This window comes from Streptomyces sp. NPDC057307 (genome assembly GCF_042667665.1).
GTDB lineage: Bacteria > Actinomycetota > Actinomycetes > Streptomycetales > Streptomycetaceae > Streptomyces.
The window spans coordinates 1-54301 of sequence record NZ_JBHUZM010000030.1; the positions used below are offsets into that span (position 1 = coordinate 1).

Consider the following 54301-nt stretch of genomic DNA (forward strand, 5'->3'; position numbering starts at 1 on the left):
CCCCGCTTGGTGGGGGGCCCCGCCGGGTGGCCTGACGGCCACCCCGGCGGGCCCCGGTCTCAACCGGTGGGCTGCCTCAGATCATGATGCAGCCGTTCTGTACCAAGACGGCCAAAAATTCGAGGGTGTTGACCGCCAGGATCTTGCTCACTTCGAAGGTTCCTTCCAGGACTGTTGATCTTGTTAGTCAGGAAGGCAGGTTACCTCACACAACCGAACTCGTGTTCCACCCCTCACCCTATTCGTCGTGCACCGTAGAACGCCCATCCGATTCAGCCTCACCCAAGCGTTCGACGTCATTCAGGCGGCGAAAGATTCTACGCGCATCAACATTGCCTCGATGCCGGACCAATTCAAATGCTTGACGCAATGTCATGCGCGCTTCATTGACATCTCCCGCAGCGAGGCGCACCTCCGCGAGCAGCATCCGCGCGGCCGATTCCTCATCGAGGTCGTCGGTGCGGGCGGCGACGACAACGGCCGCCCGGAGACGGTCCGTCGCCTCGGCGAGACGCCCGGCGGCGAAGTCGGCGCGCCCGAGGCAGCGAAGGGCCTGAACCTCGTGTCGGGCCGCCCCTATCTCCTGCGCGATCGTCAGCCCTTCGAAGCAGTACCGGACGGACGCGTCTCCGTCCCCCAGCCGCCAGTGGGCCTCACCGATCCCGACCAGAGCCTCGGCCTGGCTCTTCCTGTCGCCGAGGGACCGGAACTCCGAAAGCGTCTCACCGAACAGGACGAGAGCCGCAGAGAATTCGCCCGATTCCGCGAAGACCTGGGCAAGATTTCTCCGTACCGTCGCACGGTCGTATCGGCTTCCGGCAGCTTCCAGAAAAGAGATGGACTCCTCGAAAGAACAGCGGGCCGATTCCAGCTCTCCGGCCTGCATCTGCAATTCACCAATATTGTTCAGCGTCTTGGCGGACGAGGTCTCATCACCCGCCGCCCTGAAACCCGTGAGAGCCCCGCGAAAATGCTCAAGCGCCCGACCGCGTTCACCGAGGAACAGCAGAGTCACCGCGATATTGTTCCGGCTGCGCGCCTTGTCCCAGATGTCGCCCGAGAGCGATTTTACGGCGAGGGATTTCTGGAGCAGGACGAGAGCCTTGCGATTCTCGCCGAGATGCCAGTTCAGCGTGCCGAGCACGCGCAGCGCCTCGGCCTCCGCGGGGTCGTCGCCCAATGTGCGCGCGAGGTCCAGCGCCCGCTCCCCCGCCTCCGCCGCCTCCGCGTAACTCCCGACGCTCGCCTCCGCCGCGCACAGGTCGATCAGCGCGCGGCAGAGCGCCGGCTCGTTGTCGTTCGTCCGGTCCCAGTGGGCGACGGCGTACCGCAGGAGCTTCTTGGCGTCCTGCCAGTAGCACTCGGCCAGAAGGAACCCACCCAGTGCGCAGGCGAGTTGGGCCGCGCGCTCGGGGGCGCCGTCGCGCCGGGCGTGGTCTTCGACCGCCAAGAGGTTGCCGCGTTCCGCGGCGAGCCAGGACCGGGCGGCTGTCGCGTCCGGCAGGGCAGGCGGTGGCGTCGACAGCGGCGGGGCCGACGGGGTCGGCTGTATGCGTCGGGGATATGCCTTTCGGTCCGCAAGACCGGCTGTCGTGACGTAGAAATCCGTCAGGCGGGCGACGGCCTGCCGTCGCTCCTGCTCACTGTCCTCCGAATTGCATAGCCCGTAGGCATATTCGCGCAACAGATCGTGGTAGCGATAGCGGTCCGGTACGGGCTCTCGGAGCAGGTGGCAGGCCAGCAGACCTTCGAGTAATCGCTCCGTCGCGTCCAGCGGCAGGCCCAGCAGGGCCGCTGCCGCGTCGGCGGTGAAATCGGGTCCTGGATGCAGCCCGAGGCGGCGGAACGCGGTCCGTTGCAGCGCGGTGAGCGTCCGATAGGACAGCGCGAACGCCCGGGTCATTTCATGCTCTTGATCGGCGGTGCGAATTTCCGCGAGCCGTCCGGGACTTCGGGCGAGGCGCTCGGCGAGCACGCCCAGTGTCCAGGACATACGGGCCCGGAATCGATGCGCCACCAGCTCAATCGCGAGGGGCAGATACCCGCACAGGCTCACGATCCGGCCGGTCTCCGCGATGTCGCGGGTGCGCTCCTCGCCCGCGAAGCCGCGGAAGAGCGTGATCGCGTCCTCCTTCGACAGGACGTCGAGCGGGACCGACAACGCCTGTGGGATACCGGTGAGATGGCGGCGGCTGGCGATGATCGTGAGGGACGGCGACCCGCTCGGCAGCAGCGGGCCGACCTGTTCGGCTCCGGCCGCGTCGTCCAGGACGATGACCATCCGCCGTTCGGCCAGCATGGTCCGCCACAGGGCCGTACGCCCCTCCAGCTCCGCCGGGATGGAGAAAGCCGGGGCGCCGAGCAGCCTCAGCAGGGTCGCCAGCGCCGCCCTGGCAGTGAGCGGCTCCTGGGTACGTGAGTGGCCGCGCAGGTTGATGTAGAGCTGGCCCTCGGGGTATCTCTCCGCGAGCAGGTGGGCGGTGGCGACGACCAGGGCCGTCTTGCCGACCCCCGCCATGCCGCTGACCGCCTCCACCGAGACGACCGATCCGACGTGCGCGCCCTTGTCGACGATCATCGAGGTCAGCGCCTGCAACTCCGACCGGCGTCCCACGAGCGACGGTTGCTGGGGCAGATTCCGGGGTGGCGACACGTCGGGCCGGGGCACGCCCGGCGGCGGCGCCAGGTCTGCCGCGTCAGGCGCGGGCGCGGGCCCAACCACCCGGACGGGCAACGCCGTTCGTCCCGTACCACCGCCACCCCCGTGCACCAGTTCCAGCGCCGGTACGCGGGCCAGCACACCCTGGTGGATCGTGTTCAGCTCGACCCCGGGGACCGCCCCGTACTCCACCATCAGCGACTGCCGGGCCCGCTGGTGGACCCGGAGCGCGTCCGCGTACCGGCCGCTGCCGTAGTACGCGAGCATCAACTGCCCGAGCAGCGTCTCGTCCCCGGGGTGCTGCTCGACCAACGCGGACAGCTCGCCCAGCTGTTCGGCGAAGCGGCCCAGCCGCAGTCCGGCGGCGATACGTGACGTACTGGCGCTCAGCCGGGTCTCCGCCAGCGTTCTGCGTACGGTCGCCGCCCAGAATCCGGGCAGCCCCGCGAGCGCCTCGCCCTGCCACAACTCCTCGGCGCGGGAAAGCAGTTCGACCACGCGCTCGTCGCCGCCCGCGCTGGTGAACGCCGCGTCGACGAAGCGCTGGAAGCGCTGCCGGTCCACGGTGTCCCGCGCGGTGCGCAGGGTGTAGGTGTGCGCGCGGCCGTCGATGTTGGGCGCGCCCGGTCCCGTACCGGCCGCCTTCAGGCGCCGGCGGATGCGTGAGACGTAGGTGTGCGCGTTCTCGCGGGCGCGATCCGGCGGGTCGCCGTCCCAGAGTCGTTCCATCAGCTCACTGATCGCGACAGGACGTCCCGCGTCGAGTGCGAGCGAGGCCAGTAACACCCGCTCTTTGTCCGATCCGAGCTTCAGCCAGTTCCCGTTCAGCCGAAGCCCCACGGGCCCCAGAATCTGGAATTCCACCAGCGCCCCCGCTGGTCCGACGGATGGCTCACGAGCATGACACCGTGCGGCGAATGCCGCCATAGACCGTTGCCATAGTTGGCGCGATCCGTTCTTATTCCTGATGGTCATTCCAAGTCGCGCCGGGGTAGGACCCGAAACAGTCCGTGTAATTGGCAATCGATCTGCGGGGGCGGATGGATGAGTGATTCGAGTACGGCGTCGCAAGGGCCTCATGGGAATGAGATCAGTGGCGAGGCGAGACTGTACGGACCCACTGTCCAGGCCCGTGAGGTGCACGGCGGCATTCATCTCCACCCCGCGCCGGCCGCGCCCGAGCGACCGGCGCCACCGCGCCAACTGCTGCCCGTTCCGGCCCACTTCACCAACCGGGAGGGGGATGTCGCGTCGCTGAACGGTCTTCGTGACACCGGGATGCCACTGATCGTCGTCAGTGGTCCGGCCGGAATCGGCAAGACGACCCTGGTGTCCAAATGGCTCCGCTCGCTCAGCTCCGAGTATCCCGACGGACAGTTGTACGCGGATCTGCGTGGGCACTCGGCGGGCGGGCCGGTGGGACCGGCAGAAATCCTCGGCCAGTTCCTCCGAGCGCTGGGCGCCGGTCCGCCGTCCGCCGACGCGGTTGAACTGGCCGCGCTGTGGCGGTCGTTCACCGCCGACCTGCGGATCGCGGTCATGCTGGACAACTCCTTCACGGCCGCCCAGATCCGGCCGCTGCTGCTCGGCGGGCCGGGGGGACTCGTCGTCGTCACCAGTCGCCGCAGGCTGACCGGCCTGCGCATGGAGGGAGCGGGCTTCCACCAGCTCGACGCGCTCGGTCCGGCCGCCGGGGTCGAACTGCTCAGCCGCGGCATCGGGGCCGACCGCGTCGCGGGTGAACTCCCGGCGGTCCGCCGCCTGGTGGCCCTCTGCGCGGGCCTTCCGCTCGCGGTGTGCCTGGCGTCCGCCCGGCTCGCGACCCGGCCGAGACAGTCGGTGGGGGCGCTTGCCGACGCCCTCGCCCGGAACGCGGGCGGAGGCCGGCTGGCCGCGCTCGAAGTCGAAGGGGAGACCTCCGTGCACAAGGCCCTGGACGAGTCGTACGCGGTGCTGAGCGAGGAAACCGCCCGCCTGTACAGGACACTCGGTCTGCTCCCGGTGCGTACCTTCGGCGCGATGATCGCCGCGGCGTCCTGCGGCAAGTCGCTGGACTGGGCGGAGCGCCGACTGGACGAGCTGGTCGAGGCGAATCTCGTGGAGGACGTCGGCCCGGAGAGCTGCCGCTTCCATGATCTCGTACGGATCCACGCGCACGACCGTGCCCTGGAGGACGACACGGACGCCGCCCGCGAGGAGGCACTGCGCCGATTCTGCGACTGGTGCCTGTACACGGCGACGGCGGCTCAAGAGCGCCTGACCCCGGTGCAGTTCACCCTTCCCAGGACCTACGACCACCGGCCGGACCTGCCGCTGCCGTTCGCGGACGACGTGGCGGCGCTCGGCTGGCTCGACTCGCACCGGACGCAACTGCTGGGCGCCGTAAGTCTCGCGGCGAACAACGGCTGGCACGACACGAGTTGGATGCTGGTGGACGCGATGTGGCCCCTTTTCTTACGATTAAGACACTATACTGACTGGGTCGCGGCCCACGAGATCGGCCTGGAGTCCGCCCGGCGGGCCGGGAACAAGGCGGCCGAGCGCCAGATGCTCAACTCGGGGGCCATCGGTCTGGGCGCCGCCCGCCGCACCGAGGAGGCGACCGCCTGGTACCAGGCTTCCCTCCGGGCGGCGCGCGACGCCGGGGACGTACGGGACGAGGGACAGGCGCTGCTGGGCCTCGGCGCGTGCCACCGTGAGGCCGGACGGCCCGCCGACGCCGTCACCTACCTGAACCGCGCGATCGAGGTGTGGGAGGGCTGCGGTTACCCGCGCGGCGCGGCTCTCGCCCGGACCACTCTCGGCGAGATCGCGCTCGCGGCGGGCGAGCCGGACGAGGCGGTCGACTGCTTCACCCGGGCCCATGCCGCGATGGTGGCGGTGAACGACCCGCACGACGCCGCGCGGGCCCTCGCCTTCCTGGGGCGCGCCGGTGTCCGAGCGGGGGCGTACGCGGAGGGCGTGGCGAGGATGAACGAGGCGTTGGCCGTCTTCACCGGGTCAGGAGCTGCCTTCTGGCAGGCGCGCACCTTGGAAATGCTGGGCGAGAGTGCGGCGGAGCAAGGCGACACGACGGCCGCTGCGGATTTCCGTACGCGGGCCCTCGCGCTGTTCGAGGCCACGAGCCCCGCCGACGCGCGTCGGCTCGGCGAGGTGGGACCGGGCCGTGGGTGACGGCCCGGTCCCGGTGTGAGTGGGCTTGTGCCGCTCAGCTGGACGGTGCGTTGCGGGCGTACGGCCATTCCCGCAGCGAGCGCCCTGCCACCAGCCAGGCATGCACGCACGACGGCAGCAACGACGGCTCGCCGTACGCGGGATACGGCCCGTACGGTACGAGGGCCACGGCCCGGTCGGAGGCACCGCCGGCGGCCACGGCCCAGCCGCCCGCGCCTCCGACACCGGTAAGGGGGATCGCGGCGACACCGCACGCCGGGTGGGCGGAGGTGAGGTCCGTCAGGCGGCGCATCGCGTCGGCGACCGAGTGCGCGGCCCGGCTGCCCTGCAGTACGTCCGCGCAGTCCAGCAGGCGGCCGTCCCGGCAGGCGTCCACGTCCACGACGAAGTGCTCGTCCACGACGCTGTGTTCGAGGATGTCCGGCGACGCAGCGTGGACACGGTCCGCGGGGCGTAGCCGTACGCTCAGCCGCCCGCCGGACGACGCGTCGGCGCAACGCGCGCGCAGCACATCGGGAAAGGGGCTCGCCTCGACCACGACGAACCGCTTCACGCCGACATCTCCCCGCGCTCCGGCGCCCACGCGGGCATGAGCAGCGGTAACGGCGGCGGCTCCGGCAGTGGGACGGTCAGTGGCTCGTGCGCGGGCTGGCCGATCCCCAGCAGCCCGTACATCAGCTTGCGCATGTTCCGGTTGAACCGTCCCGGCTCGGAGGTGATGCGCGACGCGATCGCGGCGTACTCCTCCGGCCGGTACTCCCTTGCCGCGTAGTCGAGTTGGTCCACCAGCGGGTGGGTGGGTGACAGCGTCGGCGCGTGCGCCGCGAGGGCCGCGGCGGGCGACGACGGATTGATCTCCTGCTCCGGGGAGGTGGCCAGCAGCATCGGCGCCTGGGTGAGCGTGCCGTAGAGCGTGGCCGAGCCGTGGTCACCGATGATCCGGTCCGCCGCGATCAGGACGCTGCGCCAGTCGGCCTCCGGCGGCACGATCCCGATGCCCAGTTGCCCGCATCGTGCCAGCCACGACCTGACCTGATAAGCGCCGTGCCCCGCCCAGACGTTGGGGTGCACGAGCAGGGCCGTACGGTAGTGCGTCGTCGGCAGTTCGCCGATCAGCCGCGGCAGCAGCGCGTCGAACCGGCCGAACGACGACTGCGCACCCCAGGTGGAGACCGCGACCACCAGTTTCTGTCCTTCGGCGAGTCCGAGCGCGCGGCGGTACGCGGCGCGCAGCGGCAGGCTGGCGGTGATCCGGTCGTGTACGGGATCACCGATCACCTGCGCCAGTGGGAGCAACTCCGGGCATTCGCGCGCCAATTCGCGCAGTTCGGCGTGGTGCGGCACCACCACGGCGGCCGGCACCCGCCCACCGGGCAGGAGATCCTGCCGGCGGAGCCCTGCCACACCCGCGTTCGCTCCCCCGACCACCCGCTTCAGGTAGTTGGCCCCGTGCGGCAGCGTGATGAGTGGCGCGTCTATGTACTGCACGCCGCGTGGGCCCGCGGCGAGAGCGAGATCGAAGGTCATGCGCGTCGCCTGCTCCCACGGCAGCACGGCGCTCCCCAGCCGCGCGAGGAAGGCGGGCACGTCGTCGCCGAAAGCGTGCGGCGGGGCTGTGAAGAGCACCTGGAGCCGGAAGTCGGCTTCCAGCAGCGACAGGACGTCGAGAAGTCGTTTCCCGTACGTCACGGTGTGGATCACCGCGAGTATCTTCTTACGCCCCACCAGGGTCAGCCACTGCCGTGACTCACCGACGTTCGCTTCGATCGTGCCTGTTTCGATGGCGGCTGTTTCGATGGCGCCGGTCTCGGTGGTGTCGGTCTCGGTGGTGTCGGTCTCGGTGGTGCCTGTCTCGAACCTGCTGGCTTCGGTCGTACTCGCTCCGGTACTACTCGATCCGGTCCTGCTCAACGCCGACATGGCGTCCCCCTGTTGACTTCTCTTCCGAGTGCCACGAACTTCCTTCTACCGAGGGATGCCCGGCAGGGGGGACGGAAGGCTCGACGGACCCTTGCGAGAACCTTGCACGGAGCTGCCGTGGCGGGGCCGGCCGAGGAACGCTGCTTGGAGCAGTGCTACTTGACGGAGCCGGTCCGGTCGGCCTCGGGCTGGCGGAAGCCGTCACCGACCGCGAGTTCGGTGTCCTCCGCCGACGTCTCTTCCGCCGGGTCTTCCTCTGCGGAGGGGTCTTCGTCGGCCGGGGCCGCGTCGGCCTGCTCTCCGGTGGCGGCCCGTTCGGCGACCAAGCGGTTCCGGGCCGAGCGCCGCGCGCAATGAGCGGGAGTGGCAGGCGTTGAGGCTGCTCGCGAGGTACGCGCCGGGGCTTGCGCCCGTACCCCTCGATGTCGTGTCGTTCCTGGCCGAGTTCGACCTGACCGCAGAGGAACGCGTTCGTCTCCGGGACTGTCGCAGGCTCCTCGCGCTCGTATGGCTGTTCCTCTTGTCCTTCGACGACCCCGCGCGCCGTCGCAACCCACCGGGAACCGCCGAACGGCAAGCCGTCCGGTTGGGCAGGCTGCTCACGTAAGACCGGCCCGGCGGGCTGGGTACAGACCGTCGGCTTCGTCCTCGCGGGCCTGCTGTCGTCGGCCTTCGCCGTGGGGTTGTGGCGAGCGGAGGAGTACCGCTGGGGCGCCTCACTGATCAGGGTGTGGGCGATCGGGCTGCTGGGGGCGGGCATCTTCAGGACGGATCCGATACGCGGGTACCCGCCCGGCACGCCCGGCCAACTCGAACGCCACACCCGCGCGGGGGCGCTGCACGACCTCCTCTTTTCCGTCGGATTCCTCGCCCTCGCCGCGGCCTGTTTCGTACTTTCCCCGGCCGGCTCGCCGGGCTGGGCCGGCTAGTCGAGCACCGCGTTCACCAGCGGCGGGCGCCTGTCCCCGTACGGCGGTCTGATTCAGCGCGTCTCGGTCACGATCGGCTGGACCTGGCTGCTACTGCTGGCAGTTCGGGCACTTCGCACCTGAGGGCCGCCGAATCCGCCCGGACAGTCCTCAGCCGTTCTGGGCGCGGTCGTACACCTTCTTGGCCGTGGCCCCCAGCACCTCGCCGTACATCTTCGTCGGGACCAGGGAGTCCAGCGCGGCGTTGACCGAGACCAGGGTGCCCTTGCCGGTGGTGGCGCTGAAGTCGGCCAGCCAGGGGCCGCCGCTGGAGCCGCCGGTCAGGTCGCAGGGGATGACCTGCGTGCCGTGCTCCTTCTTCGTCTTGCCGACGCAGCGCAGGAGTTCCTCGCCGCGCTGCGGGCTGGTGGCGGAGTAGCCGAGGGCGGAGACGGTGCCGCCGACGGGGCGGTTGAAGGCGATGGGCTGGCCGCCCACGACGTCGGTGAGCTTCTTGCCGTTCTTGTCGGGGTCGACGACCAGCGCGGCCATGTCGTTGGTGGAGTCGTTCACCCAGGCGCGCGGGGTCGCGGCGGTGCGGACCGCGAAGACAACGTGCGGCTTCTTGCCCTTGTGGTAGCCGGGGATGAACACCATCGTGGTGTTGGTGTTGCCGGGAGAGGAACCCATCCGCACACAGTGGGCGGCGGTCATCACCGCGGAGCGGTTGGCGCTCTTCACGGCGGTGGCGCTGCACCAGGTGTCGGCGCCTTTCGCGTTGACGAAGAAGAGCCGGCCCACGGTCTTCAGCGCGACGCCCTTGTACGGCTTGGCCTTCGGTCCGCTCGGGCCGAGGTCCACGGACTTGCCAACGGCCTTGATGCGGGCGGTAGTCCAGTAGGCGAGAGCTTCCTTGCGCTCCTTGGCGGTGTACTTCAGGACCGAGACCGGGTCGGGCGCGGCGGCCGACGCCGATGCCGACGCCGTCGCCGGGATCGGGGCGGCGAGGGCGAGCGCCGTACCGGCTGCGGCGAGCGCCATGGGCCGACCACGGAAGCGCCGGATCAAGGAAGTTGAAGTCTCGGACATGGCAGCTGTCTCCTCGGCTGACGCAGGCAACGGACGGGGGCTGGCCGCCCTCCGCCCGGCAAGACAGGGGAACCCGCCTGTTCGGTTGGCGCTGTCGATGATCTGTGACACAAGTGCGTGATGGGGCGGGGCGTTTGCGACCGGGCGCGGTCCGGAAGCCCGCTCCGGAAGCCCGGCCTGGCGGTAACGTCCCTCGGCAGGTACCTTGTGGTGCATGGTACTTGGTGGAGCACACTCCGGAGTGAGCCAACTCCGGCGTGGGGTCCTGCAGTTCTGCGTTCTGGCTCTTCTTCGCGACCACGAGAAGTACGCCTTCGAGCTGGTACGGGAGTTGTGTGACGCCCATGGGCTCGCGACCAGCGAGGGCACCATCTACCCGCTGCTGTCACGGCTCCGGAAGGAGGGGTGGGTGAACACCGTCTGGAAAGAGTCCGAGACCGGGCCACCTCGCCGCTACTACACGCTGACGGCCACGGGGCGCGCGGCGTTGACGGACTTCGCGGGAGAGTGGGGCACCTTCAAGACCACCGTCGACAGCCTTCTGGACAGCGAGAGGAAGCAGCAGTGACCTCAACAGGAGATCGGCTCGTCGAGGAGTATCTGGGCCGTCTCGACAACGCTTCCGTGTTCCTCACGAACGAACGCCGCGCGGAACTCAGACAGGAGATCGTCGAGCACATAGACGCCGGCCTGGAAGAGGCGGACTTCGTCCATGCCGAGGCGGTCCGCGCCGTACTGAAGCGGCTGGGCCCGCCCGCGGACATCGTCGCCTCGGAGCTCGGCCCCAGGTCGGCCGGTTCCACCGGCTCCACGGGCGCCACGCCCATCGTCGCGCCGGTTCCCGCTCCCGTGCCCGGGGCGGCCGGCCACGACGGCGGTGGACACGCACCCCTGGTAGGCGCGAGCGGCGGCGGTTCCGCTCCTGTTCCGCCCGCGCGCCTGCGGAGAGTCTGGCCCCTACTGATCGGGTCGGTGGCGACGGCAGTCGTTCTCGGTGTGCTGGTTCTCGGGACGACCATCTCGTCCAGCGACGTGAACCAGCAACAGCAGCGCCCGTCGTTCGCACCCTCGCAAAGCGGTGTACCGGGGAGCGAGGTGTCGGATCCGCCTCCGGAGGTCGGTTCTGAGACCTCGTTCACGCCCTCCGGCACACCCTCACTCACGCCCTCGGAGCAGTCTTCGGAGCAGTCTTCGGAGCGGCCCTCGGAACAGCCCACCGAATCACCTTCATGACGGGGACACCGGCCCTCGCCCTCAGCCGAAGTCGGCCACGTGGTCGACGGCCCACCTCGCGAAGGTGCCCGCCGGTCGGCCAATGAGGCGCTCGACATGATCGGTGATGCGGTGCGATTCCGGTCGGCGCAGCGAGGCGGCCAGCAGTGCCTCCACCAGTCGCTCAGGACGACCGTCGGCCAGCATGCGTGATCGGGCGAGATCCGCCGACAGTGGCTCGAAGGTCAGATCGCGCCGGAGTACGGCTCCGAGTCGCGCGACCTGGTCGGCGCGACCGAGCACCTCGGGTCCGGTCAACACGTACGGACCGAAGTCCAGTTGGTCGTGGTGCGGCGCGAGCAGTACGGCCACCGCCGCATCGGCGACGTCGCGTTCGTCGACGACGGCCGTACGCGCGACGTCCCGGCCCGCGACCACATCGCCCGCCCGTAACTGCGCAGCCCAGCCATGGGCGTTGGAAGCCAGGGTGTCACTGCGCAGCACCACGGGGCGCAGCCCGGCGCCACGGAGCAGGGCTTCCATGTCGGCGTGCACCTGAACGATGGGGTCGCTCTGCCGGGCCGCCTCGTCACGGATGGCTGTCGAGGACACGTGGACAACACGGGGCGCCGTCGCGGCGAGTTCCGCGACCAGTCCGTGGGCGGGGGCGGAGTCGAGCAGTGGCCAGATGAGAAAGACGGCGTCGACACCCACGAGCGCGGCGCGGACGGCCGTGGGGTCCGTGAGGTCACCGACCACCGACTCGGCCGCCGAGCTCGGACCGGCGCGGTGGCGCACGAGGCACCGTACGCGCGCTCCGTGCGCCTGGAGGCGGTGGACGACTGCACGGCCGAGGTTGCCGGTCGCGCCGGTGACCAGGATCGATGGACTGCGACTGTCACTGTGACCGCGACTGGGACTGGGACTGCGACTGTTACGGGTGCCGGTGGGGCGAGTGGTGTCAGGCATGATCGAGACGCTAGGGGTTCAGGTCGACATGAAGGCAAGGCGCGTGTGATGCGGACGATCGGAGCAGTCGCAGCAGAGCTGGGCATCGACGCTCATGTACTGCGGCACTGGGAGGATGTGGGCGCGCTCACCGTGCGTCGCGACGGCAACGGCTACCGCGTCTACGACGACAAGGCCCTGGAGCAGGCGCGCGCCGTGCTGAAGCTGCGGAGCGTCGGGCTCTCGTTGCCGGAAGTGGTCGCGGCCATGGCGCCGAAGAAGCGGGCCGCACAGGCAGTCGTGAGGGCGAAGATCGCCGCACTCGAAAGTGAGGTCACCCGTAGACGGCAGGCCATCACCTTCTTGGAGCACACCGTCGAGTGCCGGCATCGCTATCTGGATGAATGTGCGGACTGTGCGCACTTCGTCCGTGAAACCTGAGCACCCTCCCACCGGGAGGACGTGATCCGGGCCGCGGTCAGCCCTCACTCCGCTAGCCGACACGCCGCCGGTCGATGAGTGCGGCCAATCCGTCCAGGATGCGTTGCAGGCCGAACTCCCACGCCTGATCTTGACCGTCGGACTCGACCGCCGACGCGAAGGCCGCCGTGAGTGCGGGGAACTGCTCACCGTGCGACGTCATCAAGTCGCCCAGGATGGCGCCCAGTTGTGCCTCCGGATTACCGGCGGGACCGCCTGCCGCGTGGGCCTGTTGGGTGATGCCCCGTACGTGACCGACCAACAGGACGGCAGCGTCCATGCGTTCGGCACCGCTCAGCCCCGTGCCGTCCAGCGCGGAGACGGCGCGCTCCAGCCAGGACAGTTCCCCCGGCCCCTGGACCCGCGGGCCGACCGTGGCGGCCAGCACCCAGGAGTGCTCAAGAAACAGGGTGAGCAACTGGCGCGCCCATTGCTCCAGTTGCTCCCGCCAGCCGACGGACCGCCCCTCCTCCGGCGGCGGGCAGGGGCCGATCGCGGTCTCCACCATCAGCGCGACCAGCTCCGCCTTGCCCGGCACGTACCGGTACAGCGCCATCTTCGTCACGCCCAGCCGCGCGGCGACGCGCTGCATGGACACCTCGCCCAGCCCCTCCGAGTCGGCGATCTCGATCCCCGCCCGCGCGATGCGGTCCAGGTCGAGCGTCGGTCGGGGGCCCCGCGCGGGCTTGGGGTGTGGGCCCCACAGCAGCCGCACCAGCTCGGCGTGCTCGCCATCCATGTCGGTCACTTCTCCTGCCCGCCCCGCGCCCAGCGCCGTGAACCCGCCCTTTGCCCCTGCCCCTGCCCCTTGCCGAGACAACTGCGTCTACGGTACACATTAATCAATAGTGTCCCTAGGACACAGTTTCTCGGTGGAGGAAATGTCGTGACCAAGAACGTCCTCATCTCCGGCGCGAGCATCGCCGGCCCCGCGCTGGCCTTCTGGCTGGGGCGCCTCGGCTTCGAGCCCACCGTCGTCGAACTGGCCCCCGCCCTGCGCCACGGAGGCCAGGCCGTCGACTTCCGCGGCGAGACCCACCTGACCGTGCTGGAGCGCATGGGCCTGCTCCCCGCACTGCGCGAACTCCAGACCGGCGGCAGCCCGATGCGCTTCGTCGACGAACGCGGCCGGACACTGCTGCACCTGCCGGCCGAGTTCGCCGGGGGCGAGATAGAGGTGCTGCGCGGCGACCTGGCCGCGGTGCTGTACGAGCACAGCCTCCCCCGCACCGAGTACGTCTTCGGCGACTCGATCACCCACCTGACCGAGACGCCCTCCGGCGTACGGGTCGACTTCCAACGCGGAGTCTCACGCGACTTCGACCTGGTCATCGGCGCGGACGGACTGCACTCCAACGTCCGTCGTCTCGCCTTCGGCCCGGAGGAGGACTACGTGAGCCACCTCGGGTACTACGCCGCCACCTGGCGGCTGCCCACTGATCTGGGCCTGCCGAGGGGATCGGCCGGACACAAGGGTTCGGTCGGATACAACGTGCCGGGGCGGCTCGCCTCCGTCGGCGCCGACCACCGGGACCCGGCCCAGGCAGGGGCGTTCTTCGCCTTCGCCTCGCCGGAACTGTCCTACGACCGCCACGATCTCGACCAGCAGAAGCGTCTGATCGACGACGCCTTCTCCGGACTCGGCTGGGAGGTGCCCCGCCTGCTCGCCTCCCTGCACCAGGCCCCCGACCTGTACTTCGACTCCATCAGCCGGGCGGACGTGGACACCTGGTCGACGGGGCGGGTGTGTCTCGTCGGCGACGCCGCCTGCGGGGCCACCATCGGCGGCATGGGCTCGGGGACCGCGGTAGTCGCCGCCTATGTGCTGGCCGGCGAACTCGCCCGAGCCGACGGCGACCATCGGACGGCGTTCACGCGGTACGAAACCAGGCTCCGCAAGTACGCCAAGGGCTGCCAGGCGGGCGGCGACCGTACCGGAAAATTCCTCGCCCCCGGCACCGCCACCGGCATTCGTCTCCGCAACGCCCTGCTGTCCCGACCCCTGTTCCTGAACGGAATGCTCAAGCTGGGAGAGAGAGTCAGCAGCACCGTGACCCTGCCCGACCATCCGGCCGCCCTCGGCCACCTCGGCCGGTGAACCTCTTCGGAGAGCGACCGGATCCGTCCGCCGCACGCAGCTGGGCAGCGGCTACCAGTCGAGTGTGAGGGGAACGAAGGGAGCGTCCTCGGGTGCCGCCTTGCGGGCCTCCAGGGCGGTCCTGGCGGGCGCGCCCACCGGAACGCGCAGCGGAGGATCGGGCTGCTCGATGGTGTCCGCGACCGCGGCGGCCACTTCCTCAGGAGTGACGGGCTCGAAGATCGACGTGCCACGCAGAGGGCCGAACTGCTTGAACAACGGCGTGTAGGGGTCGTTCTCCCCGAAGAAGGACTTGGCACGCTCGGCCCCGCCGGAGGAGACAGTGCTCGGCTGAAGGATGCTCACCCTGACACCGAAGTGACCCGCCTCGACAGCCAGCGTCTCCGCGAACGCCTCCATCGCCCACTTGCTGGCCGCGTACGGACCGATGATCGGCACAACCAACCGGCCCTGAATGCTGGACACGAAGACCAGCCGGCCCGCGCCGCGTTCACGCATGGCGGGCAGCACCCCCTGCACCACACGCAAAGGGCCGAAAGCGTTGAGCTGGAAGAGTGCCTCGACCTCGGACATGGGCACGCTCTCCAGGGGCGCCCGGATCGTCGCGCCCGCATTGCTGACGAGCACGTCGATCTCCCCTGCCTCCCGGACAGCCTCATCGACACTTTCCTGATCGGTGACGTCCAGGCGCAGACGCTGGTCGACAGGGAGATCGTCGAGGTCTTCGGGCCGGCGGGCAGTGGCGACAACCCGGTGGCCACGCGCGGCAAGTTCGATCGCGATAGCCCTGCCGATACCCCTGGACGCGCCGGTGATCAGTACGGATGCCATGTCGCTCTCCTGTCTGGATGATGTGGCGGAGTCGGCGGAAGCGACGGCGCGCCTCATCGGTTTCGCCCGGCCTCCCTGGGAGGCGGGGTGATGGGAGCCGCTGTCGCGGTCACGCCCGTCGTGTCCTCCTTATGACTCGTGTGTACGACGCCGAGGCGAGTGGCGCGAATCGAAGACCCGGCGGGTGAGGCGTACAGCGCGCCGGCGGGACGATCTGATGGCCTCGTCCGGACAGAGGAGGACCCGGTGCCCCGCGAGGGCGCGGCGTCAGGGCTGTTTCATCTGCGTGGCGGCCTTCTCCATGTCGGCGACCGTTCCCGACATGATCGTCCGTACGTGCCGGGTGATGTCCCGCACGGGCCAGTCCCACCACGCCACGGCGAGGAGCCTGGCGATGTCCGCGGCGTCGTAGCGGGTGCGGATGAGCCGGGCGGGGTTGCCGCCGACGATGCCGTAGTCGGGGACGTCGCCGGTGACCACGGCCCCGGCGGCGATGATCGCGCCGTGACCGATGCGTACACCGGGCATGACCGTGGCGCCGTGGCCGAACCACACGTCGTTGCCGACGACCGTGTCGCCCCGGCCGGGCAGGTCGGTGATCAGGTCGAAGTGCTCCGCCCAGGAGCCCCCCATGGTGGGGAACGGGAAGGTCGAAGGACCGTCCATGCGGTGGTTGGCGCCGTTCATGATGAACCGGGTGCCCGTGCCCAGCGCGCAGTACTTGCCGATGACGAGCCGCTCGGGACCGTAGTGGTAGAGAACGTTGCGCGTCTCGAACGCGGTCGGGTCGTCCGGGTCGTCGTAGTAGGAGAAGTCGCCGACGTCGATCAGCGGTGACTTCACCAGCGGCTTGAGCAGCACCACGCGCGGGTGCGCGGGCATCGGGTGGAGCACGGTGGGGTCGGCGGGAACGGGCGGCATCGCGGAGGCGGTTCCTCTCCGGTGGGCGTATAGCGACAACTGTCGCGTTAAGATGCTGGCACAGCCCTGCCGCCTCGATCAACCGGATACCGATTGCCGATGACAGACCCGCTGGACACGCCACTGGACACGACGTCGGACCGCCGTCCGGGCGGTCGCACCGCCCGTATCCGCGCCCAGGTTCTCGACGCGGTACGCGCCGAGCTCACCGAAAGCGGTCACGAAGGGCTCACGATGGAGGCTGTCGCGACGCGGGCCGGAGTGCACCGCGCCACGGTCTACCGGCGCTGGCGCGATGTCGGCGGCCTGATCGTCGATGTCATCGACGCCGCCGGCGAGATGGGCTGGCGGCCGCCGGACACCGGCTCGCTGCGCGGCGACCTGACGGCCCTCAACCAGGAGATCCAGGAGTCCCTGGTCGTACAACCGTCGTTCGCCCTCGCCCTGATGGCCGCCTCGTTCCACTCCGAACAGGCCGCGCGGGCTCAGACGCGGCTGTGGACGGACCGGTACGCCCAGTGCGAGATCCTTGTCGAGCGCGCCGTCGCGCGCGGCGAACTCCCCGCACGGCACACGGACGCGCGGGGCCTGCTGATCGCCGCCACGGCGCCGCTCTACCACCAGTTGGTGCTCCTGCGCGCCGATCCGGACCCGCGCCTCCCGGAACGGGCCGCGAAGGCCGCAGTCCTGGCCGCTGCCGGGGGCGCCTTCTCCGTCCCTCGGGAAGAGGGCGAGTGAGCGAGGAGCCGCGCCCCCTGTCGAACCCCGTCGTCATCACGCGCCAACACCCGGTCGGGGAACCTCAGCCTCGACGCCGAGCGGGCGCGGATTTGTTTCCGCGAGTGCGGGGCAGCGTTGGCGAAGTGGCAGGTGAAGTTGCGGCCCCTGCTCGGCAATGACCATGGCGGCCGTGAATGGACAATTGCGGGGACGGCGCAGGCGCCCGACACTGGGAAGTGCGGGGCCATGCCCAGTGAGGATGTGTCGTATGCGCGAGAGCGACAACGGCCAGGACGAGGAAGAGCTCGAAACAGGGAATACCGAGGACGCGGAAGTCGTCGATGCGGAACCGGACGACTACGCCGAGGGGGACGTGGTCGACCAAGGGCCACCGGATGTGTTTCTCGACGTTCCGGTGCTCAATATCGACGAGATCCATCTGGATGTGCAGGACCTGCGGGCCCATGTGTCTCTGAAGGCCGAGGTCCTCGATTTGCTCAAGCTGAATGTGGGCGCGGATGTCGCGCTCGGCAAGGTGGAGCTGGATATCAAGGGGGTTGAGGCGCAGGCACAGCTGAAAGTCCGCCTCCACAACGTCGCGACAATTGTCAACCGCGTATTGACGACAATCGACCGGAACCCGGAGATTCTGGAGCAGCTGACCAGAAGTGTGGGGCAGGCGGTCGAGGAGGTCGGCACGGGCGCGGGGGACGCCGTCAAGGAGATCGGCAGGGGCACGGGGGATGCTGCGGAGAGCGTGGGCCGGGGTGCCGGGGCGGCGGTGGAGGACGTGGGCCACGGTGCGGGCGAAGCGGTTGAAGATGTCGGCGAAGGGGCTGGAGCCGCCGTCGAGGACGTAGGTGAAGGCGCTGGAGGCGCGGTCGAGGATGTAGGTGAAGGCGCTGGAGGCGCCGTCGAGGACGTGGGCGAGGGGGCTGGAGGCGCCGTCAACGATGTTGGCCAAGGCGCCGGTGGTGCCGTTGAAGATGTCGGGCAGAGCGCCGGCGACACGGTCGAAGATGCCGGTCGCAGTGCCGGTGAGAGCGTCGGCAGGACGGCGACCGGTGCCGGGCAGGCCGCGAAGGGCGCCGCCGGGAAGGCCGACGCCGTACGCAGGCCCACTCGGAAGCCCGTGGATGACGGCGGTTCGGGGCGGCGTGGCGCCCCGGCGACGAGGAAGGACCGGGGCGCGCGGACGGCCCGGCGCCGCGACTCGTACAAACGCTGATTCTCCACTGATGTGCGGCGCCGGAACCCCCCAATTCGCAAGGCCGTAGGGCGATACCGGAACTCGCATGTGTCCGCACGGGGCGGTGGAACACTCACCCGAATGGCGTTACGCGGATGCGCGGAGCACAGTGGAACGGGGGCGCAGGCGTCCGAGTAAAAACTCTGCCGACTGTGGCACTTTCCTCCGCTCCTTCGCTTCGTCCGAAAGAGAGAAGGAGTCTCCGGAAGCTCTCTTCAGGAAGATGGGTCGGTCATGACAGTGAACGAAGCCACATCAAAAGCAATGTCGAACGGCCACCACCACCACGGTGAGGTCAAGGGAACGACGACGATCGCGGACTCGGTAGTGGCCTCCATTGCCGGTATCGCGACCCGTGACGCCTCCGGGGTGTACGCGATGGGCGGTGGTATCTCTCGGACTCTGGGAGCCGCCAGGGACAAGATGGGCCGATCCGATGACGTCACGCGCGGTGTTCGCGTGGAGGTCGGCGAGAAGGAGGCGGCCGTCGATGTGAGCGTGGTGGTGGAGTACGGATATCCGATCACCCGGACCACCGACGACATCCGGTCGGGGGTCGCCGACGCGGTCGAGAGCATGACCGGGCTCGATGTCGCCGAGATCAACATCGACGTCCTGGACGTGCACGTACCGGGGTCGGACGACAACGACGACGACAGCGGCGGTTCGTCCCGCGCCCGGTAACAGGCCGCTTCGCCTCGACGACGGAACGGAAGACGGCCGGACCGCGGGTGCCGACCGAACGGCGAGAACCTGGCGAAGGTGGCTGACTCATGGAAGAACAGACAAAACTCGCTCTCGCAAGTGCCGTACTCGGGGGTTATGTCCTGGGCCGGACGAAGAAGGGCCGGCTCGCGCTGACGGTGGCGACCGTCGTGGCCGGGAGAGGTCTGGGGTTCGGCCCCAAGGAACTGGCCGCCGAGGGAGCCCGCCGCCTGGCGGACGTACCGCAGGTCGCGGAGGTGCAGGAACAGGTCCGCGAGCAGGGCTTCCAAGCCGTGCGAGGCGCGCTGTCGGCGGTCACCGACCGTGGCATCGGCTCGCTGGCCGATGCCATCAGCGGCCGTACGGCGAGCATCAGCCGCAAGGCAGACGACGCGGACGAAGAAGACGACGAGGACCAGGCCCCCGAGGATTCCGACGATTCGGAGGAGGAGCCGGAAGACGAGGAAGAGGAGCCGGAAGAGGAGGAGCTGGAGAACGAGGACGAATCCGACGAGGACGAATCCGACGAGGAAGGGGAACCGGCACCCGCCCGCCGGCGCAAGGCCGCTCCCGAACGCCGTGGTACCCGGTCGGCGCCCAAGCAGAAGGCTCCCGCGAAAAAGGCTCCGGCCAAGAAGACAGCGGCGAAGAAGACCGCGCCCACGAAGCGGGCGGCGAAGAAGACCACCTCTTCCCGTTCCAGCCGTCGGAGGTGACTCGGTATGGCCAGGGCCAGTACGAAGGAGGACACCGCCACGGCGGCGACCTCGAACGCGGGTCGGCTGCGTGAGGAGCTCTCCCACTACGTCAGCGCGCAAGTAGGGCGCGCCGTTGAACGGGTGGGCGACAAACTGACCGACCTGACCGGGCAGTTGACAGATGTCGCGGAGAACGGCGGGCAGCTGCCCGCGATCGGCTCCCGCATCCTGCACGGCGAATCACCCGTCGGAGCCATGGTCTCCGAGAAGGCGAAGTCCGTGAAGGACTCGGTGGTCGACAAGGCCAAGGACCTTACGGGTGGCGACAGTCGGCCGGGCAGCGGGGATGTGAAGGTGACGAACATCGTCGAAGTCCTCGACGTGGGAGTGCCGTTGAGAACGGCCTACGACCACTGGACCGAGTACGAGAAGTTCGGCAGCTTCACCAAGGGCGTCGGCAATGTGTCGAAGGGCGACGACGACACGACCACCAACTGGAAGACCAAGGTGGGCCCGTCGTCCCGCACCTTCGAGGCGACCGTCCTGGAGCAGATTCCGGACGACCGCATCGTATGGACGTCCGAGGGCTCGAAGGGCACGACCCAAGGGGCGGTCAGTTTCCATGAGATGGCGCCGAACCTGACCAGGATCGTGCTGGTGGTCGAGTACTACCCGTCCGGTTTCTTCGAGAAGACCGGGAACATCTGGCGAGCTCAAGGCCGCCGTCTGCGGCTCGACTTCAAGAACTTCCAGCGCTATGTGACGCTCACCGACGAGGAGCCTGAGGCGTGGCGTGGGGAGATCCGCGACGGCGAGGTCGTCCGTACGCACGAAGAGGCCATGGAAGAAGAAGAGGACGAGGCGGGAGACGACGGCCCCGAGGACCAGGAGGGGGAGAACGAGGAGTAGCGGGTCAGACCGGCGTCGGTCCGGAGGTCAGAGCCTGCCACCCGTCAGACGGGTGAAGGGACCTCCGTGCGGCTTGGCCGTCTGGCGGCCCAGGGCGAAGGCACCGCCCGCCAAGCCGACGACTCCCGCCGCGGCGCCCGCCGCTATGGCCTTGCGGTGCTTGATGACGGTCCAGGCGGTGGTGGCTGTGGCGACCGCCTTGCCCGCTGTGGCGAGGACGGCCTGCTGTCCGCTCTCCCAGCCGGTGGCGGCTGCCTGGCCGGCACGCTTGGTGGCGTCCCCCGCCGAACGCACCCCGCTCTCCACGGACTTCTCGGCGGCTCGCCCCGACTCCTTGGCCTTCGAGGCCGCGACGGCCGAGCCTGTCTTCGCGCGGCTCTCCGCGGTCTTGGCGGTCTTTCTGGCGGGGGCGGCGGCGCGCTTCGCTGTCTGCCGTCCCTTGGTGGTGGCGGACTTGGCGGTCGCGTTCACCTTTCCGGCCGTACCGTTGGCGTCCTTGTTTGCTTCGCTCTCTGAAGTCATGACGTTCGTGTTGCCGCTCGATGGGGCCCAAAACACCCCGGGGTGAGTCAGCCTGAATCGCGAGGCAGCAGGGAACCCAGCGGACCGAGATCCAGATTGAGATCTTCCATGGTCAGGTCGTATCGCTCGCAGAGTTCGGTCATCCGGTCCTGGAGAATCATCAGCGTCATACCGATGCGCTCTTCCTGGTCCTCCCGGAGATCACCCTGGTCCACCCGGTGCAGCGCCGTACGTTCCATGAGCTGACGCAGCAATTCGACGATGGTGAGAACCAGTTTGATCAGGTCTCGTTCCACCGTGTCCGGGTCGGTTGCGAGACGCTGTGCGATGCCGTCGCGGGGCGCCGGGTCGTCCGGCCCCGTCGGTACGAGATCGAACGCCCGTGCCGCCGCGCTTGCGACCTCCTGCAAGTCGTCGCCGCGGGTGGTGTCAGCCATCGTGAGTCTCCTTCTGCGTCCCCGGCGCCTTCTGCGTCCCCGGCGCCGGGCCCTTGCGGTCCGTCACCACGGGGCGGGTCCGTCGGGCGTGATCGAGCGGATGACCGCCCGCAGATTGATGTGCACGAGGTCCACATCGGCGACGGACAGTACGAGATCCCCGGTCAGGACCGCCCCTCCGGTCAGCAACCGGTCGAGCAGATCGATGAGCGCCACCTGCCGTCCGGCAAGGGATTCGATGGAATCGTCCGGGCCGTCCAGACCGCCTGGCGGCCTTCGGTCTCGCGTCTCGGCGAACCCGACGGTCGGCAGGGCCTCGTTCAGTTCGCCGTTCACCGTCGTTCACCGTCCTCCGCCGGCAGCGGTGTCGCGAAGGAGTACGGCGCCCAGGGGCCGGTGATCTCGACGCGTACGCCCGGAACATCGTCGGAGAGCCCGGCGAGCGCCGCACGGAACTCGGCCTCGCGTGACGCTTCCACCAGATAGGCGTCGTTGGCGATGTTCTCGCCGGCGTCCGGAGCGAGGTCTCCCTGCTGGGGCCGGTGCGCCAGCCGGGCGCGGGCGATCGCTCCCACCCGGGTGGCGATCTCGGCCGCGACCGCCCCCGCCGCCTGGTAGGTGTCGCGGTGGTTGCGGCGCTGCGCGCGGCGCTGTCGCAGGTACGCGCGCCCCGGGCCGGTGGCCTCGGGTTCGCTCCCCGCCGTGTCGGCCGTGTCCGCCATGGCCGCCTCGCGTGGGTCGGCGTAGACCTTGACACCCAGCTCGACGTGACCTTCGAGCCGGGAGAGCAAGTCTCCGAACTCCACGGCCCGTTCGGCGAGCATCTCGCTCACCCGCGCGTCATCCAGATAGACCGTGGCGAGCCGCATGGGCAGGACGGTCGCGCTCTCGTAGGCGGCCTCGACCACGGCGTGATGTGTACGGGCCAGCACTTCGAGCTGCTTCATGTCCTCCATCTGGGCCCGAAGACCATCCGTACCGAAGGCTTCATGAGGCACCGACGACACCAGGGCCACGAGATCTCCGGCCGGTACGGTCCGCAACAACCCGTCGTGCAGCCCGGCACGGCAGGACAGGGCGGAGTCCAGCGCCGCCCCACCGCGGGTGACCGCGTAGACGTAGCTCATCGGCGGGACCGTGGAGTTCGCGTCGGTGCTGCTCACGGCTTCTCCTTGTCTGCCACCGCCGCGCGCAACTCGGCCAGCTCGGCGCGTAGTTGTGCGTTCTCCAGCGCCAGTGGCTCGGAGGCGGCCTCGACCGAGGACGAGCCGTTGGAGCTGTGGGCGCCGTTCCCCGATTGCGCGGACCTGGCACGGGAGGAGAGCGAGGGGTCGTGCTCCCACCAGTCGATGCCCATCTCCTTGGCCTTGTCCACGGACGCGACCAGCAGCCTCAGCTTGATGGTGAGCAGTTCGATGTCGAGCAGATTGATCTGGATGTCGCCGGCGATGACGATGCCCTTGTCCAGGACACGCTCAAGAATGTCGGCGAGATTTGCGGATGACCCTTGCTGGCCGTATGGGGACACCCCGGAGGAGGTCCCCATACGGCCGGCCAGTGAGTCGGACACTGGAATCAGCCCTGTCTGTGCTGTCGGCGGAGTCTGTCAGCGACCCGCCGAGGCGGTACGGCGCCGGGGACGCCGGGCCGGCTCTTCCTCTTCCTCTTCCTCCGCTTCGTCGACGGCCTCGTCCTCGTACGCGTCCTCAACAGGAGCGTCCTCGTCGGCGCGACCCTCTTCGTCGACGGCCTCGTCCTCGTCGTCGTACTCGGCGCGCTCCTCCTGGTCCTCCTGGTCCTCCTCGGAAGGCTCCTCCTCGTCCGCGTACTCCTCATCGGCCTCGGCCTCCGGGGCGTCCGCGCTCTCCTCGGTGCCCTCGCCCTCCTCCTGCTCGCGTGCCTCTTCCTCCTCGACGGCCTCGTCGTGCTCCAGCACGACCTCCCCGTCGCGGATCTCGCCGCGCCACCCGTCGGTGGCCTCGCCACGCATCATGATGAACTTGCGGTAGAGCTTGAGGTCGAGACGGGCCCTGCGGCCCTGGGCGCGCCAGATGTTGCCGGTCTTCTCGAACAGCCCCTTGGGGAAGTATTCGAGAACCAGCAGCACCCGCGTCAGGTTGTCGGTGATGGCGTGGAAGGTCACCACGCCCTTGACCGTGCCCTTGGCGCCCTCGGTGGTCCAGGTGATGCGCTCGTCCGGTACCTGCTCGGTGACGTTCGCCTTCCAACTGCGCGTGGACTTGGCGACCTTCACCTTCCAGTTGCTGCTGGTGTCGTCGGCCTTCTCGACACTCACGACACCCTTGGCGAAGGTGCTGAACTCCTGGAACTGCGTCCACTGGTCGTACGCCTCACGCACCGGCACACCGACGTCGATGTCCTCGGTGATGGTGACGCTCTTCGACTTGCCGCCGCCGCCCTTGCGCCCCTTGCCGAACAAACCCTTGACCTTGTCCTTGATGGTGTCCTTCAGATGTGAGGTACCGGCCGCCATGGCCGCCTGCGCGGGCGACTTGCCCTCGCCGAGTGCCTGGCCGCCCTTGGCCAGACTCTTCACCGCTCCGCCGGGACCGTTCTTCGGGTCGGCCAGCTTGCCGACGCCTTCACCGAGCCGCTGTCCGAGATTCGTGACGGCGTGCGTCGCACGTACCTTGAGGTAGTTCTGAAGCTCTTCCTTGAGACGGTCGGTGGCCGGATTCTTCGCCACGTCGTCCTTGAACCTGCTGAGGGTCGAGTCAGCCATTGCCGCCACCCCGCTCCTTGCGGCCGGCCGACGAAGCGGTCTTCCGCGCTCCGGAGGCCGTCTTCTTCCGTGCGGCTCCGGTACGGCCCGAGGCGGTCCCGCGGGCTCCGGACGCGGCCTTGGCCGCGGGCTTGGCGGACCGCTTGGCGGCCGGCTTACGGCGCGGCGCCGGCTCGTCGTCCGGCTCGTCGGCATCGTCGCGGACGTCCCGGTCGTCCTCATCCAGGTCGTCGTCCTCGCGGTCGTCGGCACGCGCGTTCTCGCGGCCGCCCCCGCCGGCATCCTTGCCTTCAAGGCCCAGTGTCCGCTGGTGAAGGGAGTCGGCGAGGCCCGAGGCCCGCTGGGTCAGGGCATTGGTGGCGGCCGACTTCGTGGCACCCACCAGTTCCTTGCGGACCTGGTCGTTGAGACTGCCCAGAACGGGTGAGTTCGCCACCAGTTTACCGAGCTGCTTCGGATCAAAGCTCAGTTTCTTCCCGGCCAGGAACATCCCGAGGCCGATGGCCATCTTGGCTTTCTTCGTGCGTCCCAGCAGGTATCCACCCACCAGGGCGACACCTATCTTGGCGTTGCCTGTCATCTCTCTTGCACCTCATTCTCCCCGTGTCAGGGATTGGCCCTCAGGCGTCGCTGGTGTGCCTCGATCTCCTCAAGCCTGTCCAGCAGTTCGTCCTCGCGCCGGTCGAATTCCTCTTCGCTGATAGCGCCGCTCAGCAGCTCCTTCTCCAGATCGGCCAATTCCTTGCGCACGGGATCGGGGTCGTAGTACTCGCGTTCCGCCGCGAGCACCACCTGATCGAGAACCCAGACGCTGCCTCGCACGGGTGCGAGCGGCAGGGTGAGAATCTGCGTGATGAGGCCCATGGCGGATCCTCCGATCAGTGGGAGTCGGTCGTCGAGCCTGCGGATGTCAGACGAAGCTGTACGGGGGCAGCGGTCCGTTCAGAGCGAACTCGTAGTCGTCACCCCGGCGTTGCGCCTCTTCGTACACGGCCTGCGAGAACACCGCCGCCTCGTCGCGCTTCACCAGAAAGGACACATTCAGGAAATGAGCCTTGGTGGGGTCGGCCTGGGAGCTGCGCTCCGCCGTCGGAGTCAGCGCGGTGAGCAATTCGCTCGCCACAGCACTCTGGCGGAGCTGGATCTCGTGGGATACGAGTTCGCCCAGCGCGACTTTCTCGTCCTGCGCGGCGGGATTATCCCGTGTGTACTCACTCAGCCGGCGCACTTCGTCGGATTCGTGGAGTATTTCGCGCAGCAGACTCTGCTCCTCGCGCGAGACCTTCAGGTTGTACTCCAGGCGCCCGTCGAGTTCGGTGAGGCGGGCGGTGTAGGTGTCCCGCTCCTCCTCCAGCGCGGTGCGGACCTGGTCGTCGTCGGGGCCGACGAGACCGAACCGCATCGGCAGTGCGGCGCCGTCGGTCATCAGCCGCTCCAGCACGCTCTGGTGCGCGACGAGGTCACGGCGCTTGGCACGCAGGTCCGGCGGCGTATCACTGACGACGGCACCAAGTGCCTTGGTCTTGACGGTCCGCAGTGCGGACGGCGGATCGCCGACGCCGTTGAGGCCGTCCAGCCTGAGCGGGTGGTCGGCCGCGGTGATGGCATAGATGTACGTGGGCATCGGCTATTCCTCCCGGCGCTGGGTGGTGCGGCGGCTGCTGGACGAAGCGGCCTTGCGTGCCGGCCGCTTCTCCTTCTCCTTGTCGTCGTCCTCGGAGCTGGAGTCCGAACGACCGCTCTGGAACGAGTCGGTGAAGGCTTCGACCGCGCCCGTCAGCGCACCCTTCGACTTCCCCTTGGCTCCGCTCTCGACGGAGTCACCGACGATGTCGGTGAGCTGCGTCGGTGCCTTGCGGCCCGATTCGAGGTCAAGTCGGTTGCACGCCTCGGCGAAACGGAGATACGTGTCGACACTGGCGACGACGACACGAACGTCGATCTTGAGAATCTCGATGCCGACGATCGAAACACGAACGAAGGCGTCGATGACGAGCCCCCTGTCGAGAATCAGCTCAAGAACGTCGTAGAGATTTCCAGATCCACTCCCACTCGCGTTGGTGGAGTTGCTCTGCTGCACGAGACTCATCGTCGACCTTCCTTCCAATGAGTTGAGACACATGGTCCGGTCCGATCACGGTTGGCCTACGACTCAGCGGTCGACCTGGCCCCGTGAGTACCGGCGAATTCGTTCATAGCCCACGAGTTGACCCTGACCGTCGAGGGAGACGCGATAGGAGGCCATGACGCTGGTGGTGTCGGGGACCCTCTCGATCTCGACGACTTCCACGTCAGCGGTCCACCCGTCGTCCGTGGCCTTCAGCGAGGACACGGAGCTGGGCTCGCACTTGAGCAGCTCGGCGAGTTGTCCGGCGGCCTTTCGCATCGCCGTGGAGACGTCGATACGCGCCTGCTTCTCTTCGCCGTTCTTGCTGTCCGTCGTAGCCATTTCCCCGCCTGTCGTACGTCGCCCGGCCGGACTTCCCGTCCGTGCTGTCCGGTTCAATTCGGTTGGCCATCGTTCGTGATGTCAGTGCGGGTGCCCCTCGGATCCGAACGTATGCGTGAGAGGAAACACAGCGCGGTCGACGGCCGAGCGGCCGTCCGATCCCGTCCGGCGGCGAAACGACGTGTGTGTACGGTCGGGCGCATGACGCTTCAACACCCTGCGGACCGTGGCGGCGACAGGCCCGGACGGTTTGCCCGCCTTGCCGAGTACGCCTCCAATTTCACCAGCTCACCGGCGTTCTTCGGGGTGTGCATGGGCCTCGTCGGCATCGTCATCGGCGCGCACTTCGCCAAGTTGGAGGTGACCTGGCTGCTGCTCGCCGGCGAGTCGATGACCGCGGTGACGCTGCTGCTGCTCGCCCTGCTGAAGAACTCCGAGCGCCGCGCGGAGCACGCCATCCAACTGAAGCTGGACGCCATAGCGGCGGCGCTCCTGGAGACGCAGGAGGGCAAGCCCGGTACGGCGGTGCACAGCCTCAAGGAGGCCATAAAGATCGAGGACGACACCTGACACCCCCGGATGGCGCCGGGCTCGGGGGCGTCGGCGCATATGTACCGCGCGGTCCCAGTCGGTCAGGGGGTGCGGGTGAGGATTTCGCAGCCGTCGTCCGTGACGAGGGCGGTGTCGGAGTAGGCGTGGGAGCCGAACTCCCCGCCGAGGAGCCAGGACTGGATGTGGAACGTCATGCCGGCCCGTAGTTCCATGGTGTTGCCGGGGCGCAGGGTCCGGCTGCCGCCCATCCAGCCGGGCGGGAAGCCGATGCCGATGAGATAGCCGCAGTGGTGTCGTTCGTACGGTTCGCCGAGAGCCGACTCGATCGCGGAGTGCCAGGCACGGAAAACCTGTTCCGCGGTGTTGCCGGGGTGGAGTGCCGTACGCAGGGCACTCATCGCCGTGCGAGAGGCGTCGGCCGCCCGGGTGTCGCGCACGGCACCCGCAGGGCCGAGACGGCGGAGCCGGGCCAGGGGTGCGTGGTAGCGGCCCCGCGCGGCGGAGAGTTCGAGGAAGACGGTGTCGCGGGGGCCGAGCGTCCGCCTGGACCAGGTCAGGTGCTCCTGGTCGAGGCGGTCGGTACCGCGTACGAGGGGCGCGAAGGCGGGCAGGTCGCCGCCCGCGCGCAGCATGGTGTCGTAGACAGTCGCCGCGATCTCGTTCTCGCGGGCGCCGGCGGTGGCGGCGGCCAGGCCGGCGGCCATGGCGGTGTCGGACAGCCGGGCCGCGTCGCGGATGAGGGCGATTTCCCGCTCGGTGTGCACGAAGTGCCGGGCGCTGACCTGCGCGCCGAAGTCCTTCCAGGTGAGACCGCCTGCGGTGCGCAGCCGGTCCCAGACGGCGGGCGGCAGGCTGAGCGAGTCTGCCTGGTATCCGACGGCCGCGGGCGGAGCGCGGTGCGCGTCGCCGATGGCCTGGGTGAGTGCGGCGAGCAGTGCGTCGGCCGGGTCGGTGGCGTCTCCGTAGCCGCAATGCCGTACGCCGTCGGTCTGGGCGGCGGCGGTCGCCGCCTCCATCGCCCGCTCGACCAGTACTGGCTCACCGTCCAGGGGCACCACCAGCCCGGTGACGGCGAAGTGGTCTTGGTGATCAAGACCGCACAGGTAGTGGATGTCCTCCGGCGCGGTGACCAGCAGGACGTCCAGCCCGTGCCGCTCCATGGCGCCACGGATGACGGCCACCCGCTGCTCGTACTCCTGGGGCGGGAAGCGTGGCTCGTCGGTGAGCGGTCCGGCAGTTCGTCGTTGTGCGTGGGTCGTGCCGGCCCAGTCTGCCGTCCCCGTCGGGGATGGCACGTATGCGAGACGACCTCATGGGCACCCGTTCACCCGTGTGAGAACCGGTGGGCGCGTGGGTACCCATAGCGGTCCCACCGAACAGGACCACAAAGGAGGCACATCATGCCCGCAGGATCCAGTCCCAAGCGAGAGCGACAGTACGAACACATCAAGGAAAGCGCCGAGAAGCGCGGCACGTCGGAAGGGCGCGCGAAGGAGATCGCCTCGCGCACGGTCAACAAGGAACGCGCCCGCTCGGGCGAGGCCAGGTCCGCGAGCAAAACGTCCACCCGTGACCCCAAGTCCGCCTCGCAACGCGGGGGCGAGCGGTCCCACAGCGGCCCCCAGGGCCCGACGAGGGACCAGCTCTACGCGGAGGCCAGGAAGAAGAACGTCGAAGGCCGCTCGTCGATGAACAAGGAGCAACTACGCAAGGCCGTCGGCCGCTGAGCCGGAGAGGAGCCGGGCGGCGCTCGGAAGACTCCGACGACGCGCCGCCCTGCCTCCGTGGTCCGCACCGGATGATCACAGAGTCAGGGGCCCGGGGCCGCGCCCGGTATCGCGAGGAAAACTCTCAGCGCGCTGTCCTCGGCGCCGCCGCCGGCCCACGGGTGCGTGGTTCAGGGTCGCGACCGATCTTTTGGAAAGGCTGACATGACCGACTCGCAGCCCCTGCCGGGGCAGGACGAATCCTTCTGGATGGCGACCGCCGGTGCCACCGACCACCCGGCGCTGAACGAGGACATCAGCGTCGATGTGGTCGTGGTGGGCGGCGGCATCGCCGGCCTGAGCACGGCGTGGGAACTGGCCGGCGCCGGCCGGACGGTCGCCGTTCTGGAGGCCGATCGGATCGCCGCCGGGGTGAGCGGATACACCACGGCCAAGGTGTCCGCGCTCCACACCTTGGTCTACGACCGGCTGCGCCGGACACGGAGCGAAGACGCGGCGCGGCTGTACGCGCTGTCGCAGCAGGGCGCGGTGGAACGGGTGGCCGGGATCGTCGCCGGGCTCGGCATCGCCTGCGACCTGGAGCGCGCGCCCGCCTACACCTACGCCACGGAGTCCGCCGCAGTCCCCGCGCTCAAGGCCGAGGCCGAGGCAGCCGCGGCGGCCGGACTCGCGGCGACGTACGTGGAACGCACCGAGCTGCCGTACGAGGTGAGCGGCGCCGTGCGGGTGGACGCGCAGGCGCAGTTCCACCCCCGTAAGTACCTGCTCGCCCTCGCCGCGGACCTCCGGGCCAAGGGCGGCCAGATCTACGAACGCTCCCGTGCCACCGGCCTGTCGGAAGGCTCCCCCTGCCAGGTCACCGTCGAGTCGGGGCACACCGTGACGGCCCGCGACGTGGTCGTCGCCACCCATTTCCCCGTCTTCGACAGGGCGCTGACCTTCGCACGGCTCTCCCCTCGCAGGGAACTGGTGGTCGCCGCCCCGATCGCGGCCGGAATCGCGCCGACCGGCATGTACATCACACAGGAGGAGGGCAAGCGATCGGTGCGCACCGCGCCGCTCGACGAGGAACACCGGCTGCTCATCGTCACCGGGGAAAGCTTCACACCCGGCACGGGCGATCCCCGCGAGGGATTCCGGCGTCTGGACGCCTGGATGCACGCCCGCTTCCCCGTGGGTGAGACGGCTTACCGCTGGGCGGCCCAGGACAACGACTCCTCCGACACCGTCCCCCTCGTCGGTCCCTTTCACGCCGGCTCCCGCCACACATACGTGGCCACCGGATTCGGCGGCTGGGGCATGAGCGGCGGCGTCATGGCCGGCAGGCTTCTCACCGGCCTGATCATCGGCGAGGAGCCGCGGTGGGCCACCCTGTACGACCCGCGCAGGCTCAAGAGCACCCTGCGGGAGGCGCCCGCCCTGCTGAAGCAACAGGCCCATGTCGCAAGGCACTTCGCCGGAGACCGGCTGCACACCACGCACGTCGACTCGGTCGCGGAGATCCCGCCGGGCACGGGCGCGGTGGTACGCGTGAACGGGCAGCGCTGCGCGGTCTACCGGGACTCGGCCGGTGTCGCCCGGGCCGTGTCCGCGCGATGTACGCACCTGGGATGTCTGGTGGCCTTCAACGACGCCGAGACGGCCTGGGAGTGCCCCTGCCACGGCTCGCGCTTCGACGTCGACGGCGCGGTCCGCCAGGGACCCGCCGTCCACCCGCTGGAGGAACGGGACCTGCCGGGCGCCTGACAACGGGCCCCGTTCGCTGTCGCCCGGTCGTCGTTCACTCCAGGCCCATGAAGACGCTGCTGTCGAGCCGGGCCAGCAAATCGGCGACGTTCTCGTACACCTCGCCGGCCCCGGCGGCTTCGAGCGCGTCGCGCGGAATACCGCCCGACAGGACCGCGACGCTCCGTACGCCCGCTTTCGACGCCGCTTCCATGTCCCACACGGCGTCTCCGACGAAAACCGCATGCTCCGCCGGCACCCCGGCGAGGTCCAGCGCGGCACGCACGGGGTCGGGTGCCGGTTTGCCCTGCGACACGTCGTCCGCGCTCGCGGTTCCGGCGATGACGTCGTCGGCGTCGATCGCCCGTCGCAGGGCGTCGAGTTCGGGTCCGGTCGCCGAGGAGGCGAGGATGTTCGTCCAGCCCTGTCCTGCCAGCACTCGCAGGAGATCGGCGGCGGATCCGAAGGCCGTCAGCCGGCCGAAGTACGTGCCGTACAGCGTGCTGTGCGCGGCGCTGATCGCCTCGTCCCCGTCGTGGTCCCGGTCGTCGCCGAGCAGATGGGCGATGAGGTCACCGGAGCCGAGCCCTACCGCCCGGTGGATGTCGGACATCGCCACCTGGTGGCCCGCCCCACGGAACGCCTGCCACCAACTGGTGACGTGGAGGTAGTTCGTGTCGGTCAGGGTGCCGTCAACGTCGAAGATCGCCGCGCGTGCCACGAGGGTGCCTCACTCTCCTGAAGTCCTTGAGGGAGCCCGGCCTTGCTCCCGAGCCCTCCGGTTCTTGGCTTGACCGCAGTCCCCGTCCTGCGTGCCGGTGGCGCGTCGAAGCGCCACCCTCGCGCACCCGGCGGGGCGAGCGGAACGGCGGACGCCGTCAGTCACGGCCGCCTTGGGCCGCCGTCGGCCAGGTGCCGGTGGCCCGTTCGATGGCCTTGGCGCCCGACCGGTCCACGGCACTGCGCACCACGGCGAAGATGGCCCCCTGCACGGCCGCGGCGAACAGCACCTCGCCCCACCCCCGGTCGCGGTCCAGGGCATCGGGTGCGTCGTCCTCGTGCCGGATCGCCTTCCACGACTTCTGGAAGACGAGCCCGGCCACCGTCCCGCCCACCCAGCCGAGGGCGAATCCGACGGGCTTGTAGGCGAGCGGCAGCTTCTGCTTCTTCTTCACCGGTGTCTCCCTCTCTGATACCGACCCCTTGCCCGCGGGCTCGTGGAACACCTCACGGATGCCCTCCAATGGCAACCCCACACCGAGGACCGCGATACCGCCACCGCTGCCTCCGCGACGCCCGGCCCCGCACCGCTGACCACACAGCCGCTCAGCGGGGAGGTCCACGTCAAGGGTCGGATCGTTCACCCGTCGGCGGCTTTTCCGCCCTCGCCCGACGGGGTGAGTACGGAAGGAACGCGGACGGATGCGGTGCCGTCGGAGGCCGGACTCTCAGTCGTCGTCCGCAGGATTGCCCCGGTGCCGTACCCAGAGCGGGGCCACGAACCAGCAGAGCAGGAACCAGACCGCCACCACACCGACCAGCACGGTGGCCCAGGCGTCCAGGACCGCCAGCCGCAGCACCAGGAGTAGCGACGACGTCATGGTGCACAGCAGGAGGACGAGCCCGAGCACGGTCAGGCGGGAGGCCAGGATCACCGTCTCCGGCTTGAGCTGTCGGCCGGTGAGAAGGCGATGCAGTGCCACCGGCCCCACCAGGGCCCCGACGGTGGCAGCGCCCAGGACCACCGTGACCGTGTAGATGTGCCGGTCGGTGTCCGAGAGATCGGTGAAGCGCTGCTGGAAGACAACGGTGAGCAGGAACCCGAAAAGGATTTGGACCCCTGTCTGGGCGACGCGCAGCTCTTGGAGCAGATCGCCCCAGCGCCGGTCGGCGCGCTCCTCCGGGGTCTCGTCACCGCGCCCCCCGGCCGTCCGACGCCTCGCCCCGCTGGAAGCCGGATCACCCGCACGGCTCGCCGGGTACTGCGACTACCCGCCCTTCACCCTCACCGACAACGGCGATTGATCGGCGACGACCCCCGCCCGTTCGGCGTTGCCGCTCTCCACGCCCCGGACCAGGGCTGGGGCGAGGCCGATCTCACGGCGGAACATGGTGTGCGCCATGTACATATCGCGCACATCGGCGTGACGTTCGTCTTTCATGTTCAATTCCCTAAGAATGCCCGCAGGTTTCCAGGATTCGACATTAACAGGCGCACTCCTTTCGCCCTCCGAATTGGCTGGCAAGAGATATCGGCTATCCGCGAATTCCTTTCGTGGCAACTTCCGGGGCGTGTCTTTACTTTGAGCCTTGAGCCTTTCCGATCTCCGGCAGAGCGCGCCGGGTTGGCCGCGACCGCCCCGCTCGACTGTTTCGCGCCTGCCGTGTCCCGTCCCTTTGGGGGGCGAGTTCCCGTCAGAACTTCAACGGTGCGGTGCGCGTGGGCGCCCATTTGACAGAGCCGCCCGCGGTGGGAGGGTTGAAAGAGGCGCGCGGCACACCACGGATTCTGCAGATCGTGTCTTCCGCGTCGGTACACGAGCAGAAGAAAGGGCGGCGATCTCGCCATGCGAGCAGCAGTGTACGAAGGACCGCGGACGGTCACGGTGAAGGACGTGCCGGACGCGAAGATCGAGCATCCCTGCGACATCATCGTGAAGATCACCAGCACCAACATCTGCGGTTCCGACCTCCACATGTATGAAGGACGGACCTCGTTCGAGACCGGCCGCACGCTCGGGCACGAGAACCTGGGCCAGGTCGTCGAGGTGGGGCCGGGCATCAGCAAGGTCAAGGTCGGCGAGTACGTCGTCCTCCCGTTCAACATCGCCTGCGGTTTCTGCAAACAGTGCGAGAAGGGGCTGACGAACTACTGCCTGACCATGCAGCCGGAGCCCGCCCTGGCGGGAGCCGCGTACGGGTTCGCGGAGATGGGTCCGTACCAGGGCGGCCAGGCCGAGCTGCTGCGCGTCCCGTACGGCGACTTCAACGCCCTGCGCCTGGGCGAGGACGCGGCCGAGCGGCAGGTGGACTACGTGATGCTCGCCGACATCTTCCCCACCGGCTATCACGCCACCGAGATGGCGGACGTGAAACCCGGGGACCAGACCATCGTCTACGGCGCCGGCCCGGTCGGCCTGATGGCCGCCTACTCGGCGCTCCTCAAGGGCGCGGGACGAGTGTGGGTCGCCGACCAGCAGCCGGACCGGCTGCGCGTCGCCGAGGAGATCGGGGCGATCCCGATCGACACACGCCGGGAGAACCCCGCCGAAGTGGTCAAGGAGGCGACTCTCGGACTGGGCGCGGACAACGGCTGCGAGTGCGTCGGCTACCAGGCACACGACCCCGAGGGCAAGGAGGACGCTGCTCTCACACTCAACGGCCTCATCGACGCCGTGCGGTTCACCGGATCGCTGGGGGTGGTGGGGGTGTTCCTGCCGGAGGATCCGGGCGGCGCCAAGGCCCAGGACGAACTCGAAGGGCAGGGCAAGGTCCCCTTCGACTACGGCCTGATGTGGTTCAAGGGCCAGCGGATGGGCACGGGACAGGCACCGGTCAAGCGCTACAACCGCGCCCTGCGCGACCTCGTCGCCGGAGGCAAGGCGGAGCCGAGCTTCCTCGTCTCCCACGAGCTCGACCTCGACGAGGCGCCCACCGCGTACGAGAAGTTCGACGCGCGTGAGAACGGATGGACCAAGGTCGTGCTCCACCCGAACGGTCACTCCGCCTGACCGCGACCGCGCCGGGTCGCACGTAACCCAGGCCCCGGCAGGGCCGGCGCCACGGACCGTGGCGCCGGTCCGATCCACGTGGGAGGGCCCCGCGTGGCAGAGGTCAGGGCGGGCCGCCCAGTACGTTCCATACGCGCGTGGCGATGTGCAGGTTCAGGCGGGTGTCGACGTTCGTCAGGTCTTGGCCGCCCACTTCGCGGATGCGTTGGAGGCGGTAGCGCAGCGTGCTGCGGTGAATGGTCAGGGCGGCGGCCGTGCGGTCGTAGTTGCCGCCGTACTCGAAGTACTGGGACAGCGTCCCGACCAGGTCGGTGCGGTGCGCGGCGTCGTAGTCCAGCAGCGGGCCGAGCCATTCGCGGACGAAGTGCTCGACCTCCTGGTGGTCACCGATGTGGCCGAGGATGCGAAAGAGGCCGAGCTCGTCGAAGGCCGTCGTGCCGTTGGGCGCCCCGGAGACCCGGCGGACCTCCAGCGCCCGCAGTGCCTCCTGGAACGAGCGGGGGATCTCGTCCGGGGTGTCGCACCGGCCGCCCACACCGATCGAACCGGTGGAGGAACCCAGTTCGCGGACCATGGCCCGGTGGAGGGTATCCGGCTGCGGACGTCCCTTGAGGACCAGAACGGCCAGTTCCGGGCGCCTCGTCTGCAGGGACCGTATCCCCAGACCGGTGGCCGCCCGGTCCGCGGCCCGGACGAACGCGTCGTCGACCGGTGTGCCCTCCCAGCGCAGCACGGCCAGGTAAAGAGGGCCGTGCAGGTCGTGGCCGACGGCCGCGGCCCGGGCGTAGGCACTCTCGTTGTCCGTACCGGCGAGCAGATCGTCCACCAGTCCCCGGCGCAGCCTCAGCTCGACCTCGGCGAGGTTCCGCAGGTGGGCCAGCGCCAGGGTCAGTGCGGCGCACCCGTGTTCGAGGGCGAACTCTTCCCGTTCGCCCGCCGTACCCCGGGGGTCGATCAGGGTCAGCGACCCGAGAAGCTCGCCCCGGTGTCTCGCCGGCGCGACAAGCCGTTCGCCGAGCCGTGCGGGCTGTGGCCGCTGGGCTGTCTCGCGCAGGAGTGACTCGTGCCGTGCCTCGTCGGGCTTCGTGTGGGAGTCGGCATGGCCGGGGCCCGCGCACGCCCGCCGATTGCCGAAGCGGTCGTCGATGACCACGGGGTGGCCGGTGAGCCGGTGGACGGCGTCCGCGATGGCCGCGACCGCGTCGGCGTGCGTGGCCGCCTCACTGAGCGCTTCGTGGACGGAGAGCCGGTACTCAAGGTCGGCCACGGAGGCGGTCAGCCGGGCGTTGGCCGCCGCACGGTCCTCGTCGACCCTCCGCAGCTCCCGGGCGTGGTCGCGTTCCCCGCGCCGGGCCACGGCGTTCGCCAGGGCCGCCGCGGTCTGCTGGGCCAGGACATGCGTCAGGAAGCGCTCCGGGTCGGTGGGGCGGGCGGGGGCGCTGACCACCAGATGGCCGAGGGCGCCCGGCCCGCCGGGGAGGACGTACGCCCAGGCCCAGCCGCGGCCCGGCACGGTGACCGGCCCCCCATGGCTGTTCAGGTCCCTGACCTGCGCGTCGAGGTGCGGCGCGTGGCCCGGCCAGTCCGTCGGTGTGCGGGTCGTCCGGGCCCCGTCGTACGAGAGGTAGCCCGCCTCGGCCCGGCAGGGGCCCAGGGTGCCGACGGCGCTCAGTGCCAGCCTCAGGACGCCGCTCTCGTCCTGTCCGTCATTCATGATCATCGCGAGTACCGAAAGGCTGTAGAGGTGGGCCAGGCGCTCGCGGTCGTGGTTCTTGCGCGAGGGACGGGTGACCGCGTCCGAGGGCCGGGTCATGGTCATCGTGGACTCCCGGGGCCTTTCGCCGACAACAGCCCCATATCAAGAGTCACGCACATGCGCGGACGTCGCCTTTCGCGGCAGTGCGCCGCGGTACGGGGCCGGGGCCGCCGGTCTCGTACCGACAGGTCGACAGCGCGCCCCGGTTTGGCCCTCGCGGGCGCAGGATGCGGGCGCGCCCAGCGGCGACACTGAAATGGCGATCTCGACGTCTCACGCGCGCGGACACGTCCGTACACCTCCGCCGCCTTCGACGAAGGAGCAGCCATGGCTAAGGCAGTCGGCATCGACCTCGGGACCACCAACTCGGTGATCGCCGCCTGGGAGGGTGGTGAGGCGACCGTCCTTCCGAATTCGGAGGGCAGTCGCACCACCCCATCGGTGGTCGGGTTCACCGATTCCGGTGAACGGCTCGTCGGCCAGCTCGCCCGGCGCCAGGCGATCCTCAACCCCAAGGGGACCATCTACTCGGCCAAGCGATTCATCGGCCGCCGTAACGACGAGATATCCGACGAGGCCAAGGCCGTCGGCTTCGACGTGGTCGCCGACGACCAGGGGAACGCGCGCTTCTCGGTGCGCGACAAGCAGTACGCGCCGGAGGAGATCAGCGCGCTGGTGCTGCGCAAGCTCGTGGACGACGCCGGCAAGCAGCTGGGTGAGCGGGTGACGGAGGCGGTCATCACCGTGCCCGCGTACTTCAACGACGCCCAGCGCACCGCGACCAAGGACGCGGGGCGTATCGCGGGCCTGGAGGTGCTGCGCATCATCAACGAGCCGACGGCGGCGGCGCTCGCCTACGGGCTCGACAAGAAGGAGCACGAGACAGTGCTGGTGTTCGACCTCGGTGGCGGCACCTTCGACGTGAGTCTCCTCGACGTGGGTGACGGGGTGGTGGAGGTCCGGTCGACCGCCGGTGACAGCCACCTGGGCGGCGACGACTTCGACCGGCGCCTGGTCGACCGGCTCGCGGACACGTTCCAGAAGGAGAACGGCATCGACCTGCGCAAGGATCCGCAGGCGCTGCAACGGCTGTTCGAGGCTGCGGAGAAGGCGAAGACCGAGCTGAGTTCGGTCAGCCAGACGCAGGTCAGCCTGCCGTTCATCACGGCGGACGCCTCCGGTCCGAAGCACCTGACCGAGACCGTCATGCGGTCCACGTTCGAGCAGATCACCGCCGACCTGGTGGAGCGGACGATGGAACCCGTCCAGCAGGCGATGACCGACGCCAAGATCAGCGCGAACGACATCGACGAGGTCATTCTCGTGGGCGGTTCCACCCGTATCCCCGCCGTGCAGAACCTGGTCCGGCGGCTGACGGACGGCAAGGAACCGAACATGAGCGTGAACCCCGACGAGGTCGTGGCCCTGGGCGCCGCGATCCAGGCCGGTGTGCTCAAGGGAGACGTCAAGGACGTCCTGCTGCTCGACGTGATCCCGCTGTCGCTCGGTGTGGAGACCCGCGGCGGGGTCATGACCAAGATCATCGAGCGGAACACCACGATCCCCGTGCGCCGTACGGAGACCTTCTCCACCGCCGAGGACGACCAGCCGGCCGTGGACGTCGTCGTCCTGCAGGGAGAGCGTGAGCTCGCCGCGGACAACCGCGTCCTCGGCCGGTTCCAGCTCACGGACATCCGGCCGGCGCCCCGGGGCGAGCCGCAGGTCGAGGTCACCTTCGACGTCGACGCGAACGGCATCCTGAACGTCACCGCGCGCGACAAGGACACCGGCCGTGAACAGGGGATCACCATCAGCGAGGGGTCCAACCTCGACCAGGGCGAGGTCGAGCGGATGATCCAGGAGGCTGAGAGCCACCGCGGTGAGGACCAGGCACTGCGGGAGGCCGTCGACGCCCGCAACGAGCTGGACGCGGCGGCCTACCAGGTCGAACGCCGGCTGACGGAGCTGGGCGACAGCGTGCCGACGCACGAGAAGGCACGCGCGGACATGCTGACGCACGACGCCAGGGAAGCCGTGAAGGGTGAGGCGCCGCTCGACCGGGTCAGGCCGCTGATCTCCGAACTCCAGCAGGTGTACGCCTCACTGGCCACGCATCAGGCGGGCGCGGGACCGGGGCCGGAGGGCCAGGCGGGTCCCGAAGGCGGGGTGAGCGGGCAGGGAGGCTCGGACGACGACGTGATCGACGCGGAATTCGACAAGAGCTGAGGTGTCGTGATGTCCACCGAGCACCGGTCGGCGACGGACCAGGATGAATCTCAGGAAGAACAGGCCGGTACCCCGTCCCGGGGAGAGGCCGAAGGCGGCGGACGCTCCGTGCCTGACCGTACCGCCGAAGGCGGGGCGGCCGACGAGCGTGCCGCCGAAACCGAGGAGCTTCGGGACCGCTGGCACCGCGCTCTCGCGGATCTCGACAACCAGCGCAAGCGCCACGCGAGGGACCTGGCCCGCGAACGGGGCGTCGAGCGCGCCCGTACCGCCGCCGCCTGGCTCCCGGTCGTCGACAACCTGGAGCTGGCCCTCGGGCACGCGGGGCCCGACCCGTCCCCCGTGGTGAAGGGCGTGGAGGCCGTACGCGACCAGGCGGTCGAGGTGCTCCGGCAGCTCGGTTATCCCCGGGACGACGAGACCAAGGTGCCCTTCGACCCCGCCAGGCACGAGGTCCTCGGTGTGGTCGACGACCCGGACGCCGAGCCGAACACCGTGGTCCAGGTGGTGCGTCCCGGCTACGGCGAGCCGGGCAATCAGTTGCGCCCCGCATCCGTCATGGTCAACAAACCGCAGGAGTGACGCCCCATGGCACGGGACTACTACGACGTGCTCGGGGTCAAGCGCGACGCGGGCCCCGAGGAGATCCAGCAGGCTTTCCGGAATCTGGCACGCAAGTTCCACCCCGACACCAACAAGGACCCGGAGGCGGAAGAGCGCTTCAAGGAGATCAACGAGGCGTACGGGACGCTGTCCGATCCCGACACGCGACGGCGCTACGACCGGTTCGGTGAGGACTTCCGCCGCGTCCCCGAGGACTACGACGAACGGGTGGCCGCCGGGGCGGGCACCCGGCGCGGCGGTTCGTCCGGATGGAGTACGGGCGACGGCGGCGGCCGGGTCCGGTTCAGGAGGGGCGACGGCGAGGGCTTCGGGGACGCCGGTGTCGACTTCGAGGACCTGTTCGGCGGGATGTTCGGGCGCGGTGGCCGTGGTGGGGGCGCCGGCGCGGACTGGGGGCGGATACCCGGCGCCGACCAGGAGGCCGAGGTCGAGCTGACCGTGGAGGAGGCGTATCACGGCGCCCGTCGCTCCCTCACCCTCGCCGGGCCCACCGGGCAGCGGACCTATGACGTCAACGTGCCCCGGGGGGTCACCGACGGGCAGCGCGTGCGGCTGGCCGGGGAGGGCGCGCGGGGCAGCGGCGGCGCCCCGCCGGGCGACCTCTACCTGCGCGTACGGATCAAGCCCGACGCGCGCTTCCGGCTGGAGGGCCGGGACATCCACGTATCGCTGCCCGTCACGCCCTGGGAGGCGGCGCTCGGCGCGAGCGTACTGGTCCCCACGCCCGGTGGCGGTGCCAAGGTCACGGTCCCGGGCGGCTCGTCCAGCGGCCGGCGGCTGCGGCTGAGGGGCGAGGGCATGCCCAACCCGCGGGGGGCCGACGGAGACCTCTACGCCGAGATCCGCGTCATGGTGCCGCCGGATCCGGGCGACCGGGAGCGCGAGCTCTTCGAGGAGCTGGCCGCCGTCTCCACCTTCGACCCGAGGAGGCCACGATGACCGAGGACCCGCGGCCCGCCGCGGCCGGCCCGGACCACGGCGACCACCGTGCCGTATCGCCGGCGCCCCACCGCGGCCTCACGGCCACCGTCCGCCAGCACGCCCTTGTTCCCGTGCGCCGGCTCAGCGTCGAGGGTGTCGCGCGCCGCTCGGGGCTCCATCCGGATCTCGTCACGCGGTTCGCCGCACTCGGCCTCGTCCAGGCCCGGCGCGACACGAGGGGCCGGCTGTGGTTCGAACCGACCGCCCCAGCGACCCTCGCCCGCGCCCAGCGGCTACGGGCCGGACTCTCCCTCAACTACGCGTCGCTCGGCCTGGTACTCGATCTGCTCGACCGGATCAGCGAGCTGGAGTCCGAGCTGAGGCACGGAAACGCCGGATCGAGGAGTGACGAATCGTGGATATGAACCGGCTCACCCAGAAGTCTCAGGAAGCCCTCGGGGAAGCACAGACGATCGCGGGCAGGCTGGGCCAGACCGAGGTCGACGGCGAACACCTGCTGCTCGCCCTCCTCGACCAGCCGGACGGGCTGATCCCGCGCCTGTTCGACCAGGCGGGCACCGACACCCGGGCGTTGCACACCGCACTGACCCAGGAACTGGCGCGCAGGCCGAAGGTGACCGGCCACGGAGCCGCACCGGGCCAGGTGTACGTCACCCAGCGGCTGGGCCGGCTGCTGGACGCGGCCGAGCAGGAGGCGAAACGGCTCAAGGACGAGTACGTGTCCGTCGAGCACCTGGTTCTCGCCCTGGCGGACGAGGGGTCCATGAGCGCGGCGGGGCGTCTGCTCGGGGAGAGCGGGTTCACCAAGGACGCGTTCCTGTCCGCGCTGACCGACGTCCGCGGGAACCAGCGGGTGACCTCGGCGACACCCGAGTCCTCGTACGAGGCGTTGGAGAAGTACGGCCGGGACCTGGTGGCCGAGGCGAGCGAGGGCACGACGGACCCGGTGATCGGCAGGGACGCCGAGATCCGGCGCGTCATCCAGATACTCAGCCGTAAGACCAAGAACAACCCGGTGCTGATCGGTGATCCCGGTGTCGGCAAGACAGCCATCGTGGAAGGCCTCGCGCAACGGATCGTCCGCGGTGACGTGCCCGACGGGCTGCGTGACCGGACGATCTTCTCCCTCGACATGAGTTCGCTGGTGGCGGGAGCCAAGTACCGGGGCGAGTTCGAGGAACGGCTGCAAGCGGTACTGAGCGAGGTCAAGGCCGCCGGCGGACGCATCCTCCTGTTCATCGACGAACTGCACACCGTCGTCGGAGCGGGCGGCGGCCCCGAGGGAGCGATGGACGCCGGGAACATGCTCAAGCCCATGCTCGCCCGTGGTGAGCTGCACATGATCGGCGCCACCACCCTGGACGAGTACCGCAAGCACGTCGAGTCCGACGCCGCCCTCGAACGCCGCTTCCAACAGGTCCTGGTGGACGAACCGAGCGTGGAGGACACCGTGTCCATCCTGCGCGGTCTGCGCGAACGCCTGGAGATCTTCCACGGCGTGAAGATCCAGGACACCGCGCTGGTGGCCGCCGCGACCCTCAGCCACCGTTACATCTCCGACCGCTTCCTGCCGGACAAGGCCATCGACCTGGTCGACGAGGCATGCGCGCGGCTGCGTACGGAGATCGACTCCATGCCGGCCGAACTGGACGAGATCACCCGGCGGGTGACCCGTCTGGAGATCGAGGAGGCCGCCCTCGCCAAGGAGGACGCGCCGGCCAGCATCGAGCGCCTGGAGGAACTGCGCCGCGAACTGGCCGACCTGCGCGCCGAGTCCGATTCCATGCACGCCCAGTGGGAGGCGGAGCGCCAGGCCATCCGGCGCGTACAGGAACTGCGTCAGGAGCAGGAACGCGTCCGGCAGGAGGCCGAGGAGGCGGAGCGTTCGTACGACCTCAACCGGGCCGCCGAGCTGCGGTACGGCACCCTGACCGAGCTGGAACGGCGCCTCACGGCGGAGGAGGACGCGCTCGCCGCCAAGCAGGGCGAGAACCGGCTGCTGCACGAGGTCGTCACGGAGGACGAGATCTCCGAGATCGTCGCGGCCTGGACCGGCATTCCCGTCACGCGCCTCCAGGAGGGCGAGCGCGAGAAGCTGCTGCGCCTGGACGAGATCCTCACCGAGCGGGTGATCGGCCAGGACGAGGCGGTCGCCCTGGTCACCGACGCCATCATCCGGGCCCGCTCGGGCATCCGCGACCCACGGCGCCCCATCGGCTCTTTCATCTTCCTCGGGCCTACCGGCGTCGGGAAGACCGAACTGGCGAAAACACTCGCCGCGGCGCTGTTCGACAGCGAGGAGAGCATGATCCGCCTCGATATGAGCGAGTACCAGGAGCGGCACACAGTCAGCAGACTGGTCGGAGCGCCGCCCGGCTACGTGGGGTACGAGGAGGGGGGCCAGCTCACCGAGTCGGTACGGCGCAAGCCGTACTCCGTCGTCCTCTTCGACGAGGTCGAGAAAGCGCACTCCGACGTCTTCAACACGCTGCTGCAGGTACTCGACGACGGCCGCATCACCGACGCCCAGGGCCGCACGGTCGACTTCCGCAACACCGTCGTCATCATGACCTCCAACATCGGCTCCGCGCATCTGCTGGACGCGGTGACCGGCGCGGGCGAGATCAAGCCCGACGCGCGTGCGCTGGTGATGGGTGAGCTGCAGAGCCATTTCCGACCCGAGTTCCTCAACCGCGTCGACGACATCGTGCTCTTCAAGCCCCTGGGCACGGCCCAGATCGAGCGCATCGTGGACCTCCAGTTCAACGATCTGCGCCGGCGCCTGGCGGAACGCCGTAACACCGTCGAACTCACCGACGCGGGCCGCGAACTCATCGCCCGGCAGGGCTTCGACCCGGTCTACGGCGCACGCCCGCTGCGCCGTTACATCTCCCACGAGGTCGAGACGCTCGTCGGACGGGCCCTGATACGCGGCGACGTGGACGAAGGCGCCACGATCCGGATCGACGCGCGCAACGGCGAACTGGTGGTGACCTTCGGGTCGGAGCCGACCGGACACCGAAAGGCCGCGTGAGCCAGATGACCACCGACCGGAATGAGACCAGAGGGATCACCGTCTGCGACACCTGCCACCACAGGAACCGCGTGCCGCCGGCGGCCGATGGGCGCCCGCGCTGTGGCAACTGCGGGGCCTCGCTGCCCTGGATCGTCGACGCCGGGGACGCCGACTTCGGGGAGATCGCGGAGAACGCCACCCCGTTCGTCCTCGTCGATCTGTGGGCCACCTGGTGCGGGCCCTGCCGCCTGGTCAGCCCCGCACTGGAACAGGTCGCCCACGAACTGGCCGGACGGGTCAAGCTCGTGAAGGTCGACGTCGACCAGGCACCGCGCACCGCGCAGCGATTCCAGGTACAAGCCGTACCCACCTTGCTCCTTCTCGACCACGGGGAGGAACTGGCCCGCCAGGCGGGCGCCGCGCCCGCGCCCGTACTGCGCGAGTGGGTGGAGAAGACCCTGGCGCGTCGCGGGGCTCCGGCCTGATGAACACCGAGACCGCACACCCGCACCCGCCGGCCGGCGAGACCCCCGACCCGCACGGTGCCAACCCCCGGCTGACGGCACTGCAGATCGCCGCCCTCGCGCGGGAAGGCGAGCAGCGCGGGACCCGGAGAGGTGACGTCCTGTTCCGGGAGGCGGAACCCTGCGAGGAGTTCATCGCCGTCCTCAGCGGGACCGTCGAGATCATTCATGACTACGGCGGCCCCGAGGAACGCGTCATGTCCAGGCACGGACCCGGCCGGTTCCTCGGCGAACTGGGCCTGCTCGAAGGGCAGGTGGCCTTCGACACCGCGGTCGTGCGCGAGCCGGGCGCGGTCCTCGCCGTGCCCCTGGACCGCCAACGCGACCTGGTCGCACGCGATCCGGTCCTCGGAGACCTGGTGCTGCGCGCCTACCTCGGCCGCCGTTCCCTGCACATCGGACTCGGCGCGGGCTTCCGGATCCTGGGCTCGGCCTACTCCCCCGACACCCTGCGGCTGCGCGAGTTCGCCGCACGGAACCGGCTGCCCCACCGATGGACCGACCTGGAGAAGGACCAGGAGGCGGAGGAGGTGCTGCACCGGTTCGGTATCCGCCCCGACGAGACCCCCGTCGTCATCTGGAACGGCCGAAAGGTACTGCGACACCCCAGCCCGGCCGACCTCGCCCGCCTCATCGGACTCCCGCACTCCCGGCTGACCGACGTGACATGTGACCTGCTGGTGATCGGCACCGGACCGGCCGGACTCGCCAGCGCCGTGTACGGCGCGTCCGACGGCCTGCTCACCGTCGCTGTCGACGCGACGGCCACCGGTGGCCAGGCCGGCACGTCCTCTCGGATCGAGAACTATCTGGGCTTCCCCTCCGGGATATCCGGCGGCGAACTGATCGAACGGTCCGTGCTCCAGGCCCGTAAATTCGGCGCACGGATCACCGTTCCCGCCGAGGCCACCGGTCTCGAACAGCGCGACGGACACTACGCCGTCACTTTCGCGGACGGCTCCGAGACCGTGACGGACACGGTGGTGGTGGCCGCGGGAGTGCGCTACCGCAAGCTCGAAGCCGACGGCATCGGGCGGCTGGAGGGGACCGGCGTCCACTACGCCGCCACACTCCACGAGGCCAACCTGTGCCGTGACGACCCCGTGGCCGTGGTCGGCGGCGGCAACTCCGCCGGGCAGGCGGCGCTCTTCCTCGCCGGCCACACGCCCCAGGTGTACCTGCTGGTCCGGAGCGGCGACCTCGGCAAGGACATGTCCCGCTATCTGGTGGCCCAGTTGGAGCGGCACCCGAAGGTCGAGATCCTGACGCACACCGAAGTACGGCAGGTCCACGGGGTCGACGCCCCGCGGTCGCTGACCGTCGAGGACAACAGGACGGGTCTGCGACGGGAGTTGACGGCCCGCGCCCTCTTCGTCTTCATCGGGACCCGGCCGTACACCGAGTGGCTGCAGGACACGATCGCCCTGGACCCGCAAGGGTTCGTCCTCACCGGCACCGACGCCGAATCCGCGACCGACGAGAAAAACTGGCTGCCACTCGGCCGCGGACCGCAACTGCTCGAAACCACGCTGCCAGGTGTCTTCGCGGCCGGCGACGTCAGGAGCGGGTCCGTCAAACGGGTGGCGTCCGCCGCGGGAGAGGGCGCGACAGCGGTCCGACTCGTCCATGAGCACCGCGCGCGGGGCGACACACCGGAAGACCCGCCCGGGACGAAAGGTCGATCGAACGTCGGCGCTCGCATACGGCGTGCACGTCATAGCGCGTGAAGTCACCGGCGACACCGATCACCGATCAGGCGCGGCCCACTCCACAGCGCCGACGGGCTCGGGGATCCGAGCGCGAGCGTGGGTAGTACTCCCGCGGTGGTGGATGCCGGGCGCGGCGAAGATGGCCGTGGTGACGACTGATGGTGGCGACGGCGTCTCCGCTGAAGCCCGCACGGCTTACCGGGCGTTGTCGTGGCGGAGGTGGTCGGTGTGGCGGGTGATGGTGTCGACGCGGTCTGCGAGGTCGGGGCGGGTTGTCCGGAGGTGAGGGCGGGCGGCGGTGAGCGGCTCCAGGAGCGCGGTGGGGTCGTCGTCGGCGAGGGCGGTGGCGAGAAGGGCGAGGCGTGCTCTGGCCTCCGGGGGAAGTCCGGTGAGAGCGGTGATCTGGCCGGCGAGTTGCCGGAGGTCGGAGGAGTTGTCGCGGGCCCAGTGGCTGACGTTGCGGTCTCCGGCGCGGCGGTCGCGGGTGGCCTGGACGCGTTGTTCGCCGGTGGCACCGGGGGTGCCCGGGCGTACGCGGAGGTAGCGGCGTTCAGCCGCTTGCCGGCTGGCGACGCCCATGGGGCCAGCGAGGTCGGCCCAGCTCGCCCCGCCCTGCCGCGCGGCCTCGATCAGGCCCGGTTCCCACGCGGCGAGCCGCTCGCGCACCTGGCGGAGCAGGAGCAGGGCGGCCAGGGCCTGTTCGCTGCCGGTGAGTCCTTCACCGGACTCATCCTCAGTGCTGGGTGTCTGTGCCGTCCGCACCGCTCGATCGATCGCGTCCAGAGCCGCCGAAGCGGCGAGGAAGGTAGCGGGGGCCGGGACGGTTTCGGGGGGCGGTGAGGGCTGGTCCGCTGCGGTCATGGTCACTCCCTGGAGGCACGTCACCCTTCCGGTGACATCCTGGTTGTCATCACTTCGATGACATGTTACAACGGTGTCAGCCGCAGCGCATTGGCAGTTTCTGCCCGACCCAACTGGAGGTGTTTCACGTGTTGATGCGCACTGAATCGTTCCGAGAGCTGGACCGTCTCTCCCAGCAGCTCCTGGGCGCGACCGGCACCTGGTCCAGGCCGTCCACCATGCCGATGGACGCCTACCGGGACGGCGACGTCTATGTGATCGCGCTGGACCTGCCCGGTGTCCCGCCCGAGGCGATCGACATCGGCATCGAGCGGAACATGCTGACCGTCAAGGCCGAGCGGCGCCCCGTCACCGGCTCCGACGACGCGCGCATGGACCTCTCCGAGCGGCCCCTGGGAGCCTTCTGCCGCAAGGTCGTGCTGGCCGACACCCTGGACACGGCACGCATCGAGGCGGACTACGACGCAGGTGTCCTGACCCTGCGCATCCCGGTCACCGAACGTGCCAAGCCCCGCAAGATCGCCGTCGGTACGGGAGCACGGCACCAGGAACTCCCCTCCTGAAGCCCCGTACCACCGTCAGCCCCGGCTCACCGATAAAGAGAGGCATCCGCACCATGTCCGCGCAGGCACACACGCCCCCGGCAACCGTCATGACGTACGACCAGCTGCTGGAACGGGTGCGCTACGACGGCGCGTACCCCACCAGGGAACGTGCCGAGCGGACGGTGCGGACCGTCCTGACGGCACTCGGCAGGCAGTTGACGAGCGACAAGCGCACCGAACTCGCCGCACAGCTGCCCGTCGAGGCCGCCCGGATCATGACGGCCGAGACCCCCGGCGCCGAGCGTCTCACCGGCTGGGGCTTCGTCAAGGACCTGGCCACCCGTACCGGAGGCACAGCCGCCACCACACGCTGGGACGTCGGCACCGTCCTGGCCCTGGTCGCCGACCTTGCCGGTGACGACCTTCTCGACCGCGTCCTGGCCCAACTCCCGCCCGGCTACGCCCTCCTGTTCGGCCGCGCCGAACTCCTCCAGGCCGCCTGACCTCTGGGCGGAGGCGGCAGCCTCAGGGCCGCGCTCTCCGCCACCTCCAACCGGTCCAAGGGTGATCAGACGCCGGATCTGGGGAAGCCCCCTGAAGTCCTACTGGTTCACGTACGCACGAGCCTGAGTGGACGTGAAGCACATCTACGAAAAAGGCGGCACGTCCGGGCCAGGTGCCGGGCGGCTGGTGTCGCGTATCAGCGGGTGCAGCCGCGCGACCGGCAGCGCGACCGGAAGCGTGCCCGGCCCGGCCGCGCAGTGCCGAGTCAACTCGACACTTGCTCGCATCGCCGGTCGTCGCTCCCTGCGGTGGGGAGGGCGTTGTCGATGAGGACGGCGGCGATGGCGGCGGCGGTGGGGAAGGCGTCGGCGTCGAGGACCCGGGTGCGGGCCGCGGCGCCGTCGATGAGCAGCGCGAGCTGCTCCCCGAGCTGTTCGGGGTCGGCGGCGCCCGCCTCGCGGGCGGTGTCGGCGAGCCGCGCGGCGACCGCCTTCTTGTAGTCGCGTGCGTACTGGGACGCGGGGTGCTGCGGGTCGTGGAGTTCGACGGCGGCGGCGATGTAGGGGCACAGCGGTGTGGTGGGCGGGATGTCGAAGGCGGCCAGGAGCCGTTCGCGGGGCGTGAGGTCGGTGCGGTCGAACACGCCGGACAGAACGGAGGGGTCGAACCGGCGCAGGTACTCGGCGACGAGTTCGTCCTTGCCGGTGAAGTGCTGGTAGGCCGTGCGCTTTGACACCCCGGCCGCCGCACAGAGCTCGTTCATACCGGTGCGGTTGATGCCCTGCTCGCGGAACAGCCGCTGGGACGCGCTGATGATGCGCTCGCGGGCGCCCCGACCGCGGCGGCTGCCCGTGGGGCCCTTCTCCAACTCCGTCATGGGTCCACTATATCTCAGCGGGTAACGACTGGTGTACATAGCTTGCGCCCCGGCCCCCTGCCCCGTACCGTATGGAAACAGAGCGGTGTACATAACGCCGTCGGCCCAGGTACACACGGCATCACCGACCCGAGGGAGCAATCATGGGAAAGCTTGACGGCAAGGTCGCGGTCATCACCGGCGGCACCACCGGCATGGCGCTGGCCGGCGCGAAGCTGTTCGTCGACGAGGGAGCGCACGTCTTCATCACCGGCCGCCGCCAGGACGCCCTGGACGAGGCCGTGCGGCAGATCGGCCGCAACGTCACCGGCGTCCGGGGCGACGCCGCCGACCTGGACGACCTGGACCGCCTGTACGACACCGTCAAGCGGGAGAAGGGAAGCCTCGACGTGCTGTGGGCCAGCGCAGGCGGGGGCGAGCCCGCCCCGCTCGGCGAGATCACCGAGGCCCAGTTCGACACCTGGTTCGGGCTCAACGCCCGCGGCACCCTGTTCACCGTCCAGAAGGCCCTCCCGCTCTTCAACGACGGCGGCTCCATCCTCATGACCGGCTCCAACGCCTCCCTCGGCGCCTTCCCCGGCTGGAGCGTCTACGCCGGCAGCAAGGCCGTCCAGCAGGCATGGGCTCGGATCTGGCTCAACGAGCTCAAGGACCGCCGCATCCGCGTCAACGTCCTGACCCCCGGCCAGGTCGCCACCGCCAAGCAGGAAGAACTCTTCGACGAGGCCACCAAGCGCCAGTTCGAATCCCTCATCCCCCGCGGCCAGATGGGCCGCCCCGACGAAATCGCCACCGCCGCCCTCTTCCTCGCCTCCGACGACTCCAGCTACGTCAACGGCATGGAACTCGTCGCCGACGGCGGCACCACCGCCCTCTGAACCCGACAACACTCACCAGGACGGGACACCTCATGAGCAGCATCAGCATCATCGGCACCGGGAACATGGCCCGAACCATCGGCGCTCGGGCGGTAGCGGGCGGCAACACCGTCGAGATCATGGGCCGCGATCAGGCCAAGGCCGCCGACCTGGCCAAGACTCTCGGCGGCGGCGTCACGACGGGAGAGTGGGGCACCGCCCCGGCCGGGGACATCGTCATCGTGGCCCTGCTGTACGACGGCGTCGTCCCGGCCGTCGCCCACTACGGAGACACCCTCGCGGGCAAGGTCATCGTCGACATCAGCAACCCCTTCAACTCCACATTCGACGGGCTGGCCCACCGCGAGCAGACCTCGATCGCGCAGGAAGTCGCCAAGACGGCCCCCGCGAGCGCCGGCGTGGTGAAGGCGTTCAACACCGTCTTCCGCCACGTCCTGGAGAAGGGCCGGCCCGACGTCTTCCTCGCCGGCGACAACGCGCGGGCCAAGGCACGTGTGGAGACGTTCATCAAGAGCCTCGGGATGCGCCCGCTGGACGTCGGCGGCCTGACGATGGCGCACTGGCTGGAAGGAGCAGGCGTGGTCACGGTGGGCCTGGCCAACCACGGGGTGGGGAACCTGGACTTCGCCCTCAGCCTCACCGAACTCCCCGTCTGAGCGGACGGTTGACGGACCGCCGAAAAGGCCCGCCATGCAGCTTGGCTCCACGCTCCCCATAATCGGGCCCGCTATCAGCGGCGCAGCCGGCCTGAGCGCGTTCTGCCGCGGAATCGAGGACCTTGGCTACGACACGCTGTGGATCGGCGATCGCCTCGTCCAGCCGGTCGAGACGCACAGCACCTACCCGGGCAAAGAGCAGCCGTACCCGCCGCAGATGAAGCGTTACCTCGACCCGGTGCTGCTGTGGACCGCCGCCGCGACGGCGACCAGCCGGGCGCGGCTGAACGCCAGCACGCTCAGCACCACTGGGAGCCACCGCATCTGGCCCGGGCGCTGACCACACTCGACGTGCTCAGCGAAGGCCGTCTCGAAGTCGGCGTCGGCCTTGGGCGGATGAAGGACGAGCACGACATCTCCCGCAGCGCGGACTGGCACCGGCGCGGGCGAATGCTCGATGACCTCCTGGCGTTCCTGCACGAGTGGTGGACGGCCAACCCGGTTTCCTGGAACAGCGAGTTCTTCTCGCTGCCGCCGGTCCACGCCGGCCTGCGCCCGCTGCAAGCAGGCGGTCCGCCCATCTGGATCGGCGGCGCCAGCGAGGCCGCGATGCGCCGGGTCGGCCGCAGCGCCACCGGCTGGCTCGGGGTCGATTTTCTGCCGGACGAGGTCGCCGACCAGTTGTGGTCGCTCGCGCGCCAGGCGGCGCAGGAGGCCGGCCGCGATCCCGACGCGCTGAAGAAAGCCATCCGTATCAACCTCGAACCGGGCACGTCCGTTGTTTTCGCTGGCCGACAAGCTCAAGCGCTTGGCCGAGTCCGGTGCGAACGTCCCCGCCCACTGGGCCAGGAGCGCGGCGCCCCGCGGCCCTGGCCCAGTGGGCCTCAGGCATTCAATCTTCCTCGTCATCGCGACCGTTCAACGGGGGTGATCATTTGTACCCCTGCCGTGCTACGTCTGCCGCGTAGCCCAGCCTCGTGTTGCCGGCGTCGTGGGACCAGGCCACCGCGCAGGTGATTGAGAGGCCCAGAACCTCGCTCAACACCGACGCCGGGATCTGAGCTGCAAGGTCCAGCAGGGCTGTGTTGCGGCTGGCGCGAGCACGGATGCCGAGCCTGTTGGGCCGTACGGTCAGGTGGCTTCCGGTCATGGCCGGCGCGGCCCGGCCTCGACCCGTCGGTGTGCGGCATCTACGCCCAGCCCGTGCGTATGGTGGCGCGGATCGGCGAGAGGGTACGCAGCCACGTTCCGGACTTCCTCCTGGTGATGCGCTCGGGGACGGTCCGGGTCGTCAACGTCAAACCGGCTTCGCGTCTGAAGGACCCGAAGGTCACGCAGGCTCTGGCCTGGCCAAGCCGGTTAGAAGCTGTTGTCTTTCCGGACTTGAGGACTGCGTTTTCGCTGGTCGGGCATGGGGCGGCGATCCTGTGGGAGTGGTGGGCTGTTGTGTTGTCGCTCCTGTGGAGGTCGTGGATGCCGTCGGTCGTGGGGCTGCTGGAACAGCGCGAGCTCGCCACTCGCCGTCGGGTCGTCAGCGCCGGGGGCGGCGAAGCCGAAGTCGCCGGTGCCGGTGTGGCGTGAGGGGCTGGCCTGGACGGTGCTGTCAGTGGACTACCAGCGCATCGTGCGGGCGCTCGCCGATCGGGTCCGGCTCGGGCAGGGCTCGGCGACCTGTCAGGAGATGGCCGTCTTGTTCGGCATGGACGTGGTGCCGGCGCGGGTGGAGACGCTGCGTTCGAAGGCGAAACGGCTGGTGGCCCGCGGCTGGCCGGCCGAGCAGCAGCCGGGCCGGTTCACGCTCGCTTTGGGCGTGGCCGGGCCAGGCCGCTCCGCCACGACCGGCGCATGGGATTCTTCAATGATCTGATACTCCTGGTTCGACCAGCACCGGGAGGGCCGTGCGCAGTTCCTCCCGCGAGCACGCCGCGTACCCCAGCGCGATGCCGAACCACCGTGCCCACCCGACGTGGTGGCGGGCCGGGCAGTCGAGCAGCAGCCCCCGCGTCACCGCCCGGCCGACCAGCTCACGCTCCGTCTCCGCCGAGGCGACCGGGACTCTCTCCGGCCGGAGGTACTGGCGGGTGTCAGCCGGGCGTGATGCCGTAGTGCTCGCGCACCTCGCCGACATTTGGCGCGCCGTTGAACCCCACGTCGTTCGCCCCGACGATGATCGACCCGTCTTCGGTCACGTACTTCTGCGGGGTCGCCCAACGGTCCTCGAGGTCGGGCGATGCAGCGAAGGCCCGCAGGGCCGCGTCCATCACCGCGATGGCCTCGTCCTCGGTGGTCGCCTCGATCACCACGTCACCGCGCTGCCAGCCGCCGCCGAACTGTTCGCTGCAGTCCCATTCTGCGGAGACCACACCGGGGACCGACATCGCCGCCGCGGGGAACGCCTTCTCACACTTGGCTGCACCGCATGCCGAGACGGACAGCATCAGCGCCGCCGCCACGACAGGCGGCAACAACCGCATTCGCTCACGTCGTATCACTCAGTCAGTCGTTCCGTAGTGTCCGCGCACCTCACGGATCGTCGGAACCGCCGAGAATCCGACGGCCCCCGCGCCGACAACGATCGACCCGTCCTCGTTGCGGTACTCCTGCGGCGTCGCCCACCGGGGTTCGAGGCGCGGCTCGGCGGCGAACGCCCGCAACAGCGCGTCCATGATCCGAATCGCCTCGTCGCATGACGAGGCCCGCAGGACCACCTTGCCCCGCTGCCAGCCGCCGCCGAACATGTCGCTGCAGTCGAACTCGGCCGACACCACGCCGTCGACGGCGAGCGCCGTCTCCGCGAACACGTCCTCGCAGTCGGAGTTCCTCGCCCGCCCCAGGCTGAGCAGAACGGCGAGCACGCCGCCGACCGGCCCCGCCTGAGACATCCGGTTCACAAGCCGACGCCTGCGGCGTTCCCAGCCCTTGCCCATCAGGGCTTCCGGCCGCCGTGGACCTCCACGGCGGTTACGTCGCTACCCGACGAGTCGGGATCCGTCAGGAACCCGCTGTCGCGGAGCGGCTGCTCGTAGGCGAGGTATCCGGGATCCGTGCTGTGCGCCTGGTAGTACGCCGTGTCGCCCTCCCGCACCATCGTTTCCGGGGTCACGCACCAGAGCGGGACGAACGGCACCTGGCCCAGCGTGGCGTTCAGCACCCGCATCGCGCCGTTCTCGGCACGCGGCACCATGTAGACGATCAGCTCGGCCACCGGCGCTACGCAGTAGAGGCAGACCGCGAGGAAGACCCACACCACCCACCACAGCGGCAGGAACACCAGGGTCGGGGGGAGAAGCAGCAGCCAGCGCAGTGCGGCCGGGCGGACGGGAAGCGGCCTCCCCCAGGCCGGGTCGTCGTAGTCATGCACGGACGGTGTCTCCCCCCCGGGTTCGCCGTCGCTCGACGGTGCGCCCGCGAGTGTACGCCGGGGGCCGACCCGCACGGAGCGGCGGGCCGTGCCGACCCCCGGCATCAGCGTGGGTCCGGCCGGTGTCTCACTTCTTCCGTAGGCCGTGCCGTAGATGTCGTACGGCACGGTGCAAGGGACGTCGTCGGCCTGCGCGCAGGACAGGGATCGGGTTGCGTTGGTGGCAGGCTTCGAAGCGGCGCCCGGCGGCTCCAGCGGGACATCGCACCAGATCAACGGGTCCAGAATGGACGACTTCACGGGGCGTGAGGCCGATCCCGCCAGCTCGGAGACCGGTCTTGAACCCGCCCGCAGCGGATTACCCTTCCAACGCATATTGATCCGAAACGCTTTGTGTTCGCGCTCGTTGGCGGTGTGTGAGTGATCTGGTGGGGGATGCGCGGGCCTGGTCGCCGGACGCACAGGAGGCTGTACGTCTGCTGGCGGTGTCCGCGCCGGTGGACGGCCGGGACCGGTCGGAGGTTGCGGCCCTGTTCAGAGTGTCGGTCAGGGCCGTGGACAACTGGTGGGCGAGGTGGCAGGCGGGTGGCCGAGACGCGCTGATGTCCCGCCCGCGGGGCCGGCGCGCGGGTGCGAGGCCGCGGCGGCGCACATCGACAGCCAGGCCGGTCACGCGCGCGGGCGCCGGGTCATCGTCGTCTGAGCCGTCTCCCGCGCGTCGGCACGGCGTCGCCGGGCGAAGGCCCTTACTCGGAACGCGAGTTGCCCGGCCCCAGCGGCACAAGCACCCTCACGGCCGTAGGATCCGTACGCTCCTCGCACCGGCGAGGACCGTACGAGGGGGAAGCCGGATGGTCGGCATGCTGACGATGACTCACCCGAGGGGACAGGAGGGGGTCACTCCCGAGCCGGTCGCCCGCAAGATCAACCTCTTTGTCAAGCCGGGACCGTCCTGGACGGTCGGCCACGTGGAACGGGAGCTGCCGCCGGGGGGCGTGCCCGCCTATCTCGCGGCCCGGGGCAGCGGCGCACGCTCCTTCGTCCTGTGGGCGGACGAGTACCGCGGGGCGCGGGTCGCCACCGTGGTGACCGCCTCCTGCGCGAAGGGCGTCTCGGTCTATCAAGTACTCGGCGCGCAGGGTGAGCTCCTCTGCACCGTCGTACGCGAGAAGGCGTTCAGGAGGGGGCTGCGTACCCGGTGGACGGTGAGCCGGCCCGGCGCACCCGACGCGGTGGGATACAAGGGCCGGATCGTCTGGTGGTGCGTGTGGTGGCTGTTCTCGCCCCTGCTGCCGTTCCTCTTCGTGGCGGCCGTGCTGGGCGGGGGCGGCGACCTTCCTCGTGGACCGGGCCGCATCATCTGGCGCGAGGGCGGCCGGGTGCCACTGGAGTTCAAGGCGCACGGAAACCAGGTG

Annotated in this window: 59 protein-coding genes and 5 pseudogenes (1 of these 64 cut by a window edge); 33 read left to right on the top strand and 31 right to left on the bottom strand. The window is 69.6% G+C overall.

The genetic code is table 11. The annotated features are described in order from the left end of the window. Positions 1–238: 238 nt before the first annotated feature. Positions 239–3523 (bottom strand): BTAD domain-containing putative transcriptional regulator, encoded by a 3285-nt coding sequence (locus ACFUN8_RS14085; protein ID WP_383635828.1) that lies wholly within the window; start codon positions 3521–3523, stop codon positions 239–241. Between the two features lie 180 nt (positions 3524–3703). On the opposite strand from ACFUN8_RS14085, the gene ACFUN8_RS14090 reads away from it, so the two are divergent. Then, positions 3704–5833 (top strand): tetratricopeptide repeat protein, encoded by a 2130-nt coding sequence (locus tag ACFUN8_RS14090; RefSeq protein WP_383635831.1) that lies wholly within the window; start codon positions 3704–3706, stop codon positions 5831–5833. Between the two features lie 34 nt (positions 5834–5867). Here the strand turns inward: ACFUN8_RS14090 and ACFUN8_RS14095 are convergent, their stop codons facing one another. The 3 genes from ACFUN8_RS14095 to ACFUN8_RS14105 all read right to left on the bottom strand — a co-directional run bounded on the left by ACFUN8_RS14095 (position 5868) and on the right by ACFUN8_RS14105 (position 8079). Continuing rightward, positions 5868–6386 (bottom strand): hypothetical protein, encoded by a 519-nt coding sequence (locus ACFUN8_RS14095; protein ID WP_383635834.1) that lies wholly within the window; start codon positions 6384–6386, stop codon positions 5868–5870. Continuing rightward, positions 6383–7558, bottom strand: a complete 1176-nt coding sequence (locus ACFUN8_RS14100) for a hypothetical protein (protein ID WP_383636026.1) — start codon at positions 7556–7558, stop codon at positions 6383–6385. The genes ACFUN8_RS14095 and ACFUN8_RS14100 overlap by 4 nt, the downstream gene beginning before the upstream one ends. A 350-nt stretch (positions 7559–7908) precedes the next feature. Continuing rightward, the gene (locus ACFUN8_RS14105; RefSeq protein ID WP_383635837.1) at positions 7909–8079 is read right to left on the bottom strand and encodes a hypothetical protein; all 171 of its coding nucleotides are present in this window, start codon (positions 8077–8079) and stop codon (positions 7909–7911) included. Positions 8080–8126: 47 nt separating this feature from the next. On the opposite strand from ACFUN8_RS14105, the gene ACFUN8_RS14110 reads away from it, so the two are divergent. Together ACFUN8_RS14110 and ACFUN8_RS14115 are read left to right on the top strand one after the other, a co-directional pair. Continuing rightward, positions 8127–8360: a hypothetical protein gene (locus tag ACFUN8_RS14110; protein WP_383635840.1), complete on the top strand. Its 234-nt coding sequence runs from the start codon at positions 8127–8129 to the stop codon at positions 8358–8360. 13 nt (positions 8361–8373) lie between these two features. Beyond that, positions 8374–8682, top strand: a pseudogene (locus ACFUN8_RS14115) (DUF998 domain-containing protein); the annotation flags it as partial. A gap of 150 nt (positions 8683–8832) precedes the next feature. On the opposite strand, the gene ACFUN8_RS14120 reads toward ACFUN8_RS14115, so the two are convergent. Further along, positions 8833–9750 carry a trypsin-like serine peptidase gene (locus ACFUN8_RS14120; RefSeq protein ID WP_383635843.1) on the bottom strand — a complete coding sequence of 306 codons (918 nt, stop codon included), beginning with the start codon at positions 9748–9750 and terminating at the stop codon, positions 8833–8835. A gap of 214 nt (positions 9751–9964) precedes the next feature. Between ACFUN8_RS14120 and ACFUN8_RS14125 the strand changes: the two genes are divergently transcribed. Continuing rightward, positions 9965–10318 carry a PadR family transcriptional regulator gene (locus ACFUN8_RS14125; protein ID WP_383635846.1) on the top strand — a complete coding sequence of 118 codons (354 nt, stop codon included), beginning with the start codon at positions 9965–9967 and terminating at the stop codon, positions 10316–10318. After that, positions 10315–10983, top strand: a complete 669-nt coding sequence (locus ACFUN8_RS14130; RefSeq protein ID WP_383635849.1) for an HAAS signaling domain-containing protein — start codon at positions 10315–10317, stop codon at positions 10981–10983. The genes ACFUN8_RS14125 and ACFUN8_RS14130 overlap by 4 nt, the downstream gene beginning before the upstream one ends. A gap of 21 nt (positions 10984–11004) precedes the next feature. Here the strand turns inward: ACFUN8_RS14130 and ACFUN8_RS14135 are convergent, their stop codons facing one another. After that, the gene (locus ACFUN8_RS14135) at positions 11005–11931 is read right to left on the bottom strand and encodes an NAD(P)H-binding protein (protein WP_383635852.1); all 927 of its coding nucleotides are present in this window, start codon (positions 11929–11931) and stop codon (positions 11005–11007) included. 48 nt (positions 11932–11979) lie between these two features. On the opposite strand from ACFUN8_RS14135, the gene ACFUN8_RS14140 reads away from it, so the two are divergent. Next, entirely contained in the window at positions 11980–12351 is a 372-nt protein-coding gene (locus ACFUN8_RS14140; protein ID WP_383635855.1) for a MerR family transcriptional regulator, read from the top strand. Positions 12352–12403: 52 nt separating this feature from the next. Here ACFUN8_RS14140 and ACFUN8_RS14145 read toward each other — a convergent pair whose 3' ends face one another. After that, positions 12404–13129, bottom strand: coding sequence for a TetR/AcrR family transcriptional regulator (locus ACFUN8_RS14145; RefSeq protein ID WP_383636029.1), 726 nt, complete (start codon positions 13127–13129; stop codon positions 12404–12406). A 147-nt stretch (positions 13130–13276) separates the two neighbouring features. Here ACFUN8_RS14145 and ACFUN8_RS14150 point away from each other — a divergent pair, with 147 nt between their 5' ends. Continuing rightward, complete coding sequence (locus tag ACFUN8_RS14150) at positions 13277–14488, top strand: FAD-dependent monooxygenase (RefSeq protein WP_383635858.1); 1212 nt, start codon at positions 13277–13279, stop codon at positions 14486–14488. A 51-nt stretch (positions 14489–14539) separates the two neighbouring features. On the opposite strand, the gene ACFUN8_RS14155 is transcribed toward ACFUN8_RS14150, so the two are convergent. Continuing rightward, complete coding sequence (locus ACFUN8_RS14155; protein ID WP_383635861.1) at positions 14540–15319, bottom strand: SDR family oxidoreductase; 780 nt, start codon at positions 15317–15319, stop codon at positions 14540–14542. Positions 15320–15586: 267 nt separating this feature from the next. After that, positions 15587–16240 (bottom strand): CatB-related O-acetyltransferase, encoded by a 654-nt coding sequence (locus tag ACFUN8_RS14160; RefSeq protein WP_383635864.1) that lies wholly within the window; start codon positions 16238–16240, stop codon positions 15587–15589. A 99-nt stretch (positions 16241–16339) separates the two neighbouring features. On the opposite strand from ACFUN8_RS14160, the gene ACFUN8_RS14165 reads away from it, so the two are divergent. From ACFUN8_RS14165 to ACFUN8_RS14185, 5 genes and pseudogenes are all read left to right on the top strand, one after another. Continuing rightward, positions 16340–16978: a TetR/AcrR family transcriptional regulator gene (locus ACFUN8_RS14165; protein WP_383635867.1), complete on the top strand. Its 639-nt coding sequence runs from the start codon at positions 16340–16342 to the stop codon at positions 16976–16978. Between the two features lie 250 nt (positions 16979–17228). Continuing rightward, the gene (locus tag ACFUN8_RS14170; protein WP_383635870.1) at positions 17229–18188 is read left to right on the top strand and encodes a hypothetical protein; all 960 of its coding nucleotides are present in this window, start codon (positions 17229–17231) and stop codon (positions 18186–18188) included. A 255-nt stretch (positions 18189–18443) separates the two neighbouring features. Further along, positions 18444–18893 carry an Asp23/Gls24 family envelope stress response protein gene (locus ACFUN8_RS14175; RefSeq protein ID WP_383635873.1) on the top strand — a complete coding sequence of 150 codons (450 nt, stop codon included), beginning with the start codon at positions 18444–18446 and terminating at the stop codon, positions 18891–18893. 89 nt (positions 18894–18982) lie between these two features. Further along, the gene (locus tag ACFUN8_RS14180; RefSeq protein WP_383635876.1) at positions 18983–19630 is read left to right on the top strand and encodes a histone protein; all 648 of its coding nucleotides are present in this window, start codon (positions 18983–18985) and stop codon (positions 19628–19630) included. Positions 19631–19636: 6 nt separating this feature from the next. After that, positions 19637–20518 (top strand): annotated as a pseudogene (locus ACFUN8_RS14185) (SRPBCC family protein); the annotation flags it as partial. Between the two features lie 30 nt (positions 20519–20548). Here the strand turns inward: ACFUN8_RS14185 and ACFUN8_RS14190 are convergent. The 11 genes from ACFUN8_RS14190 to ACFUN8_RS14240 form a co-directional block, all read right to left on the bottom strand. Then, positions 20549–21043, bottom strand: coding sequence for a hypothetical protein (locus tag ACFUN8_RS14190; protein WP_383635879.1), 495 nt, complete (start codon positions 21041–21043; stop codon positions 20549–20551). Between the two features lie 47 nt (positions 21044–21090). Beyond that, a complete protein-coding gene (locus ACFUN8_RS14195) occupies positions 21091–21480 on the bottom strand; it encodes a gas vesicle protein K (RefSeq protein ID WP_383635882.1) in 390 nt (129 codons plus the stop codon). A gap of 63 nt (positions 21481–21543) precedes the next feature. Then, positions 21544–21741 (bottom strand): gas vesicle protein, encoded by a 198-nt coding sequence (locus tag ACFUN8_RS14200; protein ID WP_383636032.1) that lies wholly within the window; start codon positions 21739–21741, stop codon positions 21544–21546. A gap of 71 nt (positions 21742–21812) precedes the next feature. Beyond that, entirely contained in the window at positions 21813–22643 is an 831-nt protein-coding gene (locus ACFUN8_RS14205) for a GvpL/GvpF family gas vesicle protein (protein ID WP_383635885.1), read from the bottom strand. After that, positions 22640–23050 (bottom strand): gas vesicle protein, encoded by a 411-nt coding sequence (locus ACFUN8_RS14210; RefSeq protein ID WP_383635888.1) that lies wholly within the window; start codon positions 23048–23050, stop codon positions 22640–22642. The genes ACFUN8_RS14205 and ACFUN8_RS14210 overlap by 4 nt, the downstream gene beginning before the upstream one ends. 36 nt (positions 23051–23086) lie before the next feature. Further along, the gene (locus ACFUN8_RS14215) at positions 23087–24223 is read right to left on the bottom strand and encodes an SRPBCC family protein (protein ID WP_383635891.1); all 1137 of its coding nucleotides are present in this window, start codon (positions 24221–24223) and stop codon (positions 23087–23089) included. After that, positions 24216–24803, bottom strand: coding sequence for a hypothetical protein (locus ACFUN8_RS14220; protein WP_383635894.1), 588 nt, complete (start codon positions 24801–24803; stop codon positions 24216–24218). The genes ACFUN8_RS14215 and ACFUN8_RS14220 overlap by 8 nt, the downstream gene beginning before the upstream one ends. A gap of 26 nt (positions 24804–24829) precedes the next feature. After that, on the bottom strand, positions 24830–25087 hold the full coding sequence (locus tag ACFUN8_RS14225) for a gas vesicle protein GvpG (protein ID WP_383635897.1): 258 nt from the start codon (positions 25085–25087) through the stop codon (positions 24830–24832). A gap of 46 nt (positions 25088–25133) precedes the next feature. Continuing rightward, positions 25134–25847: a GvpL/GvpF family gas vesicle protein gene (locus ACFUN8_RS14230; protein WP_383635900.1), complete on the bottom strand. Its 714-nt coding sequence runs from the start codon at positions 25845–25847 to the stop codon at positions 25134–25136. A gap of 3 nt (positions 25848–25850) precedes the next feature. Continuing rightward, positions 25851–26312 carry a gas vesicle structural protein GvpA gene (locus tag ACFUN8_RS14235; RefSeq protein WP_383635903.1) on the bottom strand — a complete coding sequence of 154 codons (462 nt, stop codon included), beginning with the start codon at positions 26310–26312 and terminating at the stop codon, positions 25851–25853. A gap of 63 nt (positions 26313–26375) precedes the next feature. Continuing rightward, positions 26376–26672 carry a gas vesicle protein gene (locus ACFUN8_RS14240; protein WP_383635906.1) on the bottom strand — a complete coding sequence of 99 codons (297 nt, stop codon included), beginning with the start codon at positions 26670–26672 and terminating at the stop codon, positions 26376–26378. A gap of 201 nt (positions 26673–26873) precedes the next feature. Between ACFUN8_RS14240 and ACFUN8_RS14245 the strand changes: the two genes are divergently transcribed. After that, complete coding sequence (locus ACFUN8_RS14245) at positions 26874–27242, top strand: low affinity iron permease family protein (RefSeq protein WP_383635909.1); 369 nt, start codon at positions 26874–26876, stop codon at positions 27240–27242. 62 nt (positions 27243–27304) lie between these two features. On the opposite strand, the gene ACFUN8_RS14250 is transcribed toward ACFUN8_RS14245, so the two are convergent. After that, complete coding sequence (locus tag ACFUN8_RS14250) at positions 27305–28519, bottom strand: M24 family metallopeptidase (RefSeq protein WP_383635912.1); 1215 nt, start codon at positions 28517–28519, stop codon at positions 27305–27307. 105 nt (positions 28520–28624) lie between these two features. Between ACFUN8_RS14250 and ACFUN8_RS14255 the strand changes: the two genes are divergently transcribed. Further along, on the top strand, positions 28625–28951 hold the full coding sequence (locus tag ACFUN8_RS14255; protein ID WP_383635916.1) for a plasmid stabilization protein: 327 nt from the start codon (positions 28625–28627) through the stop codon (positions 28949–28951). A 204-nt stretch (positions 28952–29155) separates the two neighbouring features. After that, positions 29156–30697, top strand: a complete 1542-nt coding sequence (locus tag ACFUN8_RS14260; protein WP_383635919.1) for an FAD-dependent oxidoreductase — start codon at positions 29156–29158, stop codon at positions 30695–30697. Positions 30698–30731: 34 nt separating this feature from the next. Here the strand turns inward: ACFUN8_RS14260 and ACFUN8_RS14265 are convergent, their stop codons facing one another. From ACFUN8_RS14265 to ACFUN8_RS14280, 4 genes and pseudogenes are all read right to left on the bottom strand, one after another. Then, on the bottom strand, positions 30732–31397 hold the full coding sequence (locus ACFUN8_RS14265) for an HAD family hydrolase (RefSeq protein ID WP_383635921.1): 666 nt from the start codon (positions 31395–31397) through the stop codon (positions 30732–30734). A gap of 157 nt (positions 31398–31554) precedes the next feature. Continuing rightward, positions 31555–31851 (bottom strand): DUF4235 domain-containing protein, encoded by a 297-nt coding sequence (locus ACFUN8_RS14270; RefSeq protein ID WP_383635924.1) that lies wholly within the window; start codon positions 31849–31851, stop codon positions 31555–31557. Between the two features lie 273 nt (positions 31852–32124). After that, positions 32125–32604 (bottom strand): annotated as a pseudogene (locus ACFUN8_RS14275) (DUF6328 family protein); the annotation flags it as partial. Positions 32605–32664: 60 nt separating this feature from the next. Beyond that, a complete protein-coding gene (locus ACFUN8_RS14280; RefSeq protein ID WP_383635927.1) occupies positions 32665–32838 on the bottom strand; it encodes a hypothetical protein in 174 nt (57 codons plus the stop codon). A 405-nt stretch (positions 32839–33243) separates the two neighbouring features. On the opposite strand from ACFUN8_RS14280, the gene ACFUN8_RS14285 reads away from it, so the two are divergent. After that, positions 33244–34407 (top strand): glutathione-independent formaldehyde dehydrogenase, encoded by a 1164-nt coding sequence (locus ACFUN8_RS14285; protein ID WP_383635930.1) that lies wholly within the window; start codon positions 33244–33246, stop codon positions 34405–34407. A 103-nt stretch (positions 34408–34510) separates the two neighbouring features. Here ACFUN8_RS14285 and ACFUN8_RS14290 read toward each other — a convergent pair whose 3' ends face one another. After that, positions 34511–36226, bottom strand: coding sequence for a PucR family transcriptional regulator (locus ACFUN8_RS14290; protein ID WP_383635933.1), 1716 nt, complete (start codon positions 36224–36226; stop codon positions 34511–34513). A gap of 264 nt (positions 36227–36490) precedes the next feature. Between ACFUN8_RS14290 and dnaK the strand changes: the two genes are divergently transcribed. The 7 genes from dnaK to ACFUN8_RS14325 are packed head-to-tail and all read left to right on the top strand — an operon-like array spanning position 36491 to position 45222. After that, on the top strand, positions 36491–38389 hold the full coding sequence (gene dnaK, locus ACFUN8_RS14295) for a molecular chaperone DnaK (protein ID WP_383635936.1): 1899 nt from the start codon (positions 36491–36493) through the stop codon (positions 38387–38389). A 9-nt stretch (positions 38390–38398) separates the two neighbouring features. Continuing rightward, a complete protein-coding gene (locus tag ACFUN8_RS14300; RefSeq protein ID WP_383635939.1) occupies positions 38399–38971 on the top strand; it encodes a nucleotide exchange factor GrpE in 573 nt (190 codons plus the stop codon). Positions 38972–38977: 6 nt separating this feature from the next. Then, positions 38978–39952, top strand: coding sequence for a DnaJ C-terminal domain-containing protein (locus ACFUN8_RS14305; protein WP_383635942.1), 975 nt, complete (start codon positions 38978–38980; stop codon positions 39950–39952). After that, positions 39949–40359 carry a chaperone modulator CbpM gene (locus ACFUN8_RS14310; protein ID WP_383635945.1) on the top strand — a complete coding sequence of 137 codons (411 nt, stop codon included), beginning with the start codon at positions 39949–39951 and terminating at the stop codon, positions 40357–40359. The genes ACFUN8_RS14305 and ACFUN8_RS14310 overlap by 4 nt, the downstream gene beginning before the upstream one ends. Continuing rightward, entirely contained in the window at positions 40350–42989 is a 2640-nt protein-coding gene (gene clpB / locus ACFUN8_RS14315) for an ATP-dependent chaperone ClpB (protein WP_383635948.1), read from the top strand. The genes ACFUN8_RS14310 and clpB overlap by 10 nt, the downstream gene beginning before the upstream one ends. A gap of 5 nt (positions 42990–42994) precedes the next feature. Further along, the gene (gene trxA, locus ACFUN8_RS14320; RefSeq protein ID WP_383636035.1) at positions 42995–43456 is read left to right on the top strand and encodes a thioredoxin; all 462 of its coding nucleotides are present in this window, start codon (positions 42995–42997) and stop codon (positions 43454–43456) included. Further along, a complete protein-coding gene (locus ACFUN8_RS14325) occupies positions 43456–45222 on the top strand; it encodes an FAD-dependent oxidoreductase (RefSeq protein ID WP_383635951.1) in 1767 nt (588 codons plus the stop codon). Before trxA ends, ACFUN8_RS14325 begins: the two co-directional genes overlap by 1 nt. Before the next feature lie 177 nt (positions 45223–45399). Here ACFUN8_RS14325 and ACFUN8_RS14330 read toward each other — a convergent pair whose 3' ends face one another. Further along, positions 45400–46065, bottom strand: a complete 666-nt coding sequence (locus ACFUN8_RS14330) for a type III effector protein (protein ID WP_383635954.1) — start codon at positions 46063–46065, stop codon at positions 45400–45402. Positions 46066–46193: 128 nt separating this feature from the next. Between ACFUN8_RS14330 and ACFUN8_RS14335 the strand changes: the two genes are divergently transcribed. Then, complete coding sequence (locus tag ACFUN8_RS14335) at positions 46194–46628, top strand: Hsp20/alpha crystallin family protein (protein WP_383635957.1); 435 nt, start codon at positions 46194–46196, stop codon at positions 46626–46628. Between the two features lie 53 nt (positions 46629–46681). Beyond that, entirely contained in the window at positions 46682–47113 is a 432-nt protein-coding gene (locus tag ACFUN8_RS14340) for a DUF2267 domain-containing protein (RefSeq protein WP_383635960.1), read from the top strand. A 266-nt stretch (positions 47114–47379) separates the two neighbouring features. Here ACFUN8_RS14340 and ACFUN8_RS14345 read toward each other — a convergent pair whose 3' ends face one another. Further along, complete coding sequence (locus tag ACFUN8_RS14345) at positions 47380–47991, bottom strand: TetR/AcrR family transcriptional regulator (RefSeq protein ID WP_383635963.1); 612 nt, start codon at positions 47989–47991, stop codon at positions 47380–47382. A 143-nt stretch (positions 47992–48134) separates the two neighbouring features. On the opposite strand from ACFUN8_RS14345, the gene ACFUN8_RS14350 reads away from it, so the two are divergent. The 6 genes and pseudogenes from ACFUN8_RS14350 to ACFUN8_RS14375 all read left to right on the top strand — a co-directional run. After that, complete coding sequence (locus ACFUN8_RS14350) at positions 48135–48869, top strand: SDR family NAD(P)-dependent oxidoreductase (protein ID WP_383635966.1); 735 nt, start codon at positions 48135–48137, stop codon at positions 48867–48869. Between the two features lie 32 nt (positions 48870–48901). Next, entirely contained in the window at positions 48902–49525 is a 624-nt protein-coding gene (locus tag ACFUN8_RS14355; protein ID WP_383635969.1) for an NADPH-dependent F420 reductase, read from the top strand. 34 nt (positions 49526–49559) lie between these two features. Next, positions 49560–49865, top strand: coding sequence for a hypothetical protein (locus ACFUN8_RS14360; RefSeq protein WP_383635972.1), 306 nt, complete (start codon positions 49560–49562; stop codon positions 49863–49865). An 11-nt stretch (positions 49866–49876) separates the two neighbouring features. Continuing rightward, positions 49877–50542 (top strand): LLM class flavin-dependent oxidoreductase, encoded by a 666-nt coding sequence (locus ACFUN8_RS14365; protein WP_383635975.1) that lies wholly within the window; start codon positions 49877–49879, stop codon positions 50540–50542. A gap of 186 nt (positions 50543–50728) precedes the next feature. Continuing rightward, a complete protein-coding gene (locus ACFUN8_RS14370; RefSeq protein ID WP_383636044.1) occupies positions 50729–51106 on the top strand; it encodes a hypothetical protein in 378 nt (125 codons plus the stop codon). After that, positions 51057–51392: pseudogene (locus ACFUN8_RS14375) on the top strand (hypothetical protein); the annotation flags it as partial. The gene ACFUN8_RS14370 and the pseudogene ACFUN8_RS14375, both read left to right, overlap by 50 nt. A 217-nt stretch (positions 51393–51609) precedes the next feature. Here the strand turns inward: ACFUN8_RS14375 and ACFUN8_RS14380 are convergent. From ACFUN8_RS14380 to ACFUN8_RS14390, 3 genes are read right to left on the bottom strand one after another with little or no spacing between them, the layout of a single operon-like run. After that, positions 51610–51999 (bottom strand): hypothetical protein, encoded by a 390-nt coding sequence (locus ACFUN8_RS14380; protein ID WP_383635977.1) that lies wholly within the window; start codon positions 51997–51999, stop codon positions 51610–51612. A gap of 18 nt (positions 52000–52017) precedes the next feature. Further along, entirely contained in the window at positions 52018–52416 is a 399-nt protein-coding gene (locus ACFUN8_RS14385) for a hypothetical protein (protein WP_383635981.1), read from the bottom strand. Between the two features lie 35 nt (positions 52417–52451). After that, positions 52452–53186, bottom strand: coding sequence for a hypothetical protein (locus ACFUN8_RS14390; RefSeq protein ID WP_383635984.1), 735 nt, complete (start codon positions 53184–53186; stop codon positions 52452–52454). Positions 53187–53314: 128 nt separating this feature from the next. Here ACFUN8_RS14390 and ACFUN8_RS14395 point away from each other — a divergent pair. Together ACFUN8_RS14395 and ACFUN8_RS14400 are read left to right on the top strand one after the other, a co-directional pair. Then, positions 53315–53518: pseudogene (locus ACFUN8_RS14395) on the top strand (helix-turn-helix domain-containing protein); the annotation flags it as partial. Between the two features lie 228 nt (positions 53519–53746). Then, positions 53747–54301 carry the 5' portion of a hypothetical protein gene (locus ACFUN8_RS14400; protein ID WP_383636038.1) on the top strand. It continues 105 nt past the right edge of the window, so only the first 555 of its 660 coding nucleotides appear in the window; its start codon is at positions 53747–53749; its stop codon lies beyond the right edge, outside the window.

Bases quoted from the DNA above. Each gene is read 5' to 3' on its own strand.
- ACFUN8_RS14090 (WP_383635831.1), top strand. From the start codon at position 3,704: ATGAGTGATTCGAGTACGGCGTCGCAAGGGCCTCATGGGAATGAGATC.
- ACFUN8_RS14120 (WP_383635843.1), bottom strand. From the start codon at position 9,750: ATGTCCGAGACTTCAACTTCCTTGATCCGGCGCTTCCGTGGTCGGCCC.
- ACFUN8_RS14125 (WP_383635846.1), top strand. From the start codon at position 9,965: ATGGTACTTGGTGGAGCACACTCCGGAGTGAGCCAACTCCGGCGTGGG.
- ACFUN8_RS14135 (WP_383635852.1), bottom strand. From the start codon at position 11,931: ATGCCTGACACCACTCGCCCCACCGGCACCCGTAACAGTCGCAGTCCC.
- ACFUN8_RS14140 (WP_383635855.1), top strand. From the start codon at position 11,980: ATGCGGACGATCGGAGCAGTCGCAGCAGAGCTGGGCATCGACGCTCAT.
- ACFUN8_RS14145 (WP_383636029.1), bottom strand. From the start codon at position 13,129: ATGGATGGCGAGCACGCCGAGCTGGTGCGGCTGCTGTGGGGCCCACAC.
- ACFUN8_RS14155 (WP_383635861.1), bottom strand. From the start codon at position 15,319: ATGGCATCCGTACTGATCACCGGCGCGTCCAGGGGTATCGGCAGGGCT.
- ACFUN8_RS14160 (WP_383635864.1), bottom strand. From the start codon at position 16,240: ATGCCGCCCGTTCCCGCCGACCCCACCGTGCTCCACCCGATGCCCGCG.
- ACFUN8_RS14165 (WP_383635867.1), top strand. From the start codon at position 16,340: ATGACAGACCCGCTGGACACGCCACTGGACACGACGTCGGACCGCCGT.
- ACFUN8_RS14170 (WP_383635870.1), top strand. From the start codon at position 17,229: ATGCGCGAGAGCGACAACGGCCAGGACGAGGAAGAGCTCGAAACAGGG.
- ACFUN8_RS14175 (WP_383635873.1), top strand. From the start codon at position 18,444: ATGACAGTGAACGAAGCCACATCAAAAGCAATGTCGAACGGCCACCAC.
- ACFUN8_RS14180 (WP_383635876.1), top strand. From the start codon at position 18,983: ATGGAAGAACAGACAAAACTCGCTCTCGCAAGTGCCGTACTCGGGGGT.
- ACFUN8_RS14190 (WP_383635879.1), bottom strand. From the start codon at position 21,043: ATGACTTCAGAGAGCGAAGCAAACAAGGACGCCAACGGTACGGCCGGA.
- ACFUN8_RS14195 (WP_383635882.1), bottom strand. From the start codon at position 21,480: ATGGCTGACACCACCCGCGGCGACGACTTGCAGGAGGTCGCAAGCGCG.
- ACFUN8_RS14215 (WP_383635891.1), bottom strand. From the start codon at position 24,223: ATGGCTGACTCGACCCTCAGCAGGTTCAAGGACGACGTGGCGAAGAAT.
- ACFUN8_RS14220 (WP_383635894.1), bottom strand. From the start codon at position 24,803: ATGACAGGCAACGCCAAGATAGGTGTCGCCCTGGTGGGTGGATACCTG.
- ACFUN8_RS14225 (WP_383635897.1), bottom strand. From the start codon at position 25,087: ATGGGCCTCATCACGCAGATTCTCACCCTGCCGCTCGCACCCGTGCGA.
- ACFUN8_RS14230 (WP_383635900.1), bottom strand. From the start codon at position 25,847: ATGCCCACGTACATCTATGCCATCACCGCGGCCGACCACCCGCTCAGG.
- ACFUN8_RS14235 (WP_383635903.1), bottom strand. From the start codon at position 26,312: ATGAGTCTCGTGCAGCAGAGCAACTCCACCAACGCGAGTGGGAGTGGA.
- ACFUN8_RS14240 (WP_383635906.1), bottom strand. From the start codon at position 26,672: ATGGCTACGACGGACAGCAAGAACGGCGAAGAGAAGCAGGCGCGTATC.
- ACFUN8_RS14245 (WP_383635909.1), top strand. From the start codon at position 26,874: ATGACGCTTCAACACCCTGCGGACCGTGGCGGCGACAGGCCCGGACGG.
- ACFUN8_RS14255 (WP_383635916.1), top strand. From the start codon at position 28,625: ATGCCCGCAGGATCCAGTCCCAAGCGAGAGCGACAGTACGAACACATC.
- ACFUN8_RS14260 (WP_383635919.1), top strand. From the start codon at position 29,156: ATGACCGACTCGCAGCCCCTGCCGGGGCAGGACGAATCCTTCTGGATG.
- ACFUN8_RS14280 (WP_383635927.1), bottom strand. From the start codon at position 32,838: ATGAAAGACGAACGTCACGCCGATGTGCGCGATATGTACATGGCGCAC.
- ACFUN8_RS14285 (WP_383635930.1), top strand. From the start codon at position 33,244: ATGCGAGCAGCAGTGTACGAAGGACCGCGGACGGTCACGGTGAAGGAC.
- ACFUN8_RS14290 (WP_383635933.1), bottom strand. From the start codon at position 36,226: ATGACCATGACCCGGCCCTCGGACGCGGTCACCCGTCCCTCGCGCAAG.
- dnaK (WP_383635936.1), top strand. From the start codon at position 36,491: ATGGCTAAGGCAGTCGGCATCGACCTCGGGACCACCAACTCGGTGATC.
- ACFUN8_RS14300 (WP_383635939.1), top strand. From the start codon at position 38,399: ATGTCCACCGAGCACCGGTCGGCGACGGACCAGGATGAATCTCAGGAA.
- ACFUN8_RS14305 (WP_383635942.1), top strand. From the start codon at position 38,978: ATGGCACGGGACTACTACGACGTGCTCGGGGTCAAGCGCGACGCGGGC.
- ACFUN8_RS14310 (WP_383635945.1), top strand. From the start codon at position 39,949: ATGACCGAGGACCCGCGGCCCGCCGCGGCCGGCCCGGACCACGGCGAC.
- trxA (WP_383636035.1), top strand. From the start codon at position 42,995: ATGACCACCGACCGGAATGAGACCAGAGGGATCACCGTCTGCGACACC.
- ACFUN8_RS14325 (WP_383635951.1), top strand. From the start codon at position 43,456: ATGAACACCGAGACCGCACACCCGCACCCGCCGGCCGGCGAGACCCCC.
- ACFUN8_RS14330 (WP_383635954.1), bottom strand. From the start codon at position 46,065: ATGACCGCAGCGGACCAGCCCTCACCGCCCCCCGAAACCGTCCCGGCC.
- ACFUN8_RS14340 (WP_383635960.1), top strand. From the start codon at position 46,682: ATGTCCGCGCAGGCACACACGCCCCCGGCAACCGTCATGACGTACGAC.
- ACFUN8_RS14345 (WP_383635963.1), bottom strand. From the start codon at position 47,991: ATGACGGAGTTGGAGAAGGGCCCCACGGGCAGCCGCCGCGGTCGGGGC.
- ACFUN8_RS14350 (WP_383635966.1), top strand. From the start codon at position 48,135: ATGGGAAAGCTTGACGGCAAGGTCGCGGTCATCACCGGCGGCACCACC.
- ACFUN8_RS14355 (WP_383635969.1), top strand. From the start codon at position 48,902: ATGAGCAGCATCAGCATCATCGGCACCGGGAACATGGCCCGAACCATC.
- ACFUN8_RS14360 (WP_383635972.1), top strand. From the start codon at position 49,560: ATGCAGCTTGGCTCCACGCTCCCCATAATCGGGCCCGCTATCAGCGGC.
- ACFUN8_RS14380 (WP_383635977.1), bottom strand. From the start codon at position 51,999: ATGCGGTTGTTGCCGCCTGTCGTGGCGGCGGCGCTGATGCTGTCCGTC.